General features: G+C 60.9%; 58 protein-coding genes (2 of these 58 only partly in view). 34 read left to right on the forward strand and 24 right to left on the reverse strand.

Annotated elements, in window-relative coordinates; translation table 11 throughout:
• On the reverse strand, positions 1-15 hold the 5' end (the start) of the coding sequence (gene rpmE / locus C1N62_RS16935; protein WP_137764718.1) for a 50S ribosomal protein L31. It extends 201 nt beyond the left edge of the window; the window shows 15 of its 216 coding nt (coding positions 1-15); its start codon is at positions 13-15; the stop codon falls past the left edge of the window.
• A 207-nt stretch (positions 16-222) separates the two neighbouring features.
• On the opposite strand from rpmE, the gene priA reads away from it, so the two are divergent.
• From priA to rraA, 7 genes are all read left to right on the forward strand, one after another.
• Positions 223-2,421 (forward strand): primosomal protein N', encoded by a 2,199-nt coding sequence (gene priA / locus C1N62_RS16940; protein ID WP_137764719.1) that lies wholly within the window; start codon positions 223-225, stop codon positions 2,419-2,421.
• Between the two features lie 260 nt (positions 2,422-2,681).
• Entirely contained in the window at positions 2,682-3,710 is a 1,029-nt protein-coding gene (cytR, locus tag C1N62_RS16945) for a DNA-binding transcriptional regulator CytR (RefSeq protein ID WP_137764720.1), read from the forward strand.
• Between the two features lie 65 nt (positions 3,711-3,775).
• A complete protein-coding gene (gene ftsN / locus C1N62_RS16950) occupies positions 3,776-4,609 on the forward strand; it encodes a cell division protein FtsN (RefSeq protein ID WP_137764721.1) in 834 nt (277 codons plus the stop codon).
• A 99-nt stretch (positions 4,610-4,708) separates the two neighbouring features.
• Complete coding sequence (gene hslV, locus C1N62_RS16955; protein WP_137764722.1) at positions 4,709-5,239, forward strand: ATP-dependent protease subunit HslV; 531 nt, start codon at positions 4,709-4,711, stop codon at positions 5,237-5,239.
• A 12-nt stretch (positions 5,240-5,251) separates the two neighbouring features.
• Complete coding sequence (hslU, locus tag C1N62_RS16960) at positions 5,252-6,583, forward strand: HslU--HslV peptidase ATPase subunit (protein WP_137764723.1); 1,332 nt, start codon at positions 5,252-5,254, stop codon at positions 6,581-6,583.
• Positions 6,584-6,667: 84 nt separating this feature from the next.
• Entirely contained in the window at positions 6,668-7,588 is a 921-nt protein-coding gene (locus C1N62_RS16965; RefSeq protein ID WP_137764724.1) for a 1,4-dihydroxy-2-naphthoate polyprenyltransferase, read from the forward strand.
• A 96-nt stretch (positions 7,589-7,684) separates the two neighbouring features.
• Complete coding sequence (gene rraA, locus C1N62_RS16970) at positions 7,685-8,170, forward strand: ribonuclease E activity regulator RraA (RefSeq protein WP_137764725.1); 486 nt, start codon at positions 7,685-7,687, stop codon at positions 8,168-8,170.
• A gap of 87 nt (positions 8,171-8,257) precedes the next feature.
• Here rraA and zapB read toward each other — a convergent pair whose 3' ends face one another.
• On the reverse strand, positions 8,258-8,497 hold the full coding sequence (gene zapB / locus C1N62_RS16975) for a septal ring assembly protein ZapB (protein WP_137764726.1): 240 nt from the start codon (positions 8,495-8,497) through the stop codon (positions 8,258-8,260).
• Positions 8,498-9,026: 529 nt separating this feature from the next.
• Here zapB and C1N62_RS16980 point away from each other — a divergent pair.
• From C1N62_RS16980 to glpX, 3 genes are all read left to right on the forward strand, one after another.
• Positions 9,027-9,878: an MIP/aquaporin family protein gene (locus C1N62_RS16980; RefSeq protein WP_137764727.1), complete on the forward strand. Its 852-nt coding sequence runs from the start codon at positions 9,027-9,029 to the stop codon at positions 9,876-9,878.
• Positions 9,879-9,916: 38 nt separating this feature from the next.
• Positions 9,917-11,431, forward strand: a complete 1,515-nt coding sequence (gene glpK / locus C1N62_RS16985; protein WP_137764728.1) for a glycerol kinase GlpK — start codon at positions 9,917-9,919, stop codon at positions 11,429-11,431.
• A 101-nt stretch (positions 11,432-11,532) separates the two neighbouring features.
• Complete coding sequence (gene glpX, locus C1N62_RS16990) at positions 11,533-12,543, forward strand: class II fructose-bisphosphatase (RefSeq protein ID WP_137764729.1); 1,011 nt, start codon at positions 11,533-11,535, stop codon at positions 12,541-12,543.
• 39 nt (positions 12,544-12,582) lie between these two features.
• Here the strand turns inward: glpX and emrD are convergent, their stop codons facing one another.
• A complete protein-coding gene (gene emrD, locus C1N62_RS16995) occupies positions 12,583-13,767 on the reverse strand; it encodes a multidrug efflux MFS transporter EmrD (RefSeq protein ID WP_137764730.1) in 1,185 nt (394 codons plus the stop codon).
• 293 nt (positions 13,768-14,060) lie between these two features.
• Here emrD and fpr point away from each other — a divergent pair, with 293 nt between their 5' ends.
• Positions 14,061-14,807, forward strand: a complete 747-nt coding sequence (gene fpr, locus C1N62_RS17000; RefSeq protein ID WP_137764731.1) for a ferredoxin--NADP(+) reductase — start codon at positions 14,061-14,063, stop codon at positions 14,805-14,807.
• On the opposite strand, the gene C1N62_RS17005 is transcribed toward fpr, so the two are convergent.
• Positions 14,808-15,227 (reverse strand): DUF805 domain-containing protein, encoded by a 420-nt coding sequence (locus tag C1N62_RS17005; RefSeq protein ID WP_137764732.1) that lies wholly within the window; start codon positions 15,225-15,227, stop codon positions 14,808-14,810.
• 112 nt (positions 15,228-15,339) lie between these two features.
• Here C1N62_RS17005 and C1N62_RS17010 point away from each other — a divergent pair, with 112 nt between their 5' ends.
• Entirely contained in the window at positions 15,340-15,945 is a 606-nt protein-coding gene (locus tag C1N62_RS17010) for a DUF1454 family protein (protein WP_137764733.1), read from the forward strand.
• A 128-nt stretch (positions 15,946-16,073) separates the two neighbouring features.
• Positions 16,074-16,841, forward strand: coding sequence for a triose-phosphate isomerase (gene tpiA, locus C1N62_RS17015; protein ID WP_137764734.1), 768 nt, complete (start codon positions 16,074-16,076; stop codon positions 16,839-16,841).
• Between the two features lie 59 nt (positions 16,842-16,900).
• Here the strand turns inward: tpiA and C1N62_RS17020 are convergent, their stop codons facing one another.
• The 3 genes from C1N62_RS17020 to cpxP form a co-directional block, all read right to left on the reverse strand.
• Positions 16,901-17,887, reverse strand: a complete 987-nt coding sequence (locus tag C1N62_RS17020; protein WP_137764735.1) for a sulfate ABC transporter substrate-binding protein — start codon at positions 17,885-17,887, stop codon at positions 16,901-16,903.
• 171 nt (positions 17,888-18,058) lie between these two features.
• On the reverse strand, positions 18,059-19,021 hold the full coding sequence (gene pfkA / locus C1N62_RS17025; RefSeq protein WP_137764736.1) for a 6-phosphofructokinase: 963 nt from the start codon (positions 19,019-19,021) through the stop codon (positions 18,059-18,061).
• Positions 19,022-19,577: 556 nt separating this feature from the next.
• A complete protein-coding gene (cpxP, locus tag C1N62_RS17030; RefSeq protein WP_137764737.1) occupies positions 19,578-20,108 on the reverse strand; it encodes a cell-envelope stress modulator CpxP in 531 nt (176 codons plus the stop codon).
• Positions 20,109-20,260: 152 nt separating this feature from the next.
• Between cpxP and cpxR the strand changes: the two genes are divergently transcribed.
• The 3 genes from cpxR to trmL are packed head-to-tail and all read left to right on the forward strand — an operon-like array spanning position 20,261 to position 22,838.
• Complete coding sequence (cpxR, locus tag C1N62_RS17035) at positions 20,261-20,959, forward strand: envelope stress response regulator transcription factor CpxR (protein ID WP_137765049.1); 699 nt, start codon at positions 20,261-20,263, stop codon at positions 20,957-20,959.
• Positions 20,956-22,326, forward strand: coding sequence for an envelope stress sensor histidine kinase CpxA (gene cpxA / locus C1N62_RS17040; RefSeq protein ID WP_137764738.1), 1,371 nt, complete (start codon positions 20,956-20,958; stop codon positions 22,324-22,326). The genes cpxR and cpxA overlap by 4 nt, the downstream gene beginning before the upstream one ends.
• Positions 22,327-22,364: 38 nt before the next feature.
• The gene (gene trmL, locus C1N62_RS17045; protein ID WP_137764739.1) at positions 22,365-22,838 is read left to right on the forward strand and encodes a tRNA (uridine(34)/cytosine(34)/5-carboxymethylaminomethyluridine(34)-2'-O)-methyltransferase TrmL; all 474 of its coding nucleotides are present in this window, start codon (positions 22,365-22,367) and stop codon (positions 22,836-22,838) included.
• Between the two features lie 60 nt (positions 22,839-22,898).
• Here trmL and cysE read toward each other — a convergent pair whose 3' ends face one another.
• From cysE to C1N62_RS17070, 5 genes are all read right to left on the reverse strand, one after another.
• The gene (cysE, locus tag C1N62_RS17050; RefSeq protein ID WP_137764740.1) at positions 22,899-23,714 is read right to left on the reverse strand and encodes a serine O-acetyltransferase; all 816 of its coding nucleotides are present in this window, start codon (positions 23,712-23,714) and stop codon (positions 22,899-22,901) included.
• 79 nt (positions 23,715-23,793) lie between these two features.
• Positions 23,794-24,801 carry an NAD(P)H-dependent glycerol-3-phosphate dehydrogenase gene (gene gpsA, locus C1N62_RS17055; RefSeq protein WP_137764741.1) on the reverse strand — a complete coding sequence of 336 codons (1,008 nt, stop codon included), beginning with the start codon at positions 24,799-24,801 and terminating at the stop codon, positions 23,794-23,796.
• The gene (secB, locus tag C1N62_RS17060; RefSeq protein ID WP_137764742.1) at positions 24,801-25,271 is read right to left on the reverse strand and encodes a protein-export chaperone SecB; all 471 of its coding nucleotides are present in this window, start codon (positions 25,269-25,271) and stop codon (positions 24,801-24,803) included. Before secB ends, gpsA begins: the two co-directional genes overlap by 1 nt.
• A 61-nt stretch (positions 25,272-25,332) precedes the next feature.
• Entirely contained in the window at positions 25,333-25,581 is a 249-nt protein-coding gene (gene grxC, locus C1N62_RS17065; protein ID WP_137764743.1) for a glutaredoxin 3, read from the reverse strand.
• 19 nt (positions 25,582-25,600) lie between these two features.
• On the reverse strand, positions 25,601-26,032 hold the full coding sequence (locus C1N62_RS17070; protein WP_137764744.1) for a rhodanese-like domain-containing protein: 432 nt from the start codon (positions 26,030-26,032) through the stop codon (positions 25,601-25,603).
• Positions 26,033-26,275: 243 nt separating this feature from the next.
• Here C1N62_RS17070 and gpmM point away from each other — a divergent pair, with 243 nt between their 5' ends.
• The 3 genes from gpmM to C1N62_RS17085 all read left to right on the forward strand — a co-directional run bounded on the left by gpmM (position 26,276) and on the right by C1N62_RS17085 (position 30,355).
• A complete protein-coding gene (gene gpmM, locus C1N62_RS17075) occupies positions 26,276-27,820 on the forward strand; it encodes a 2,3-bisphosphoglycerate-independent phosphoglycerate mutase (RefSeq protein WP_137764745.1) in 1,545 nt (514 codons plus the stop codon).
• 228 nt (positions 27,821-28,048) lie between these two features.
• Complete coding sequence (gene envC / locus C1N62_RS17080) at positions 28,049-29,350, forward strand: murein hydrolase activator EnvC (protein ID WP_137764746.1); 1,302 nt, start codon at positions 28,049-28,051, stop codon at positions 29,348-29,350.
• A 51-nt stretch (positions 29,351-29,401) separates the two neighbouring features.
• A complete protein-coding gene (locus C1N62_RS17085; RefSeq protein WP_137765050.1) occupies positions 29,402-30,355 on the forward strand; it encodes a divergent polysaccharide deacetylase family protein in 954 nt (317 codons plus the stop codon).
• A gap of 21 nt (positions 30,356-30,376) precedes the next feature.
• On the opposite strand, the gene C1N62_RS17090 is transcribed toward C1N62_RS17085, so the two are convergent.
• From C1N62_RS17090 to kbl, 3 genes are all read right to left on the reverse strand, one after another.
• Positions 30,377-31,195: a glycosyltransferase family 2 protein gene (locus tag C1N62_RS17090; protein WP_137764747.1), complete on the reverse strand. Its 819-nt coding sequence runs from the start codon at positions 31,193-31,195 to the stop codon at positions 30,377-30,379.
• A 103-nt stretch (positions 31,196-31,298) separates the two neighbouring features.
• On the reverse strand, positions 31,299-32,324 hold the full coding sequence (gene tdh / locus C1N62_RS17095; protein WP_137764748.1) for an L-threonine 3-dehydrogenase: 1,026 nt from the start codon (positions 32,322-32,324) through the stop codon (positions 31,299-31,301).
• Positions 32,325-32,333: 9 nt separating this feature from the next.
• Entirely contained in the window at positions 32,334-33,530 is a 1,197-nt protein-coding gene (kbl, locus tag C1N62_RS17100; RefSeq protein WP_137764749.1) for a glycine C-acetyltransferase, read from the reverse strand.
• A 246-nt stretch (positions 33,531-33,776) separates the two neighbouring features.
• Here kbl and rfaD point away from each other — a divergent pair, with 246 nt between their 5' ends.
• Genes rfaD through C1N62_RS17125 form a run of 5 tightly spaced genes read left to right on the forward strand, consistent with a single transcriptional unit; the run spans position 33,777 to position 38,829 of the window.
• A complete protein-coding gene (rfaD, locus tag C1N62_RS17105) occupies positions 33,777-34,709 on the forward strand; it encodes an ADP-glyceromanno-heptose 6-epimerase (RefSeq protein WP_137764750.1) in 933 nt (310 codons plus the stop codon).
• A gap of 27 nt (positions 34,710-34,736) precedes the next feature.
• Positions 34,737-35,786 carry an ADP-heptose--LPS heptosyltransferase RfaF gene (gene rfaF / locus C1N62_RS17110; protein ID WP_137764751.1) on the forward strand — a complete coding sequence of 350 codons (1,050 nt, stop codon included), beginning with the start codon at positions 34,737-34,739 and terminating at the stop codon, positions 35,784-35,786.
• Positions 35,786-36,772: a lipopolysaccharide heptosyltransferase RfaC gene (gene rfaC / locus C1N62_RS17115; protein WP_137764752.1), complete on the forward strand. Its 987-nt coding sequence runs from the start codon at positions 35,786-35,788 to the stop codon at positions 36,770-36,772. Before rfaF ends, rfaC begins: the two co-directional genes overlap by 1 nt.
• Positions 36,756-37,658 (forward strand): sugar glycosyltransferase, encoded by a 903-nt coding sequence (locus tag C1N62_RS17120; RefSeq protein ID WP_137764753.1) that lies wholly within the window; start codon positions 36,756-36,758, stop codon positions 37,656-37,658. Before rfaC ends, C1N62_RS17120 begins: the two co-directional genes overlap by 17 nt.
• The gene (locus C1N62_RS17125; protein ID WP_137764754.1) at positions 37,642-38,829 is read left to right on the forward strand and encodes an O-antigen ligase; all 1,188 of its coding nucleotides are present in this window, start codon (positions 37,642-37,644) and stop codon (positions 38,827-38,829) included. The genes C1N62_RS17120 and C1N62_RS17125 overlap by 17 nt, the downstream gene beginning before the upstream one ends.
• A gap of 32 nt (positions 38,830-38,861) precedes the next feature.
• Here the strand turns inward: C1N62_RS17125 and C1N62_RS17130 are convergent, their stop codons facing one another.
• Positions 38,862-39,956, reverse strand: coding sequence for a glycosyltransferase family 9 protein (locus tag C1N62_RS17130; protein WP_137764755.1), 1,095 nt, complete (start codon positions 39,954-39,956; stop codon positions 38,862-38,864).
• Positions 39,957-39,958: 2 nt separating this feature from the next.
• Entirely contained in the window at positions 39,959-40,927 is a 969-nt protein-coding gene (locus tag C1N62_RS17135; RefSeq protein ID WP_137764756.1) for a polysaccharide deacetylase family protein, read from the reverse strand.
• Between the two features lie 167 nt (positions 40,928-41,094).
• Here C1N62_RS17135 and rfaQ point away from each other — a divergent pair, with 167 nt between their 5' ends.
• From rfaQ to C1N62_RS17150, 3 genes are read left to right on the forward strand one after another with little or no spacing between them, the layout of a single operon-like run.
• A complete protein-coding gene (gene rfaQ, locus C1N62_RS17140; RefSeq protein WP_137764757.1) occupies positions 41,095-42,171 on the forward strand; it encodes a putative lipopolysaccharide heptosyltransferase III in 1,077 nt (358 codons plus the stop codon).
• The gene (locus C1N62_RS17145) at positions 42,168-43,295 is read left to right on the forward strand and encodes a glycosyltransferase family 4 protein (protein WP_137764758.1); all 1,128 of its coding nucleotides are present in this window, start codon (positions 42,168-42,170) and stop codon (positions 43,293-43,295) included. The genes rfaQ and C1N62_RS17145 overlap by 4 nt, the downstream gene beginning before the upstream one ends.
• A 1-nt stretch (position 43,296) precedes the next feature.
• A complete protein-coding gene (locus C1N62_RS17150) occupies positions 43,297-44,397 on the forward strand; it encodes a glycosyltransferase (RefSeq protein WP_137764759.1) in 1,101 nt (366 codons plus the stop codon).
• A 30-nt stretch (positions 44,398-44,427) separates the two neighbouring features.
• On the opposite strand, the gene C1N62_RS17155 is transcribed toward C1N62_RS17150, so the two are convergent.
• Positions 44,428-45,444 carry a glycosyltransferase family 9 protein gene (locus tag C1N62_RS17155; RefSeq protein WP_137764760.1) on the reverse strand — a complete coding sequence of 339 codons (1,017 nt, stop codon included), beginning with the start codon at positions 45,442-45,444 and terminating at the stop codon, positions 44,428-44,430.
• A 122-nt stretch (positions 45,445-45,566) separates the two neighbouring features.
• On the opposite strand from C1N62_RS17155, the gene waaA reads away from it, so the two are divergent.
• Genes waaA through coaD form a run of 3 tightly spaced genes read left to right on the forward strand, consistent with a single transcriptional unit; the run spans position 45,567 to position 48,102 of the window.
• Positions 45,567-46,844, forward strand: coding sequence for a lipid IV(A) 3-deoxy-D-manno-octulosonic acid transferase (gene waaA, locus C1N62_RS17160; protein WP_137764761.1), 1,278 nt, complete (start codon positions 45,567-45,569; stop codon positions 46,842-46,844).
• Positions 46,844-47,620 carry a glycosyltransferase family 2 protein gene (locus C1N62_RS17165; protein ID WP_137764762.1) on the forward strand — a complete coding sequence of 259 codons (777 nt, stop codon included), beginning with the start codon at positions 46,844-46,846 and terminating at the stop codon, positions 47,618-47,620. The genes waaA and C1N62_RS17165 overlap by 1 nt, the downstream gene beginning before the upstream one ends.
• A gap of 2 nt (positions 47,621-47,622) precedes the next feature.
• Positions 47,623-48,102, forward strand: a complete 480-nt coding sequence (coaD, locus tag C1N62_RS17170; protein ID WP_137764763.1) for a pantetheine-phosphate adenylyltransferase — start codon at positions 47,623-47,625, stop codon at positions 48,100-48,102.
• Here the strand turns inward: coaD and mutM are convergent, their stop codons facing one another.
• The 4 genes from mutM to radC all read right to left on the reverse strand — a co-directional run bounded on the left by mutM (position 48,103) and on the right by radC (position 50,370).
• Positions 48,103-48,912: a bifunctional DNA-formamidopyrimidine glycosylase/DNA-(apurinic or apyrimidinic site) lyase gene (gene mutM, locus C1N62_RS17175; protein WP_137764764.1), complete on the reverse strand. Its 810-nt coding sequence runs from the start codon at positions 48,910-48,912 to the stop codon at positions 48,103-48,105.
• Between the two features lie 114 nt (positions 48,913-49,026).
• Entirely contained in the window at positions 49,027-49,194 is a 168-nt protein-coding gene (gene rpmG / locus C1N62_RS17180) for a 50S ribosomal protein L33 (RefSeq protein ID WP_004392084.1), read from the reverse strand.
• Positions 49,195-49,205: 11 nt separating this feature from the next.
• Positions 49,206-49,442 (reverse strand): 50S ribosomal protein L28, encoded by a 237-nt coding sequence (gene rpmB, locus C1N62_RS17185; protein ID WP_137764765.1) that lies wholly within the window; start codon positions 49,440-49,442, stop codon positions 49,206-49,208.
• Positions 49,443-49,704: 262 nt separating this feature from the next.
• Complete coding sequence (gene radC, locus C1N62_RS17190) at positions 49,705-50,370, reverse strand: DNA repair protein RadC (RefSeq protein ID WP_137764766.1); 666 nt, start codon at positions 50,368-50,370, stop codon at positions 49,705-49,707.
• A 188-nt stretch (positions 50,371-50,558) separates the two neighbouring features.
• Here radC and coaBC point away from each other — a divergent pair, with 188 nt between their 5' ends.
• The 3 genes from coaBC to slmA all read left to right on the forward strand — a co-directional run bounded on the left by coaBC (position 50,559) and on the right by slmA (position 52,974).
• Positions 50,559-51,788 carry a bifunctional phosphopantothenoylcysteine decarboxylase/phosphopantothenate--cysteine ligase CoaBC gene (gene coaBC / locus C1N62_RS17195; protein ID WP_206057758.1) on the forward strand — a complete coding sequence of 410 codons (1,230 nt, stop codon included), beginning with the start codon at positions 50,559-50,561 and terminating at the stop codon, positions 51,786-51,788.
• Positions 51,757-52,215: a dUTP diphosphatase gene (gene dut / locus C1N62_RS17200; RefSeq protein ID WP_168195876.1), complete on the forward strand. Its 459-nt coding sequence runs from the start codon at positions 51,757-51,759 to the stop codon at positions 52,213-52,215. Before coaBC ends, dut begins: the two co-directional genes overlap by 32 nt.
• A gap of 165 nt (positions 52,216-52,380) precedes the next feature.
• Entirely contained in the window at positions 52,381-52,974 is a 594-nt protein-coding gene (slmA, locus tag C1N62_RS17205; protein WP_137764767.1) for a nucleoid occlusion factor SlmA, read from the forward strand.
• A gap of 34 nt (positions 52,975-53,008) precedes the next feature.
• Here the strand turns inward: slmA and pyrE are convergent, their stop codons facing one another.
• The gene (gene pyrE, locus C1N62_RS17210) at positions 53,009-53,650 is read right to left on the reverse strand and encodes an orotate phosphoribosyltransferase (protein ID WP_137764768.1); all 642 of its coding nucleotides are present in this window, start codon (positions 53,648-53,650) and stop codon (positions 53,009-53,011) included.
• An 81-nt stretch (positions 53,651-53,731) separates the two neighbouring features.
• Positions 53,732-54,448, reverse strand: coding sequence for a ribonuclease PH (gene rph / locus C1N62_RS17215; protein WP_137764769.1), 717 nt, complete (start codon positions 54,446-54,448; stop codon positions 53,732-53,734).
• A gap of 126 nt (positions 54,449-54,574) precedes the next feature.
• Here rph and C1N62_RS17220 point away from each other — a divergent pair, with 126 nt between their 5' ends.
• On the forward strand, positions 54,575-55,419 hold the 5' portion of the coding sequence (locus C1N62_RS17220) for a YicC/YloC family endoribonuclease (protein WP_137764770.1). The gene runs 19 nt beyond the window's last position; only the first 845 of its 864 coding nucleotides appear in the window; it begins with the start codon at positions 54,575-54,577; its stop codon lies off the right edge, out of view.

Consider the following 55,419-nt stretch of genomic DNA (forward strand, 5'->3'; position numbering starts at 1 on the left):
AATACCTTGTTTCATGGGAAAACCTCAGTTAAGGCCGCGTCGCTATCCAGCCTTGTTCCGCCAGACACCACGCGTAGTGGATAAAATTAGGTTTTGATAACATCAAAATGTATCAAAGGCGGCGAATCATACAGAAAGTGACCGGCCGATGCAATCGCACCCACACATTTTGAGGGACACAGTGTACACTATCTCGACATTTTTTAACAGTCCGGACACCTGATGCCTGTCGTTCATACTGCCCTGCCCGTTCCCCTCAACCGCACCTTTGACTATCTGTTGCCTGACGATATGCCGCCCGTCGTCGCCGGGGCGCGCGTGCTGGTGCCCTTTGGCAAGCGGCAGGCGGTAGGGATTGCGGTCGGCGTCAGCGAAGAGAGCGAACTGCCGCGCGAGCAGCTCAAGCCGGTGCAGGCGGTGCTGGATCACGGCAGCCTGTTCAGCCCGCAGATGTGGCGGATGCTGCACTGGGCCGCTGGCTACTACCACTTCCCGATTGGCGAGGTGCTGTCCCATGCCCTGCCGGTGCTGTTGCGTCAGGGCAAGGAGGCGGAACTGCCGCCGCGCTGGCAGTGGTTCGCCACCGAGAGCGGCCAGCAGACGCCGCCGGAGAGCATCAAGCGCGCGCCCAAGCAGCAGCAGGCGCTGGCGGCACTGGTGCAGGGGCCGGTGTGGCGCGATCAGGTGGCGGAGGCGGGCGTGACCGAGCCAGCGTTGCAGGCACTGCGCGCCAAAGGGCTGGCCGACCTGCGCGCCGTGGCGGCAGGGGTGGCAGACTGGCGGCCCGGCTTCCAGGTGCTGGGCGAACGGCTGCGGCTGAACACCGAGCAGGCCACCGCGGTCGGCGCGATCCGCAGCGAGGATGAGCACTTCACCGGCTGGCTGCTGGCTGGCGTAACCGGCTCCGGCAAGACCGAGGTCTATTTGAGCGTGCTGGAGAATATCCTCGCCGCTGGCAAACAGGCGCTGGTGCTGGTGCCGGAGATCGGCCTGACGCCGCAGACCATCGCCCGCTTCCGCGAGCGTTTCAGCGCGCCGGTGGAGGTGCTGCACTCCGGGCTGAATGACAATGAGCGGCTGGCGGCCTGGGTGCGCGCACGCAGCGGTGAGGCGGCCATTGTCATCGGTACCCGCTCCGCCCTCTTCACCCCCTTCGCCCGGCTGGGCATCATCATTATTGATGAGGAGCATGACAGCTCCTACAAGCAGCAGGAGGGGTGGCGCTACCATGCGCGTGATCTGGCGGTGTGGCGCGCGCACGCCGAAAACGTGCCGATTGTGCTTGGCTCCGCCACGCCCGCGCTGGAGACGCTGCACAACGTGCAGAGCGGCAAGTACCGCCAGCTCACCCTTGCCCGCCGCGCCGGTAACGCCCGACCGGCGGCGCAGCACCTACTCGACCTGAAAGGGCTGCCGCTGAAGTCCGGCCTCTCCCAGCCGCTGCTCAAGCGGATGGGCGAGCATCTGGCGGCTGGCAATCAGGTGATGCTGTTCCTCAACCGGCGCGGCTACGCCCCGGCGCTGCTCTGCCACGAGTGCGGCTGGATCGCCGAGTGCCAGCGCTGCGACCACTACTACACCCTGCACCAGCACCTGCGCCAGTTGCGCTGCCACCACTGCGACAGCCAGCGCCGCGTGCCCTACCAGTGCCCGCAGTGCGGCTCCACCCAGTTGGTGCCGGTGGGCGTCGGCACCGAACAGCTGGAGCATGAGTTGACGGAGATGTTCCCGCTGACGCCCATCACGCGCATCGACCGCGACACCACCAGCCGCAAGGGCGCGCTGGAGCAGCACCTGGCCGATGTCCACCGTGGCGGCGCGCGCATTTTGATCGGCACCCAGATGCTGGCGAAGGGCCACCACTTCCCGGACGTGACGCTGGTGTCGCTGCTGGATGTGGATGGCGCGCTCTTCTCCGGCGACTTCCACTCCGCCGAGCGCTTCGCCCAGCTCTACACCCAGGTCTCTGGCCGTGCCGGGCGCGCTGGCAAGCAGGGCGAGGTGATCCTGCAAACCCACCATCCGGAGCACCCGCTGTTGCAGATTCTGCTCCAGCAGGGGTATGACGCCTTTGCGCGCCAGACGCTGGCCGAGCGCAAGAGCGTCTTTTTGCCGCCTTTTACCAGCCATATCCTGATCCGCGCCGAAGATCACGATAACCAGCAGGCGGCAGAGTTCCTACAGGCGTTGCGCGCCCTGTTCGAAGCCAGCCCGCTGCGCGATGAGTCGCTGTGGGTGCTTGGCCCGGTGCCCGCGCTGCAACCCAAGCGCGGCGGGCGCTTCCGCTGGCAACTGCTGTTGCAGCACCCGACACGCCGTGCCTTGCAACAGCTGATGGCGCACACCGCGCCGCAGATCGCCGCCCTACCGGCGTCGCGCAAGGTGAAATGGTCTGTGGATGTCGATCCCATCGATGGTTGACAGCGCAGGGACTAACGCCATAAAAGATGCGGGGTGCGTCGTAAAAGTGTTCACCCGTCACACTTTTTATGCAAATTAGGTAATAAATCTCAGCCGCAAACTGTTTAGAATGGGGTAATGTCACCACCCTGCCGTGACGCTTTCAGCCTAAGGGAACCGGGCATGAGCCACAAAATGAGACGTTGCCCGCCCACGATGGCGCGGCAGCATGATTTTTCAGGTAGTCGCGCTGGCCTGCCGCCGGTGCAAGGAGAGACGCGTTGGAAGTGAAGAAAGAAGTCCCGATGGCAACCATGAAGGATGTGGCGGAGCGGGCCGGGGTCTCCACCGCGACCGTCTCCCGCGCCCTCATGAATCCTGAAAAGGTCTCCGCCCCGACCCGGCAGAAGGTTGAGCAGGCGGTGCTGGCCGTTGGGTACTCCCCCCATGCCCTCTCCCGCAATATCAAACGCAGCGAGTCCCGCACCATTCTGGTGATTGTGCCGGACATCAGCGATCCCTTCTTCGCCGACGTCATCCAGGGCATTGAGCGCACCGCCGCCGAGCATGGCTATCTGGTGCTGATTGGCGACTGCGCCCAGCAGCAGCAGGAGGAGAAGACCTTCATCAATTTGATCATCACCAAGCAGATTGATGGGATGTTGCTGCTCGGCTCCAACCTGCCGTTTGACGCCAGCAAGGAGGAGCAGCGCAACCTGCCGCCGATGGTGATGGCCAATGAGTTCGCGCCGGAGCTGGAGCTGCCGACGGTGCACATCGACAACCTCACCGCCGCCTTTGAGGCCGTGCACTACCTGCACCGGCTCGGGCACCAGCGCATCGCCTGCATCGCCGGGCCGGAGACCATGCCGCTCTGCCACTACCGCCTGCAAGGGTATGTGCAGGCGCTGCGCCGCAATAACCTGTCGGTGGAGAGCCACTACGTGGTGCGCGGCGACTTCAGCTATGAGGCTGGCGCGCAGGCGCTCGCCACCCTGATGGCGCTGCCGCAGCCGCCGACCGCCATCTTCTGCCACAACGATATGATGGCGATTGGCGCGCTCTCGCAGGCGAAAAAAATGGGGCTGCGCGTGCCCTATGATGTGTCGCTGGTGGGCTTCGATGACATCCGCCTCTGCCAGTACAGCGACCCGCCACTCACCACCGTCGCCCAGCCACGTTTCCAGCTCGGCCGTCAGGCGATGCTGCTGCTGTTGGAGCAGTTGCAGGGCCACGCGGTGCAGAGCGGCTCCCGGCTGCTCGACAGCGAATTGGTGGTGCGTGGCAGCACCGCAGTGCCTAAGCGCTAGTCAAACATTTTAGGGTTCAGTAACATGACCGACTTCATTCACCATCACGACACAGCGAAACGAGAGTGGCACAGAGAGACTATGTAGGTCGCGGGCGCGCAGGAGCGCGGCGGAAAGCCCCCGGCCGAAAGAAAAAGAGTTCCAGTGGAATCTCCAAAACCATGGTGGCGCTGGCCGTTGCGGTCGTGGTGACCTTTGTCGGCGGCCTCTACTTCATCACCCACAATAAATCCGATGACGCGGCCCCGCTGCTGCCAGCGCACACCACCCATCCGGGCAACGGCTTGCCGCCGAAGCCGGAGGAGCGCTGGCGCTATATCAAGGAGCTGGAGAACCGGCAGATTGGCGTGCTGTCGCCCACCGAGCCTTCCGCTGGCGGCGAGGTGAAGTCGCAGACCGAACTGACGCCGGAGCAGCGCCAGTTGCTGGAGCAGATGCAGGCCGACATGCGCCAGCAGCCGACCCAGCTGTCAGAGGTGCCGTACAACGATCCGGTGCAGCCGCAGGCCAGCCACATGAAATCCCAGGCGGTGCCGCCGGTTGCCAACAGCCTGCCGCGCCAGCAAACGGTGCAGCCGCAGCCGACGCAGCCGAAGAGTCAGCCGAAGCCGCAGGCGCCAGCCAGCGCGCCGGTGACGGCCCAGACCAAGCCAGAGAAGCCGAAAGAGAAGGCCCAGCGCTGGATGGTACAGTGCGGCTCCTTCCGCACCGGTGGGCAGGCGGAGTCGGTACAGGCCCAGCTCGCCTTTGAGGGCATCGAGAGCCGCATCACCGCCAGCGGCGGCTGGAACCGCGTAGTGCTGGGGCCATACAGCACCCGCGCGGCGGCGGACAAATCCCTGCAACGGCTGCGCGCCGCCGGTATGTCCGGCTGCATTCCCCTCGCTGCCGGGGGTTGAAAAGCCCCAATCCCCCCCCATCTATATTTTCAATATGCCCCAGGAGATCGGTGAATCCCTCTCCTGGGGGCCTTTTTCGACTGCAACGAGGGTTTGCTCGTGACAACAATTGTAAGTGTGCGCCGTAATGGCCAAGTGGTAATTGGTGGCGATGGCCAGGCAACCCTGGGAAACACCGTCATGAAGGGCAACGTGCGCAAAGTCCGCCGTCTCTATAATGACAAAGTGATTGCTGGTTTCGCCGGGGGCACGGCAGATGCCTTCACCCTGTTCGAACTGTTTGAGCGCAAGCTGGAGATGCATCAGGGCCACCTGGTCAAGGCCGCCGTGGAACTGGCGAAAGATTGGCGTACCGACCGTATGTTGCGCCGCCTTGAGGCCCTGCTGGCCGTGGCGGACGAGAACGCCTCGCTGATCATCACCGGCAACGGCGACGTGGTACAGCCAGAGAATGACCTGATCGCCATCGGCTCCGGCGGCCCGTATGCCCAATCCGCCGCCCGCGCCCTGCTGGAGAACACCGAGCTGAGCGCCCGTGAGATCGTCGAAAAGTCACTGGGGATTGCAGGTGATATCTGCATCTACACCAACCAGTTCCATACCATCGAAGAATTGCCTTCCAAAGCGTAAGGACCGAATACCATGTCTGAAATGACCCCGCGCGAGATTGTCAGCGAATTAGACAGCTACATCATCGGCCAGGACAAAGCGAAGCGCGCCGTCGCCATCGCCTTACGTAACCGCTGGCGCCGGATGCAGCTCGATGAGGCGCTGCGCCATGAAGTTACCCCGAAAAACATTCTGATGATCGGCCCGACCGGCGTCGGCAAGACCGAGATTGCCCGCCGTCTGGCAAAACTCGCCAACGCGCCGTTCATCAAGGTAGAAGCAACCAAGTTCACCGAAGTGGGCTACGTCGGCAAGGAAGTGGACTCCATCATCCGTGACCTGACGGACGCCGCCGTGAAGATGGTGCGCCTGCAATCCATCGACAAAAACCGCTACCGTGCGGAAGAGCTGGCAGAAGAGCGCATTCTGGACGTGCTGGTGCCGCGCGCCAAAAACAACTGGGGCGTGCCGGATGAGAAAGAGGAGCCGTCCGCGGCCCGTCAATCCTTCCGCAAAAAGCTGCGTGAAGGCCAGCTGGATGACAAAGAGATCGAAATCGATCTGGCCGCTGCCCCGCAGGGCATGGAGATCATGGCCCCTCCGGGCATGGAGGAGATGACCAACCAGCTCCAGTCCATGTTCCAGAACCTGGCCGGGCAGAAGCAGAAACCGCGCAAAATCAAGATCAAGGAAGCGATGAAGCTGTTGATCGAAGAGGAAGCGGCGAAGCTGGTGAACCCAGAAGAGCTGAAAGAGCAGGCGATTGAAGCGGTGGAGCAGCACGGTATCGTGTTCATCGATGAGATCGACAAAATCTGTAAGCGCGGCCAGACCTCCGGCCCGGACGTCTCCCGCGAGGGTGTCCAGCGCGACCTGCTGCCGCTGGTTGAGGGCTGCACCGTCTCCACCAAGCACGGCATGGTGAAGACTGACCACATCCTGTTCATCGCCTCCGGCGCGTTCCAGACCGCCAACCCGTCTGACCTGATTCCGGAATTGCAGGGCCGTCTACCGATTCGCGTGGAGTTGCAGGCGCTGTCGACCGGCGATTTCGAGCGCATCCTGACTGAGCCGAGTGCCTCGCTGACCGAGCAGTACAAGGCGCTGATGGCGACCGAGGGCGTGAAGGTGGAGTTCACCCAGGACGGCATCCGCCGTATCGCGGAAGCGGCCTGGCAGGTGAACGAGACTACCGAGAACATCGGTGCGCGCCGCCTGCACACCGTGCTGGAGCGTCTGATGGAAGATATCTCCTACGATGCGAGCGAGAAAAGCGGCGAAAGCTTCGCAATTGATGCGGAATATGTCGGGAAACACCTGGATCAGCTGGTAGCAGATGAAGATCTGAGCCGCTTTATCCTATAATTCGCGCCAACTGTCCCATCCTGAATCAGGGAGGCTTCGGCCTCCCTGAGTTGTATGGGGTTCCCCTTTTGGCAGAAGCGAATAATGAGCGAATACCTCCACACCACCCCGGCGAAAGCCTGGCTGGAAAGCTTGCGTCCCCGCACCCTTCCGCTGGCCTTCTCCTCCATCGTTGCCGGTTCGGCCCTCGCCGCCTGGCACCACCACTTTGACTTCCCGACCGCGCTGCTGGCGTTGCTGACCGCCGGCCTGCTGCAAATTCTCTCCAATCTGGCGAATGACTATGGCGACGCGGCCAAAGGCAGCGACACGCCCGATCGCCTTGGGCCGTTGCGCGGGATGCAGAAGGGGCTGATCTCGGCGGCGCAGATGCGGCGTGCGTTGCTGCTGGCGGTGCTGCTGTCACTCGCCTCCGGCATTGCGCTGATTGCCGTGGCCTGCCGCTCGCCGCAGGACGTGCTGGGCTTCGTGCTGCTCGGCCTGCTCTCCATCGGCGCGGCCATCACCTACACCGTTGGTTCCAAGCCCTACGGCTATCGCGGGCTGGGCGACCTGTCGGTGCTGATCTTCTTTGGCTGGATCAGCGTCGCTGGCACCTACTACCTGCAAGCCCACCAGCTGGATGGCGTGGTCTTCCTGCCCGCCACCGCCTGCGGCCTGCTGGCGGCGGCGGTATTAAACATCAATAATTTGCGTGACATTGAGAGCGATGCGGCCAACGGCAAGCACACGCTGGCAGTGCGGCTCGGCGCGCGCAAGGGGCGGCTCTACCACGCGCTGCTGCTGGCGGGGTCGGCGCTCTGCTTCGCGCTGTTCGCCCTCTTCTACCTGCACAGCCCGTGGGGCTGGCTGTTTGTGCTGGCGCTGCCGCGCCTGTGGAGACATGGCCGCGATGTGTTGCAGCAACCGCAGGCAGAGGCGATGCGGCCGATGCTGGAGCAGATGGTGAAAACCGCCCTGCTGGCCAATGTGCTGTTTGCCCTCGGCGTGGTGCTGAGCATTTAATTCTGGCTTAAGACATGGTTAACAATTGATGATTTTGCCAACATTCGCCAGAAAGGGATATACTGAAAATTCCTGCATCAACCAGACGTTAATCCTATGAAATACGATACTTCCGAACTGTGCGATATTTATCATGAAGAGGTGAATGTCGTTGAACCACTGTTCTCCAATTTTGGTGGACGTACTTCATTTGGCGGGCAGATCACCACCGTGAAATGCTTCGAAGATAACGGGCTGCTCTATGACCTGTTGGAAGAGAATGGCCGTGGCCGTGTGCTGCTGGTGGATGGCGGGGGCTCGGTACGCCGGGCGCTGATCAATGCGGAGCTGGCGCGGTTGGCGACCCAGAACGAATGGGAAGGCATTGTGGTCTACGGCGCGGTGCGCCAGGTGGATGACCTTGAGGAGCTGGACATCGGCATTCAGGCGATGGCGGCCATCCCGGCTGGCGCGGCCAGCGAGGGCATCGGCGAGAGCGACATCCGCGTTAACTTCGGCGGCGTCACCTTCTTCTCTGGCGATCATCTCTATGCCGACAACACCGGCATCATCCTGTCCGAAGACCCGCTCGACCTCGAGTGAGGTATAGCAGGCAACAAAAAGGCGCTCCCGGAGCGCCTTTTTTGTTCTGACTTTACACCTCAACGGCAGTCGTCGGGTGCGAGGAGATCAGACCTCCTCCATTTTTCCCAGCAGCGCCCGCAGGCGTTCCTGCCAGACGTGCTGCTCTTCTTTCAGCTGCTCGTTCTCACGCACCAGCGATTCGCGGTGGTGGCCTGCATGTTGAACTTCTTGAGAAAGCGAGTTGTTCTTCTCTTTCAGTTCTTCAATTTCCATTTGCAGCAGGGTGATGGTGTCAATCGCCTGCTGGACTTTCGCTTCTAATTTCTCAAAAACTTCAAATGACATTCTTAAATCCTCTTATGTTCGTAAGGCGTACATCTTGTCGTGTCGTCCACTCCGTCGGATGCAGAGGCAGCAAACGGGTTTGCTTTCAAAAACAAGCGCCCTTTTCGAAACGCTGCGGCTGAATCAGCTCGGCGCGCCGCTTGAATAAAAACGATTGTATGTAGCTACCCTGCCCCTGTCTAGCCGCATCCCGGCGTAAAGCGGGGTGAGCCGAACATTTTGTCAGCAGCCAGAAACCCGTGCGGGTCAAAAGCAGGGCACGGGGCGCCCCACAGAAAAGCGAAGCGGCGCCAGGTGACCGGTTTACCGATGCGCGAATGGGGTGAATTGGCGATAAAATCACTCGAATTCGCTCATTTTTATGACACACCACACACATTTTAAGTTCGCTATTTCTCGTTTCTGCTCGTTAACGATAAATTCACAATATGCACTCATTTATAGAATGAGCACCTATTTCGATTAACCTTTGTTACACCGCAGCGAACCAACAATAACCAATGACCCTTACCCTCCGTAGGACTTCACTATGAGCCAGTTAACCAGCACTACCCTGAAAGGCCAATGCATCGCTGAGTTCCTCGGCACCGGCCTGATCATCTTCTTCGGCGCCGGCTGTGTGGCGGCGATGAAGCTGGCCGGCGCCAGTTTCGGCCAGTGGGAGATCAGCGTCATCTGGGGCCTGGGCGTCGCCATGGCGGTCTACATGACTGCCGCCATCTCTGGCGCGCACCTCAATCCGGCCATCACCATCGCGCTCTGGCTGTTCGCCTGCTTCGATGGCCGCAAGGTGGCTCCCTACATTGTCGCCCAGCTGCTGGGGGCCTTCTGCGCCGCCGCGCTGGTCTACGGCCTCTACTACAACCTGTTCTTTGTCTATGAGCAGGGCCACAATATGGTACGCGGCAGCGTCGAGAGCCTCGACCTGGCTGGCATCTTCTCCACCTACCCGAACCCGCACATCTCCATCATGCAGGCGTTCCTGGTGGAGACAGTGATCACCGCCATTCTGGTCTGCCTGATCATGGCGCTGACCGATGATGGCAACGGTGTGCCGCGCGGCCCGCTGGCCCCGCTGCTGATTGGCCTGCTGATTGCGGTGATCGGCGGTTCGATGGGCCCGCTGACCGGTTTTGCCCTCAACCCGGCGCGTGACTTCGGCCCGAAACTGTTTGCCTTTTTTGCCGGCTGGGGCAAAGTGGCCCTGACTGGCGGCATGAGCATTCCCTACTGTCTGGTGCCGATCTTTGGCCCGCTGGTGGGCGCATCCCTCGGTGCATTCGGTTACCGTGCGCTGATTGGCCGCCACCTGCCGTGTGAGATTTGCGAGCCAGACGCCGAAGCGGCACCGCAGTCCCCGACGACACAGCGCAAAGCGTAACGATAACGCGTTCCCGGTTAACTTTTTGCAGGATAATTATGATGACGCCAGAAAAGAAATACATTGTCGCTCTGGATCAGGGCACAACCAGCTCCCGCGCAGTGGTTCTCGATCATGACGCCAATATCGTAGCGGTCTCACAACGTGAGTTTACCCAAATCTATCCTAAAGCCGGCTGGGTTGAGCACGACCCGATGGACATCTGGGCATCGCAGAGTTCCACGCTGGTAGAGGTGCTGGCGCATGCTGACATCCGCTCCGACCAGATTGCTGCGCTCGGTATCACCAACCAGCGTGAAACCGCCATCGTCTGGGACAAAGAGAGCGGCAAGCCGATCTACAACGCCATCGTCTGGCAAGATCCGCGCACCGCGGACTACTGCGCCCGGCTGAAAAAAGAGGGGCTGGAGGAGTACATCCAGCACACTACCGGGCTGGTGATTAACCCCTACTTCTCCGGCACCAAGGTGAAGTGGATCCTCGACCACGTCGAGGGCGCGCGCGAACGCGCCAAGCGCGGCGAACTGCTGTTCGGCACCGTCGACACCTGGCTGGTGTGGAAAATGACCCAAGGCCGGGTGCACATCACCGACTACACCAACGCCTCGCGCACCATGATGTTCAACATCCACAAACTGGAGTGGGACCAGCGTATGCTGGACATTCTGGACATCCCGCGTGAGATGCTGCCGGAGGTGAAATCCTCCTCCGAGATCTACGGCCAGACCAACATTGGCGGCAAGGGCGGTACCCGTATCCCGATTGCTGGCATCGCCGGTGACCAGCAGGCGGCGCTGTATGGCCAGCTCTGCGTCCAGCCGGGCATGGCGAAAAACACCTACGGCACCGGCTGCTTCATGCTGATGAACACCGGCACCGAGGCGGTAACCTCCACCCACGGCCTGCTGACCACCATCGCCTGCGGCCCGCGCGGCGAGGTGAACTACGCCCTGGAGGGCGCGGTGTTTATCGGCGGCGCGGCCATCCAGTGGCTGCGTGATGAGATGAAGTTGATCAGCGACTCGGCGGACTCCGAATACTTCGCCCTGAAGGTGAAAGACAGTAATGGCGTCTACATGGTGCCAGCCTTCACCGGCCTCGGCGCGCCCTACTGGGACCCCTATGCACGCGGTGCGCTGTTCGGCCTGACGCGTGGTGCCAATGCCAACCACATCATCCGCGCCACGCTGGAGTCGATCGCCTACCAGACCCGCGACGTGCTGGAAGCGATGCAGGCAGACGCTGGCACCCGCCTGCAAACCCTGCGCGTGGATGGCGGCGCGGTGGCGAACAACTTCCTGATGCAGTTCCAGTCCGACATCCTCGGCACGCGGGTGGAGCGCCCGGAAGTGCGTGAGGTGACGGCCCTCGGCGCGGCCTATCTGGCGGGCCTGGCGGTTGGCTTCTGGAAAGATCTGGAGGAGGTACGCGCCAAATCGGTGGTGGAGCGCGAGTTCCGCCCAAGCATCGAAACCACCGAGCGCAACTACCGCTACGCTGGCTGGAAAAAGGCGGTCGCCCGCGCCCAGTCGTGGGAAGAGCACGACGAGTAACCCGCCCACCAGACTCCCCGCCACGGGGAGTCTGCTTTTTTGCCCCCCTCCCCCCTGTGCTACACTGCTGCGCATCTTTTCCCCAGCACAACAGGTTTGCCATGAAACGTGAATTAGCCATCGAGTTTTCCCGCGTCACCGAAGCCGCCGCCCTTGCCGGCTATAAATGGCTGGGCCGCGGCGACAAAAATGCCGCCGACGGCGCGGCCGTCCATGCCATGCGCATCATGCTGAATAACGTGGAGATTGATGGCCGGATTGTCATCGGCGAGGGAGAGATCGACGAGGCACCGATGCTCTATATCGGTGAGCAGGTCGGCACCGGCCGTGGTGACGCGGTGGACATCGCCGTCGACCCGATTGAGGGCACGCGCATGACCGCGATGGGTCAGGCCAATGCGCTGGCAGTGCTGGCGGTGGGCGATCGCGGCACCTTCTTGCACGCGCCGGACATGTACATGGAGAAGCTGGTGGTTGGCCCCGGCGCGCGCGGCTGCATCGATCTCGCCTTGCCGCTGGAGCAGAACCTGCGCAACGTAGCCACGGCGCTCAACAAGCCGTTGGCTGACCTGACGGTGGTGATTCTGGCGAAGCCGCGCCATGACCAGACGATCGCCCAATTGCAGCAACTGGGGGTGAAGGTGTTTGCCATCCCGGACGGCGACGTGGCGGCCTCCATTCTCACCTGTATGCCGGAGAGCGAAGTCGATGTGATGTATGGCATCGGCGGCGCGCCGGAGGGCGTGATTTCGGCGGCGGTGATCCGTGCGCTGGATGGCGACATGCAGGGCCGGCTGCTGCCGCGCCATCAGGTGAAAGGGGAGAATGAAGAGAACCGCCGCATCGGCGAGCAGGAGCTGGCGCGCTGTCAGGAGATGGGCATTGAGGCCAACCGGGTACTGCCGCTGGATGAGATGGCGCGCAATGACAACGTAATCTTTGCCGCTACCGGCATCACCGAGGGCGATCTGCTGGCGGGTATCCGCCGCAAGGGCACGATGGCGACCACCGAAACCCTGCTGATCCGTGGCAAGTCGCGCACCATCCGCCGCATCACCTCGACCCACTATCTGGAGCGCAAAGATCCGGCGCTGCACCCCTACATCCTGTAACTTTCCCGGCCGACGGGGGTTGCTCCTGTCGGCCCGGCATCAGGCGGCGTCGCCCGCCTCCTGCGCCCGGTCAGCCATCGGCCACCAGCAGAGCAGCATCAGCACACCCATTGCAAACATCAGCAGCCCAAGGCTGAACTGGCCGCCCTGTGGCAACAGCGCCGACAGCCACGCCACCAGCCCCGATCCCATATTCTGCACGCCGCCCAGCAGCGCCCCCGCCGCGCCAGCCAGATAGGGGAACGGCTCCATCGCGCCGGTGGTTGCCAGCGGGAACAGCATCCCCGCGCCGAAGAAGAACAGCGCCGCTGGCACGATCAGCGTCCAGACATTCATCACGCCAAACCAGCCGGGCAGCCACATCAACGCGCCAGCCGCCAGACAGCTCAGCACCGCGTACCACATCAACTGGTGGAAGGGCGCGTCGGACTTGCCAGCAAACCATGCGCCGAAAAAGGCCGCCGGTAGCGGCAGGATGAACAGCAGGCTGACGGCCAGACTGCTCAACCCCAGTACGCCACCCATCAGCACGCCACAACTCGCTTCAAACACCGCGATGCCCGCCAGCGCGCCCACCAGCATCACCAGATAGCGGCTGAAGCTGCCATCCGCCAGCAGCGGCCGGAACGCGCTGAACAGCGCGCGCGGGGCCTGCCCCGCCGGACGGGTCTCCGGCATACCGCGCCAGATGCAGATCGCCACGCCGCTGCACAGCAGCAGCAGGAAGGCGAAACAGGCGCGCCAGCCAAAGGCACCCGCCAGCGCCCCGCCAATCAGCGGCGCGAGCAGCGGGCTGACCAGAATTCCCATGTTCAGCAGGCTGTTGGCCTGCCGCAGGGCGCTGCCCGCATAGAGATCGCGCGGCATGGTGCGCGCCATCACGCCGGCCACGCCGGTGCCCATCCCCTGCACCGCCGCGGCGGCAATCAGCAGGTTCAGGCTGGGGGCCAGCATCGCGCCCGCCGCGCCGAGCAGGAAAATCAGCATCCCGGCGAAGATCACCGGCCGACGGCCAAGGCGATCCGAGAGCGGCCCGTAAATCAGTTGGGAGAAACCGTAGGTCACCAGATAGGCCGCCATCACGCGCTGCACCGCGCCAGCAGGCACGTTCAGGCTCTGCGCCATGTCGGCGATAGTAGGTACATAGATGGTCTGCGCCATCTGGCCGACGGCCACCAGCAAAATCAGCATCGCCATCAATGGCAGGTTTTCGAGTTTTTTCATTGTCAGTCAGCAGGTGAGCATCAGCAAAAGCCGGAAATTGGGCGCACACGCTACCAAAAGGCAGTGAAATGTTAAAACCTCTGGCGCATTTGCCTTTTCCGGTGCTGTCAGGCCGCCTCTCCAGCCCTGTAAAGCAGGTTGTACGCGCCTGCTGGCAAGGCAGGCCCATCCCATTTAATCGATAATTGTTCGCGGCAAGATCACCTAACATCGATCCACCAGAGGCAGGAATTGAATCAAACGCTTAACAGTGCGCCGGGCACGGCCGCCAGATAATGAGGAGCAATGACACCATGGCTGAGTGGGTAACAGGAAAGGTCACACGGGTAGAACGCTGGACGGACGGTCTCTTCAGCCTCATCGTCAATGCGCCGGTCGATCCCTTCACCGCCGGGCAGTTCGCCAAGCTGGCGCTGGAGATTGAGGGCGAGCGCGTGCAGCGTGCCTACTCCTACGTCAATGCGCCCAGCGATGACAATCTGGAGTTCTATCTGGTGACGGTGCCGGAGGGCAAGCTCAGCCCGCGTCTGGCGGCCCTGCAACCCGGCGACGAGCTGATGGTGACCAAAGAGGCGGCCGGGTTCTTTGTGCTGGAGGAGATCCCCGAGTGCCGCACGCTCTGGATGCTGGCGACCGGCACCGCCATCGGCCCCTACCTCTCGATTTTGCAGGAGGGGCGTGATTTGGCGCGCTTCGACCACATCGTGCTGGTGCACGCCGCGCGCTACGCCCGCGATCTGAGCTATCTGCCGCTGATGCAGCAACTACAGCGCCAGTTCGACGGCAAGCTAAAGATTCAGACGGTGGTCAGCCGCGAGACGGTGCCCGGCTCCCTGACGGGCCGGGTGCCAGCGCTGATTGAGAGCGGTGCGCTGGAGGCGGCGGTCGGCCTGACGATGGATGCCGACAGCAGTCATATCATGCTGTGCGGCAATCCACAGATGGTGCGTGACACCCAGCAATTGCTGAAAGAGAGCCGCGAGATGCGCAAGCACCTGCGCCGCAAGCCCGGCCACATCACCAGCGAGCACTACTGGTAACTACCGGTAGCGCACGGGCGCGGCGGGCGGCCCGAAGCGGTTGCCGCCCGCCGTGCCCGCCAGAAAGCCGCACTCCACCAGCATCATCACAAAAATCACCGCTGGCAGCAGTCGGCCCAGCGTCCAGGCCGCCAACGCGGGCATCATCTGCCAGTTACCGGCGGCCAGCATCCACGCCAGAATCAGCAGCAGCGCCCAGCTGCCAGCGCGGTTGCGGTCATGCAGCCGCTTCACCAGCACCGCCGCCGTCGGCCAGAGCAGGAACACAATCAAAAATGCCGCGGACTGGATCGCCAGCCACCCGCGCGACGCCGCCGCAAACGCCCCAGCCATCACCACCAGCCAGAGCACCAGCCACACCCAGAAATCCCGCCGTCCCAGCCGGCCACGAAAAGAAAAGGCCCACGCCTGTATACCCATGCTGCGCTCCCATTATCATCCGGCCGACAGTGTAACCCGGCGCGGCTTTTTTGACATTTGCCCCTGAATCCCGGTTTAATCGGCACAGAGTCCAGCCACCTTTTGCGATGCCATGAAAACAGCCCTGATCCCCCTGCTGGCCACCGTGCTGGCGCTGAGTGCCGCACCACGCGTTCTGGCCGATCCGCCAGACGCTGACCGCAGCGCGCTCAGCAATGAGATGCCGAAAGCCCCCTATCTGCTCAACGGCGCGCCCACCTTTGACATGACGGTGGTGAAGTTCCGCGAAACCTACAACGCACAGAACCCGTCGCTGCCGATCACCGAATTCCGCTCTATCCCGGACACCGAGCCGAACGCGATGCTGACGCGCGCCGCTAGCAAGATCAACGAGAATCTCTACGCCTCGACCGCGCTGGAGAAGGGATCCGGCAAGATCAAAACCCTGCAAATCACCTACCTGCCGATCCAGGGCAATGAGGAGAAAGCGGCGCGCGCCACGGCCATCAACTACATGGCGGCGCTGATGCGGGAGTTTGAGCCGACGCTGAATGTCGAGCAGAGCACCGCCAGGGTGGCGGAGCTGTTGGAGGCTGGCAAGGGGCAGCAGTTCTACCAGCATCAGGTTGGCGCCATCCGCTATGTGGTGTCAGACAATGGTGAGAAGGGGCTGACCTTCGCCGTCGAACCGGTGAAACTCGCGTTGGCGGAAGGGTAAAGAAGCCGCCAGCCATGACGAAAAGCAAAGCCTTTTGCGGCGATCGTCTTTATACTGGTGGGCAGGTAAATTGCCTGTAAGGCAGTCATTTTAGTCGAATCTTGTGTCTCAGCTTGGAGGATTAAACAATGCGTCATCCCTTAGTAATGGGTAACTGGAAACTTAATGGCAGTACCCAGATGGTTAACGAACTGATCGCAGGGCTGCGTAAAGAGCTGAGCGACGTCGATGGTTGCGGCGTTGCGATTGCACCTCCGGCACTCTACCTGGATCTGGCCCGCCACCAGCTGGCTGGCAGCCGCATCGCCCTGGGTGCACAGGATGTCGGCGTGAACCTCTCTGGTGCCTTTACTGGCGAAACCTCTGCCGAGATGCTGAAAGACATCGGCGCGCAGTACATCATCATCGGTCACTCCGAGCGTCGCACTTACCACAAAGAGAGCGATGAGTTTATCGCCAAGAAATTTGGTGTGCTGAAAGAAGCTGGCCTGATCCCGGTACTCTGCATAGGTGAGACCGAAGCGGAAAACGAAGCCGGCGAAACTGAAGCCGTGTGCGCCAAACAGCTGGACGCCGTGCTGAACAGCCTGGGCGCGCAAGCTTTCGAAAACACCGTGATCGCCTATGAGCCAGTCTGGGCCATCGGCACCGGCAAATCTGCCACCCCGGCGCAGGCGCAGGCTGTCCACAAGTTCATCCGTGACCACATCGCCAAGCAAGACGCCGACGTGGCTGCCAAGGTCATCATCCAGTACGGCGGTTCCGTCAACGCGGGCAACGCCGCTGAGCTGTTCACCCAGCCGGACATCGACGGCGCGCTGGTTGGCGGCGCTTCCCTGAAGGCCGACGCCTTCGCAGTGATCGTTAAAGCCGCCGCAGAAGCCAAACGCGCGTAATTATCCCGCGCCCATAAAAAAACCCCGCATAGCGGGGTTTTTTTTGGCTTGCGTCTGGCTTAGCGACGGGTGATCTGGTCAAACACGCCGCCCGTGGCGAAGTGCTCTTTCTGCAACGCCGTCCAGCCGCCCAGTGAATCCACGGTAAACAGTTTCAGTTTCGGGAATTCGTTGGCAAATTTGGCGGCCACGGCCGGGTCACGCGGGCGATAGTAGTTCTGGGCCGCGATGGTCTGGCCCTCTGGGCTGTAGAGATACTTCAGATAGCCCTCTGCTACCTCGCGGGTCTGGCGGCGCTCCACGATGCGATCCACCACCGAAACCGTAGGTTCAGCCAGAATCGACTCGCTCGGCGTCACGATGTCAAACTGGTCAGTGCCCAGCTCCTTCACCGCCAGCAGCGCCTCATTCTCCCAAGCGATCAGCACATCCCCCATGCCGCGCTCCACAAAGGTGTTGGTCGCGCCGCGTGCGCCGGAGTCCAGCACCTGCACATTTTTATACAGCGCCTGCACAAAGTCCTGCGCCTTGGCTTGGTCATTGTTGTTCTGGTGCAGGGCATAGCCCCAGGCGGCCAGATAGTTCCAGCGTGCGCCGCCAGAGGTTTTCGGGTTCGGGGTGATGACGGCAACGCCCGGCTTGATCAAATCAGGCCAGTCATGAATCTGTTTCGGGTTGCCCTTGCGCACCAGGAACACGATGGTCGAGGTGTAAGGGGCGGAGTTGTCCGGCAGGCGCTTGATCCAATCCTTCTCAATGCGGCCGCGCTCAGCGATGGCATCGACATCATAGGCCAGCGCCAGCGTCACCACATCCGCCTCAATGCCGTTGATCACCGAGGTTGCCTGCTTGCCAGAGCCGCCGTGGGACTGGCGCACGGTCACGTGGTCGCCGGTCTTCTGCTGCCAGTACTTACTGAAAGCCTGATTGTACTCCTGATAGAACTCCCGCGTGGGATCGTAAGAGACGTTCAGCAATTGAATATCTTTTGCTAACGCACCTGTTGCTGCCAGCATCAATGCCAGCCCTGCTCCCCATTTACGCATTGTCACGTTCTCCCAGTCTCTCATCGCGAAGTGTGAATTCTGATGACAAGCCTGCCAGAAAGCGCAGACAGGATTAAAGAATAAAAAGATCGCCGCTATGTTTTTTTGGAATAAGCAGTTGAAAGGCGAAAAAAAACCTCCCGGGCGGGAGGTTTCATGACACGAAAGGGATCAGTAGAGCTTTTTCGCCGTTTCCAGCAGATCAGATTTGAACGGACGCTTCATGTTCTCGATGGCATCGATGATGTCATGGTGCACCAGCTTCTCATTCTGGACGCCGACGCAGCGGCCGCCGTAGCCCTGCAACAGCAGTTCGATGGAGAAGGCACCCATGCGCGAGGCCAGAATACGGTCGTAAGCGACCGGCGCCCCGCCGCGCTGGATGTGGCCCAGCACCGTCGCGCGGGTTTCGCGTTTGGTTTCGCTTTCGATATGGCGCGCCAGTTCGTCGATGTCACAGATGTGCTCGGTGATGGCGACGATGGCATGTTTCTTCCCTTTGGCGATGCCAGCTTTGATCTCTGCCACCAGATCGTCACGGGTGAACTCCACTTCCGGCAGTACGATGAACTCGCAACCGCCAGCAATTGCCGCCGCCAGCGTCAAATCGCCACAGTAACGGCCCATCACTTCCACGATGGAGATACGCTGGTGGGAGGAGGAGGTGTCGCGCAGGCGGTCAATCGCCTCGACCACGGTCTCCAGCGCGGTGAAGTAACCGATGGTGTAGTCGGTGCCAGCCACGTCATTATCGATAGTGCCCGGCAGGCCGATGCAGGGGAAGCCCATCTCGGTCAGGCGTTTTGCCCCCATGTAGGAGCCGTCACCGCCGATGACCACCAGCGCGTCAAGACCGCGCTTTTTCATGTTCTCAATGGCTTTGGCGCGCACCGCCTCGTCACGGAACTCCGGGAAGCGCGCGGAACCCAGGAAGGTGCCGCCGCGGTTGATCATGTCAGAGACGCTATAACGGTCCAGTTTTTCCATACGATCTTCGTACAAGCCGAGGTAGCCGTCATAGACACCGAAAACTTCCAGCCCTTCGGTCAATGCGGCACGCACAACACCACGGATCGCAGCATTCATACCTGGGGCGTCGCCGCCACTCGTCAGTACACCAATTTTTTTGATCATGACTACCTCTGAACTTGTAGATGCAATTTCTTAAAAATCTTATCTCGCTGATTATACGCGCGCCGAGCCGTACAGAAAATGAACGGGCCATGGGTCAGGAATAGTATACCAAAAAGCCCAGGCTGAATTGATTCAGGTCACGCTCTGGCAGGGTTGCCCCACTGTCTGCTCTCTCGCTCGCCATAACCAGCGCCCAAAAACTTTTCCTGGTAAAAACTTGCTAATCTCTCTTGGCGTCCTTGCCGTGCCCGCATCGCTGCAGACAGGATTTAAACCATGATATGTGTAGCCTAACCGGACTGAACGCCCGCCGGGAACAGGCGGGGAATAGGGGTATCATACCCTGTTCTGTGGTTTGATGTTGCTATAAGAATAGCACTAATCCTAGCCTGAAAAGCACCCCCCACGCTGACCATATTGCATAGTAATCAGGCGGTTTAATGCGCCCCTGTATAGAGAATGTTTCCTGACCGGGTTCATGGAAAAAGGATAAAAAAAACCCGCCCGAAGGCGGGGAAGACAGGGATGGTGTCTATGGCAAGGAAAAAACAGGGTACTACTCTTTGGTACTCAGCTTCTGGGCAGAAGTCGGTTGCAACTCACTCATTCTTTGGGCGTTGTGTTGCTGTGTTTGTTGCATCTGCTGCAATTGGTCCATCCGTTGCTGGTGACGGTGCGCCAGTACGGCTTTCTGGTCATCGGTCAGCAGGTTGTACATCAGGTTACGCACCCGAGCCATCTCAACCTGGCGGGCGACTTGCTCCCGCGCCATCTTTTCGGCCTGCGCCTGAACTGCATTCTGATCAAAGTCTTTCGCAATGATCAGCCTGTGCATGGTTTCCATTTCAGCTACATTGATACGGGGCAGATCGCGCCGTGCCTGATGCATTAAATCTCGCATTTGCTGGCGCTGCTCTTCCGTCAGGCTGACGCCATCAAACATCATTTCATTATTAACGTAACCGTTCTTAAGCAGGGAGTCGTTATGATGCCAGGCAGGCTCCCCAGCCGCTGTCTCAGCGCCCCATGCCATGCCAGTGGAGAGCGGCAGCAGGGTGGCTAACACTAACGGGGTGACCTTGTGCATCGATGAACTCTCCTGACGCAGTTGACGATTCGTTGTTCGATGTAGAGCAGTGTAGAGGTGCAGCTGCAAACATGCGTCAGGGCATGTAAAACTTCGTAAAGTCATGGAATGCCAACAATTGATGACGTATTTTGCGTCTAGAGGTAAAGATGATGAATAAGATCCTGTTAGTTGATGATGACCGCGAATTGACTTCGCTTTTAAAAGAGCTGCTCGACATGGAAGGGTTCAATGTCGTGGTGGCACACGATGGCGAGCAGGCACTGGAGCAGTTGGATAGCAGCATAGATCTGTTACTGCTCGATATTATGATGCCGAAGAAGAATGGCATCGACACGTTGAAAGAGCTGCGACAGCACCACCAGACACCCGTGATTATGCTGACGGCGCGCGGCAGCGAGCTGGATCGCGTACTGGGGCTGGAGCTGGGCGCGGATGACTATCTGCCCAAACCCTTTAACGATCGTGAACTGGTGGCCCGTATCCGCGCCATTCTGCGCCGTTCTCACTGGAGCGAGCAGCAGCAGGGCGGTGACAGCGGCGCGCCTACCCTTCAGGTGGATTGCCTGCAACTCAACCCCGGCCGCCAGGAGGCCAGCTTTGAGAGCCAGGTGCTCGACCTGACCGGCACCGAGTTCACCCTGCTCTACCTGCTGGCGCAGCATCTCGGCCAGGTGGTATCGCGGGAACACCTGAGTCAGGAGGTGCTCGGCAAGCGGCTGACCCCCTTTGACCGCGCCATCGATATGCACATCTCCAACCTGCGCCGTAAGCTGCCGGAGCGCAAGGATGGGCACCCTTGGTTTAAAACCCTGCGTGGGCGTGGCTACCTGATGGTGTCGGCCTCATGATCAACAGCCTGACAGCACGAATCTTCGCCATCTTTTGGTTTACGTTGGCGCTGGTGCTGATGCTGGTGTTGATGGTGCCGAAACTGGACTCCCGCCAGCTTACGCCGCTGCTCGAGAGTGAGCAGCGTCAGGGGCTGATGCTGGAGCAGCATGTCGAGGCCGAGCTGGCAGGCGATCCGGCCAATGACCTGATGTGGTGGCGGCGGCTGTTCCGCGCCATCGACAAGTGGGCACCACCCGGCCAGCGGCTGTTGCTGGTGACCAGTGAGGGGCGAGTGATTGGCGCCCAGCGCAATGAGATGCAGATCGTACGCAACTTCATTGGCCAGTCTGATAACTCCGACCGGCCCAAGAAGAAGAAGTATGGCCGTGTCGAGATGGTCGGCCCCTTCTCCGTGCGCGATGGTGAAGACAACTACCAGCTCTATCTGATTCGTCCGGCCAACAGCCCGCAGTCCGACTTCATCAACCTGATGTTTGACCGGCCGCTGCTGCTGCTGATCGTCACCATGCTGATCAGTTCGCCGCTGCTGCTGTGGCTGGCGTGGAGTCTGGCGAAACCGGCGCGCAAGCTGAAGAATGCGGCGGATGAGGTGGCGCGCGGCAATTTGAAACAGCACCCGGAGCTGGAGTCCGGCCCGCAGGAGTTTCTGGCGACCGGTGCCAGCTTCAACCAGATGGTGAGCGCGCTGGAGCGGATGGTGACTGCCCAGCAACGGCTGATCTCTGACATCTCCCACGAGCTGCGCACCCCGCTGACGCGCCTGCAATTGGCGACAGCGTTGATGCGTCGTCGCCACGGGGAGGGCAAGGAGCTGGAGCGCATTGAGACCGAGGCGCACCGGCTGGACAGCATGATCAACGACCTGCTGGTGCTGTCGCGTAGCCAGCATAAAAATGAGCTGGCGCGCGAGCCGCTGAAAGCCAACACGCTGTGGGCGGATGTGCTGGAGAACGCCCAGTTCGAGGCAGAGCAGGTGGGGAAAAAGCTGGAGATCACCGCACCGCCCGGCCCGTGGACGCTGATTGGCAACCCAGCCGCGCTGGACAGTGCGTTGGAGAATATCGTACGCAATGCGCTGCGCTACTCCCACCACCACATCGCCGTCGCCTTTGCCTGTGATGAGGAGGGGATCACCATCACCGTGGATGATGATGGCCCCGGCGTCTCGCCAGCCGACCGGGAGCAGATCTTCCGCCCCTTCTACCGCACCGATGAGGCGCGTGACCGCGAATCAGGCGGCACCGGGCTGGGGCTGGCGATTGTGGAAACCGCTGTCTCGCAGCACCGTGGCTGGGTCAGGGCGGATGATAGCCCGCTCGGCGGCCTGCGCCTGATCATCTGGCTGCCGCTGCACCTGCGTTAAGTTTCTGGTATTCTGCGCCCCTCAATTCTGGGGGGCGTATGCTGAATATCGTACTGTTTGAACCTGAAATCCCGCCAAATACCGGCAATATCATCCGCTTATGCGCCAACACCGGCTTTCGCCTGCACCTGATCGAGCCTCTGGGCTTTACTTGGGATGACAAGCGCCTGCGCCGCGCGGGGCTGGACTACCACGAGTTCGCCTCCATCCAAAAACATGCGGATTACGCGCAATTTATTGAGCGTGAGCAACCGGCGCGCCTGTTTGCGCTGACCACCAAAGGCACGCCTGCGCATAGCGCAGTGAATTACCAGCCGGGCGACTATCTGCTGTTTGGGCCGGAGAGCCGAGGCCTGCCTCCCGCAGTGCTGGACGCCCTGCCCCCGGATCAGAAGATCCGCATCCCGATGCAGCCCAACAGCCGCAGCATGAACCTGTCAAATGCAGTCTCGGTGGTGGTATACGAGGCGTGGCGGCAACTGGATTACGCTGGGGCGCTGGTCAAATCCTGATGCCCTGACACAAAAAAAGCAGGCGGATGCCTGCTTTTTTTATGGCCGATGGAGTGTCGGTCAGATACCGTCGCCGTACTCGAAGCCGTCGCCGCTGAAGTGCTGATCCATGTCCAGCGAGGGCTTCTCGCTCTCTGGCCGGCCCACGATGCGCGCTGGCACCCCGGCGGCGGTGGTGTGGGCTGGCACGGAGCGCAGCACCACGGAGCCAGCGCCAATCTTCGCGCCGCGCCCCACTTCGATGTTGCCGAGGATTTTTGCCCCGGCGCCAATCATCACCCCTTCACGGATTTTCGGGTGACGGTCGCCGCTGGTCTTGCCGGTACCGCCCAGGGTGACGGATTGCAGGATGGAGACGTCATTCTCCACCACCGCCGTCTCGCCAATCACGATGCCGGTGGCATGGTCAAGCATGATGCCGCAGCCAATCCGCGCCGCCGGGTGGATGTCCACGCCGAAGGTCACGGAGATTTGGTTCTGGAAGTAGACGGCCAGCGCCTGGCGATTCTGCTTCCACAGCCAGTTACCGATGCGGTACGCCTGCAACGCATGGAAGCCCTTCAGGTAGAGCAGCGGGGTGGAGTATTTGTCCACCGCCGGGTCACGCAGCCGCACGGCCAGAATGTCGCGCGCCGCGGAGAGAATCATCTGGGTGTCGGAGCGGTAGGCCTCCTCCACCACTTCACGGATGGCGATGGCAGGCATGATCGGGCTGCCGAGTTTGTTCGCCAGAATGTAGCTGAGCGCGCCGCCCAGGTTTTCATGTTTGAGCAATGTTGCATGGAAGAAACTGGCCAGCATCGGTTCACAATCAGCCAGCGCCCGCGCTTCCGATTTGATGTAATTCCAGACCTGTTCTAACTCTTCAGACGACATTGCCACTCCCCTTTTACCTTGCGTAAAGAAGCCACGCCCGATCCCGGCAGCGTGGCTGGATAACGAAACCGGTCAAGCCTTATTCATCTTTCCTGGTACGGGCCAGGAGTGTTATGGCGGCTTCCCGTGCATCTTTGTTGCAGTACAGTACCTGATATATCTGTTCAGTTATCGGCATTTCAACCTGATAACGTTGCGACAGCGCCAGCACCTCTTTGGTGTTGCGATAGCCTTCAACCACCTGGCCTATCTCATCCTGCGCCTCCTGCACCGTTTTTCCCTGCCCCAGCATGATGCCGAAACGGCGGTTGCGGGATTGGTTATCGGTACAGGTCAGGACCAGATCGCCCAGCCCGGCCATGCCCATGAAGGTGGCCGGATCCGCGCCCAGCGCCGAGCCAAGGCGGCTCATCTCCGCCAGGCCACGGGTGATCAGGGCGGTACGGGCGTTGGCGCCAAAGCCGATGCCGTCTGAAATGCCCGCGCCGATGGCAATCACGTTCTTCACTGCGCCACCCAGCTGCACGCCGATAAAATCCGGGTTGCTATAGACGCGGAAGCTCTTGCCGCAGTGCAGCAGGCGTTGCAGGTCGTCAGAGAATTGCGCATCCGGCGACGCCAGCGCAATGGCGGTCGGCAGGCCGGCGGCCAGCTCCTTGGCGAAGGTCGGGCCAGAGAGCACCGCCAGCGGGATATCCTCCCCCAGCGCCTCATGCGCCACATCCTGCAACAGGCGGCCGGTTTCGGCCTCCAGCCCCTTGGTCGCCCACACGATGCGGGCATCCGGGCGCAGATGCGGCTTCACCTGACGCAGCACATCGCCAAACACATGGCTCGGCACCACCACCAGCACATCGCGGCTGGCAGCCAGCGCGCGCGCCAGATCGGGTTCGAGGTGCAGGGAGTCAGGGAAGGAGACATCGGGCAGGAAAGCCTGATTGCAGCGGGCCTGCTGCATGGCGTGGATGTGTTGCGGGTTATGCCCCCACAACACCACCTGATGGCCATTTCGCGCGAGGGTAATGGCCAAAGCGGTGCCGTACGAGCCGGCACCGATGACTGTCATAGACGCGTTGATTTTATCCATCAGGCATCCTGATGCGGAGCAGCACCTTCGCCGTCGGCCTGCTGTTGCAGGTAGTTCATGAACAGCGCGTCGAAGTTGACTGGTGCCAGGTTCAGTTGCGGGAAGGTGCCACGGGACACCAGGCTGGTGATGCACTCACGCGCATACGGGAACAGAATGTTCGGGCAGTAAGCGCCCAGGCAGTGTGCCAGTTGGGTGCCTTCCAGACCCGCGATGGAGAAGATGCCGCCCTGCTGCACTTCGCACAGGAATGCGGTCTCATCACCCAGGGAGGCGGTCACGGTCACGCGCAGCACCACTTCATACACATCGTCAGCCAGCTGGCTGGAGGCGGTGTCCAGATCCAGTTTCACTTCCGGCTGCCACTCTTTCTGGAAAACCTGCGGCGCGTTCGGCGCTTCGAAAGAGATATCTTTGGTGTAGATGCGTTGGATCTGGAAACCCATTTCGGTGTTGTTTTGTTCAGACATGTTAATAAACCCTTGTGTTAAACATCCTTATTGACGCCTGCCGCAGGCTGCGCCCTAGCCGTTACAGTAGCGGATCCAGGCCGCCGCGCGCATCAAGCGCATGAATATCATCACAGCCGCCAATATGCTGGCCATCAATGAAAATCTGGGGCACGGTCGTGCGGCCGCTGCGGGCGATCATCTCTTCGCGCTTTTCCGGGTGCGCGTCGATGGCGATTTCAGCAAACGCCGCGCCTTTGGCATTCAACAGCGCCTTTGCACGATGGCAGAAAGGGCAAGTTGCTTTGGTGTACATCTCGATCTTAGCCATGGGTACCCTCCGTAATCAATTATTTACCGCGAGCCAGCGGCAGGTTCTCGCCGCTCCAGCCTGCGATGCCCTCTTTCAGGATAGAGACATTCTCAAAGCCCGCTTTGTTCAGGGCTTCTGCGGAGGCGCGGGCATTTACGCCGTTGGCGCAGACCACTACCACCGGGCGTGCTTTGTGCTTGGTCAGCTCACCAACATTGTTGTTTTTAATATCAGCGGCCAGCACGTTCACGGAGTTGGTGATGTGACCCTTGCGGAACTCTTCACGCGGGCGCACGTCCACCACCAGGGCGTCCTCTTTGTTGATCAGGCGCGTCGCTTCGCCACGGGTGATTTCACGCACCTTGGAAAAACTGCTCTTGAAGGTCGTTACGATCACGGCAATCAGCAATGCCACCCAGGCCAGGCTCAGTACGAGGTGATCTCTAACGAATTCCATAATGTCTTGCATGGGGTGTAACAGCTCCCGTCAGTTAGGGGATAAAAATAGGGCTTCAGAGTATACCTGTGCGTTGCATCAAATACAGCCACGAAGCCCGCACGCATGAAGAAAGTGCGGCGCAGCACGAAAAGTAGCACTGTTGCCCGGCAAAAGTTAACCCCTCCCTCGCCGCAACTTTGATCTTCCTGCGCTATGCCATTTCGCCATTCCGCTAAGATCCGCCGCCTTCCCTTTGTCAGATGAGACTATGCCATGTCGAGCATGAAAAAACCCACCGTACTGGTGATCCTGGATGGTTACGGCCACCGCGAACCTACCGCAGACAACGCCATCAGCAATGCCCGCACCCCAGTAATGGACGCCCTGTGGCAGACGTGCCCGCACACGCTGATTGGTGCCTCCGGCCTTGATGTCGGCCTGCCTGACGGGCAGATGGGCAACTCGGAGGTGGGGCACGTCAACCTCGGCGCGGGCCGCATCGTCTATCAGGATTTGACCCGGCTGGACAAGGCGATCCAAGACGGTGACTTTGCGCAGAACCCGGTGCTGACGGCGGCGGTTGACCGGGCAGTGCAGGCCGGCAAGGCGGTGCACGTGATGGGGCTGCTGTCGGCCGGTGGCGTGCACAGCCATGAGGAGCACATTCTGGCGATGCTGGAGCTGGCCGCGCGCCGTGGCGCGACCCGCCTCTACCTGCACGCCTTTTTGGATGGCCGCGACACCCCGCCGCGCAGCGCGCAGGCGTCACTGGCGCGCGCGGCGGCGAAGTGCGCCGAGCTGGGCGTTGGGCGCATCGCCTCGCTGGTCGGGCGCTACTACGCGATGGATCGTGACAACCGCTGGGAGCGGGTACAGCTGGCCTATGACCTGCTGACAGGCGCGCGCGGCGCATTCTGCTGTGACGATGCGCTGGCCGGGCTGGAGGCCGCCTATGCACGCGGCGAGAATGATGAGTTCGTGCAACCCACGGTGATCCGCGCCGCGGGCGAGCCGGAGGCGGTGATGGAGCCGGGCGATGCGCTGATCTTCATGAACTTCCGCGCCGACCGCGCGCGCCAATTGACCCGCGCCTTCACCCAGCCGGATTTCAGCGGCTTCCCGCGCCAGCGGGTGCTGCCTTCCGACTCCTTCGTGATGCTGACCGAGTATGCCGCCGACATCCAGGCCGCCTGCGCCTACCCGCCCGCCTCGCTGGACAATACCCTCGGCGAGTGGCTGATGAAGCAGGGCAAAACCCAGTTGCGTATCTCTGAAACCGAGAAGTACGCCCACGTCACCTTCTTCTTCAACGGCGGCGTGGAGACGCCTTTCGCTGGCGAAGAGCGCATTCTGGTCAACTCGCCCAAGGTCGCGACCTATGACCTGCAACCGGAGATGAGCGCGCCAGAGTTGACGGAGAAACTGCTGGCGGCCATCGGCAGCGGCCGCCATGACCTGATCGTCTGCAACTACCCGAACGGTGATATGGTCGGCCATACCGGCGTCTACCCAGCGGCGGTGGCGGCGATTGAGGCGCTGGATGGGTGCCTTGGGCAAGTGGTGGCGGCGGTGCAGGCCGCTGGCGGCCAGTTGCTGGTCACTGCTGACCACGGTAATGCCGAGCAGATGCGCGATGAGACCACCGGTCAGGCGCACACCGCCCACACCAGCCTGCCGGTGCCGCTGATCTACGTCGGCCGACCGGCGGAAGCGGCGGCGGGCGGCAAGCTCTCGGACATCGCCCCGACCCTGCTGCACCTGATGGATCTGCCGGTGCCGGCAGAGATGAGCGGCACCCCGCTGTTCACGCTGAAGTGACCTTCCGGGGCCGACGATGTGTCGGCCCCCTTCCCGCCTCTCCTGCCGCTTATCGCGCAAATAAGAAGAAAACTTTAACACTTCAGCGGTGGCATTTCCGGCAGGAATCGAAATACTAGAGAGATTGCCCGTCGCTGGCGCACGGCTTTTGGTTGTGCATCAGGCGCTTGATCGATGCTAGGATAACCCACGGGATTTGCCCTGACAGGACGAATCAGCTTTCACATAATGGACGACAGTTTGCGTAAATCTCCCTCTTTCAGCCCGACGCCCCTTCCCCCCTTCCGACCTGCGCAGGGCACGCTGCGCTGCCTGCTGGCCGCCGGGCTGTGGGCCGGTGCGTTGCTGGCGTCGCCCGCGCTGCACGCCGAGGACAACAAGCAGCAGCTGAAGTCCCTCCAGCAGGACATTGCCGAGAAAGAGAAGCAGGTGCAGCAGCAGAAACAGCAGCGCAGCACCCTACTCGACCAGCTGCGGGCGCAGGAGAAGATCATCGCCCAAGCCAGCCGGCAACTGCGGGAGACGCAGGGCGTCCTGAGCGCGCTGGAGAAGGAGATTGCCGGGCTGAACGCCTCCATCCGCACCCTGCAAAAGCAGCAATCCAGCCAGCAGAGCATTCTGGCGCAGCAGCTCGACGCCGCCTTCCGCCTCGGCCAGCACAACGGCGTGCAGCTGATCCTGAGCGGCGAGGAGAGCCAACGCAGCGAGCGGGTGCTGGCCTATTTTGGCTACCTGAATGAGGCGCGCCAGAAGACCATCAACACGCTGGCGGAGACCCGCTCCGATCTGGCTGATCAGCGCAAGTCCCTGAAAGCCAAGCAGGAGCAACAGAGCCAGTTGCTGGCCCAGCAGCAGACACAACAGCAGACGTTGGAGCAGGCGCGCGTCGGGCGGCAGAAAACCCTGACCTCGCTGGAGGCGTCGCTGGAGAAAGATCAGGCGCGGCTGGCGGAGTTACGGCAGAACGAAACCCGCCTGCGCGACCAGATTGCCCGCGCTGAACGTGAGGCCCGCGCCCGTGCGGAGCGCGAGGCGCGCGAGGCCGAGAAGGTGCGCGCCAAAGAGCAGCAGGCGAAGAAACGCGGCAGCAGCTACAAACCCACCGAGAGCGAACGCTCGCTGATGGCACGTACCGGCGGGCTGGGCCGCCCTTCTGGGCAGGCGCTCTGGCCGGCTCGCGGGCGGGTGATCCACCGCTTTGGCGAGCCGCTCCAGGGCGAACTGCGCTGGAAAGGGATGGTGATCGCTGCCGCCGAAGGCAGCGAGGTCAAGGCCGTCGCCGATGGCCGCGTGCTGCTGGCGGACTGGCTGCAGGGCTATGGCTTGGTGGTGGTGGTCGAACACGGCAAAGGCGACATGAGCCTCTATGGCTACAACCAGAGTGCGCTGGTCAATGTCGGGCAACAGGTCAAGGCCGGGCAGCCGATTGCGCTGGTCGGCACCAGCGGCGGCCAGGGACAGCCGGCGCTCTATTTTGAAATCCGACGCCAGGGACAGGCGGTAAACCCACAGCCGTGGTTGGGAAGATAAGTCGTGGTACAACGAGTATGGAAGAGTAAGAAACGTCACCTCGCCGCAGCTCTGAGCACCCTGCTGCTGGCATGTTCCGCCCACGCCGGGAAGTTGTCGATTGTGATTGATGACGTCGGCTACCGGCTCCACAACGAAAATCAGGTCTTGCAGATGCCGCTGCCGGTCACGGTCGCCATCCTGCCCAACGCCCCGCACTCCCATGAGATGGCGGTGCGGGCGCACAATCAGGGGCGCGAGATCCTCATTCACATGCCGATGGCACCGCTGAGCAAGCAGCCGCTGGAGCGCGACACCCTGCAACCCTCCATGAGCCGCGACGAGGTGCAGCGCATCATCCGTCAGGCGGTGGCCAACGTGCCCTATGCCGTCGGCATGAATAACCACATGGGCAGCGCCATGACCTCCAGCCTGCCAGCGATGCAGAACGTGATGCAGGCGCTGAGCAGCTACCGGCTGTTTTTCCTCGACAGCATGACCATCGGTAGCAGTCAGGCGACGCGCGCCGCGGCGGGCACCTCCGTCCGCGTGATTAAGCGGCGGGTCTTCCTGGATGACGTGCAGAGCGAGGCGGAGGTGCGCCGCCAGTTTGAGCGCGCGGTGCAACTGGCGCGCCGCAACGGGTCGGCAATTGCCATCGGTCACCCGCACCCCACCACCATCCGCGTGCTCCAGCAGATGTTGCCGACGTTGCCCAAAGACATTGTGCTGGTGCGCCCGAGCGATCTGCTGAACGAACCGGCCTCTGCTGGGCAGTCGCCAGCCGCCGCGCCGCCGAAAGTGGCCCCGCCACCGAAAGCGCAGCCGCGCAACCCGTTCCACGGCGTGCGGCAGTGCCGGGTGAAACAGCCACCGCAGCCGGTCTATGCTGACGCGATGCTGAAAGCCATCGGCGAAAGCTTGATCACCTCTGACGCCCTGCGCTTTATCAACCGCGAATGGGCGCAGTGGCAGGCGCTGGATCTGGTGCCGGACGCCACGCCAGAGACCGCTGGCGACCGTTGATGCCTGCCCCGCCCCCACCAATCAGGGGGCGGGGTAGATCCGCCGAATTTTCTCCCACTGCTGTTTGAGTTTGTCAGCCAGGGTCATGGTTTCCGTGCTGGCGTACCACGCTTTCAAATATTTCAGGAACGAGTAGAGCACCGCATAACTGCCGGTCACCACGCCCACTTTTCCCTCCCGCCATGCCCCGCTGAAAAAATACCACTTAAACAGTGCCCCGATGGCGCTGGCGATACCGCGCCACAGAGAGGGCGTGATCGGTTTATATTTCACCAGCCGGGTGGTGTAGCTGTTCGCCTTAGTGAACACCTCATGGAGGGAGTAAAAGGTATCGTGGCGCACGGAACCCGGAATGATCTCCGTGCGGCTAAAGCCCTCGGCGGCGTCATCCACCGGCTGGTCGTTGAAGCGCACCACATTACGGTGGAACAGCCGAACCGGAAAATCGGGGGAGGAGACGGGGTAGATCGTCCTGACTGGCTGGCCCAGCACAAACCAGTGACGGCAAAGCCGCCAGGCAGTGTGGGGGTCTGGGTTAGGCACCAGCTTGAATTGCAGTAGCCAGCACAGGGCCTGCGCGTCCATGATCTCATCGCTGTCCATGCACAGCACCCAAGGGTGGCGCGCGCGCTGGATGGCGAGATTCATCTGTCGGCCATGCGTCTCATAGGGGGCGTGGTGCGGCTCGCACCCCAGCTCGCGGCAGATGGCCAGGGTATTGTCGCTGCTGCCGGAATCCACAATCACAATGTCATCGGAGAGCGTTAACAAGGGCGTTAATACTTCCCTGATTAATCGCTCTGAATTATAAGTCAGTACGCAAATGCTTAATTCCATGATGTTTTATCTCCCTCCTGCTGGAATGAGGCTCCTATATAGGAAGCAGAGGGGGGAAATCAAATGCCCCGCGCCAGATGTTTGACGCGGGACAAGGAAAGGTAAATTAATCCCAATTCAGGATGACTTTGCCAGATTGGCCGGAGCGCATGGTGTCAAAGCCCTGCTGGAAGGCATCAATCGGGAACTGGTGGGTAATGATGGGGCTGAGATCCAGCCCGGACTGAAGCAGCGCCGCCATCTTGTACCAAGTCTCGAACATTTCGCGCCCATAGATCCCCTTGATAAACAGCCCCTTGAAGATCACCTGGTTCCAGTCGATGGACATTTCCGAGGGCGGAATGCCGAGCAGCGCGATGCGCCCGCCGTGGTTCATCGCCTGCAACAGCGAGCGGAAGGCGGGCGGCGCGCCAGACATCTCCAGCCCGACGTCAAAGCCCTCGGTCATGCCCAGCTCGGCCATCACCTCCGACAGGCTCTCGCGGCTGACGTCCACCGCTCGCGTCACGCCCATCTGGCGCGCCAGCGCCAGCCGGTACTCGTTCACATCGGTGATCACCACATGGCGCGCACCAACGTGCCGACAGACCGCCGCCGCCATAATGCCAATCGGCCCCGCGCCGGTGATCAGCACATCCTCACCCACCAGATCAAACGACAGGGCGGTGTGCACCGCATTGCCGAAGGGATCAAAGATCGCCGCCAGCTCATCAGGAATGTTGTCCGGGATTTTGAAGGCGTTGAAGGCCGGGATCACCAGATACTCGGCAAAGCAGCCGGGCCGGTTGACGCCGACGCCCACCGCATTGCGGCACAGGTGGGTGCGCCCGGCGCGGCAGTTGCGGCAGTGGCCGCAGGTGATGTGTCCCTCGCCGGAGACGCGGTCACCGAGGCTGAAACCGCGCACCTCCTGCCCAATCGCCACCACCTCCCCCACATACTCATGCCCGACCACCATCGGCACCGGGATGGTCTTCTGCGACCACTCATCCCAGTTGTAGATATGTACATCCGTGCCGCAGATGGCGGTCTTGCGGATTTTGATCATCAGGTCGTTATGGCCCAATACCGGCTCCGGCGCGTCGGTCATCCAGATGCCGGTCTCTGCTTTCAGTTTGGCGAGTGCTTTCATAACCGCTCCTTAGTGAATCACGCCCAATTGCTGGCCGATGCGGGTGAACGCCGCCACCGCCTGCTCAATCTGCTCGGGGGTATGCGCCGCGGACATCTGGGTGCGAATGCGCGCCTGCCCTTTGGGCACCACCGGGTAGAAGAAGCCGGTAACGTAGATGCCCTCTTGCTGCAATGCCGTGGCGAACGCCTGCGCCAGCGACGCCTCGCCCAGCATCACCGGGATGATGGCGTGATCCGCCCCGGCCAGGGTAAAGCCCGCCGCCTGCATCTGCTGGCGGAACTGCGCCGCGTTCGCCCACAGCCGCTCGCGCAGCGCGCTGCCCTGCTCCAGCATCGTCAGCACTTCCAGCGAGGCGGCGACAATCGCCGGGGCCAGCGAGTTGGAGAAGAGATAGGGGCGCGAGCGCTGGCGCAGCCACTCCACCACCTCCCGGCGCGCCGCGGTGTAGCCGCCAGACGCCCCGCCCAGTGCCTTGCCCAGCGTGCCGGTGATGATGTCGACCCGCCCCATCACCCCGCAGTACTCATGGGTGCCACGCCCCTGCTGGCCGACCACGCCCACGGCGTGCGAGTCATCAACCATCACCAGCGCCTGATACTCCTCGGCCAAATCGCAGATGCCCGCCAGGTTGGCGATCACCCCATCCATCGAGAACACGCCGTCGGTGGCGATCAGGATATGGCGTGCGCCCTCGGCCCGCGCCTGCTCCAGACAGTCGCGCAGCGCCGCCATGTCATTGTTGGCGTAACGGTAGCGCCGCGCCTTGCAGAGCCGCACCCCGTCGATGATGGAGGCGTGGTTGAGCGCATCGGAGATCACCGCGTCCTCCGGCCCGAGCAGTGTCTCGAACAGCCCGCCGTTGGCGTCAAAACAGGAGGAGTAGAGAATCGCGTCCTCCATGCCAAGGAAGGCCGCCAGCCGCTGCTCCAGTGCCTTGTGCTGATCCTGGGTGCCGCAGATAAAGCGCACCGAGGCCATGCCGAAGCCGTGGCTCGCCATGCCAGCTTGCGCGGCGGCAATCAGGTCAGGGTGGTTCGCCAGCCCAAGGTAGTTATTGGCGCAGAAATTGAGGAGCGGCGCGCCCTCCGCCAGCGTGATCTCCGCCTGCTGGGCGCTGGTAATGATGCGTTCGCTCTTGAACAACCCTTCGTTCCGGGCGGCGGCGAGCTGCCCTTCCAACTGCTGGTAGAAAGATATCGACATGCGGTTATCTCCGGGAATGGCCATTTTTAAAGTGATATTACGGGCGGATTGGCGGAATAACGATGCAGCCGGGGCAGGAAATGTCACTTTTGCAGCATAGTTCACGGCAATCACGCCGTTGGCCACGGCCAATCCGGCAGATTCGGCCGCTCACCCGCTGCTTGCCGGGGAGTGAAGTGCTATGATATTGCCCATTAAAGCGCGGGGCATGGTGCCCCGCCGGAAAGACGCATAAAGGTAAACCCCATGATTATTGTCACTGGCGGCGCCGGCTTTATCGGCAGCAACATCGTTAAATCCCTGAATGATATGGGGTACCGGGACATTCTGGTGGTGGACAACCTGAAAGATGGCACCAAGTTCGTTAACCTGGTGGATCTGGACATTGCCGACTACATGGACAAAGAGGATTTCATCGCCAGCGTGCTGGCCGGTGATGACATGGGCGATATCGACGCCGTTTTCCATGAGGGTGCCTGCTCCTCCACCACCGAGTGGGACGGCAAGTACATGATGGACAACAACTATCAGTACTCCAAAGACCTGCTGCACTTCTGCCTGGAGCGTGATATTCCGTTCCTCTACGCCTCCTCCGCTGCCACCTACGGCGGCCGCGATGGCAACTTCATTGAAGAGCGCCAGTACGAGCAGCCGCTGAACGTCTACGGCTACTCCAAGTTCCTGTTTGACCAGTACGTGCGTGAGATCCTGCCGCACGCCAACTCCCAGATCTGCGGTTTCCGCTACTTCAACGTCTACGGGCCGCGCGAAGGGCATAAAGGCAGCATGGCGAGCGTGGCCTTCCACCTCAACAACCAGATCAAGGCTGGCGACGCGCCAAAACTGTTCGAAGGCAGCGAAGGCTTCCAGCGTGACTTCATCTACGTCGGTGACGTGGCGGCGGTCAACCTCTGGTTCTGGCAGAACGGTGTCTCTGGCATCTTCAACTGCGGCACCGGCCGTGCCGAGTCCTTCCAGGCCGTGGCAGATGCGGTGGTCGGCTACCACAACGCCGGCGGCGTCGAGTACATCCCGTTCCCGGAGAAGCTGAAGGGGCGCTACCAGTCGTTCACTCAGGCAGACCTGACCAAGCTGCGCGCGGCTGGCTATGACAAGCCGTTCAAAACCGTGGCGGAAGGGGTAACCGAGTACATGGCCTGGCTGAACCGCAGCGCCTAAGCCCCCGCCATAAGGAACTGACGCGGTATGAAAATCCTGGTTATCGGCCCCTCCTGGGTAGGCGACATGATGATGTCGCAGAGCCTTTACCGTACCCTCAAGGCCGATCATCCCTCCGCCCAGATTGACGTGATGGCGCCCGCGTGGTGCCGTCCGCTACTCGAGCGGATGCCGGAGGTCAACGAGGCGCTGGCGATGCCGCTCGGGCATGGGGCACTGGCCCTTGGCGAGCGCCGCCGGCTGGGCGTGTCGCTGCGCGATCGCGGCTATGACCGTGCCTATGTGCTGCCCAACTCCTTCAAATCGGCGCTGGTGCCGTTCTTCGCCCGCATTCCGCAGCGCATCGGCTGGCGCGGCGAGATGCGTTACGGCCTGCTGAACGACATCCGCACGCTGGACAAGGCCGCCTTCCCACTGATGGTGCAGCGCTACGTGGCGCTGGCCTATGAGGCGAAGCGCGTGCAGAGCTGGAAAGATCTGGCCCAGCCGCTGCTGTGGCCGCGGTTGCAGGTGGCGGACCATGAGATCGCCACCGCCTGCGCCGCCTTCAACATTCCGGCTGACCGCCCGCTGATTGGCTTCTGCCCCGGTGCGGAGTTTGGCCCGGCAAAACGCTGGCCGCACACTCACTATGCGGCGCTGGCGGAGAAGCTGGTGGCCGAGGGCTATCAGGTGGTGCTGTTTGGCTCCGCCAAAGATCACGCCGTGGGCGAGGAGATCCGCGCCGCGCTGGGCGAGCAGGCCCAGTCGCACTGCCTCAACCTGGCCGGCAAGACGCAGCTGGATCAGGCGGTGGTGCTGATTGCCGCCTGCCGGGCCGTGGTGAGCAACGACTCCGGCCTGATGCATGTGGCGGCGGCACTTGATCGCCCGCTGGTGGCGCTCTACGGCCCCAGCAGCCCGGACTTCACGCCGCCACTCTCCAAGCAGGCCAGGGTTATCCGCCTGATCACCGGTTACCACAAGGTGCGCAAGGGGGATGCCGAACAGGGCTACCACCAGAGTTTGATCGACATTACGCCTGAGCGGGCCTTTGCCGAGCTGGATGCCCTGCTCACCGCAGGCGAGGAGAGTTAATGCACGTTTTGATTGTTAAAACCTCATCCATGGGGGACGTGCTGCATACGCTTCCGGCCCTGACCGACGCCATGACGGCGCTGCCCGGCATCCAGTTTGACTGGGTGGTGGAGGAGGCGTTCAGCCAGATCCCCTCCTGGCATCCGGCGGTGGACCGGGTGATTCCGGTCGCCATCCGCCGCTGGCGTAAAAACTGGTTCGGCGCCGAGACCCGCCAGCAGCGCTGCGACTTCAAGCGTGAGCTGCAACTGCGCCACTATGACGCGGTGATTGATGCCCAAGGGCTGATGAAGAGTGCCGCGCTGATCACCCGTCTGGCACGTGGCGAGAAGCATGGGCAGGACGTCGCCAGCGCCCGCGAGCCGTTCGCCAGCTGGTTCTTCAACCAGCGCCACGACATCAACAAACGCCAGCACGCGGTGGAGCGCACGCGCGAGCTGTTCGCCAAAAGCCTCGGCTATCCGCAACCACAGGGCCAGGGCGACTACGCAATTGCCGCCCGCTTCCTGCGCGAGCAACCCGCCGATGCCGGGCACTATCTGGCCTTCCTGCACGCCACCACCCGTGACGACAAGCACTGGCCCGAAGAGCACTGGCGCGCGCTGATCGCCCTGATGGAGCCGACTGGGCTGCGCATCAAACTGCCGTGGGGCGCGGAGCATGAGCACCAGCGCGCCCAGCGGCTGGCCGCCGGTTACCCCCACGTGGAGGTGCTGCCAAAGCTGACGCTGGAGAACGTGGCGAAAGTGCTGGCCGGCGCGCGCGCGGTGGTCTCGGTCGATACTGGCCTCAGCCACCTGACCGCCGCCCTCGACCGCCCCAACATCACGCTCTACGGCCCCACCGACCCCGGCCTGATTGGCGGCTACGGCCAGAACCAGATCGCCTGCCGCCCCACCAGTGGCAACAGTATGGCGGATATCAGTGCCGCCCAGGTGTATGAACAACTGAAAACGGAGCAGCTGATCAGTGGGCACCCTCTTTAAACAGATCTACCGCTACACCCGCCCCCGTCCCTATCGCCACAATGAAAACCTTTGGCCCTACATGAAGATAGGCCGGGCGGCCTCTGGTGACATTACTTCATTGATCTATAAAGGCCAGCGCGTGCCGCTGGCCGACCTCAGCGCCCTGCGCGCCAGTTGCAGCGGTTCGCTGCTGCTGACGGCCACTGGCCCCTCGGTGCGCGATATCCGCTTCAAAACCCCCGCGCCAGTGCCCGCAATGGGCGTCAACGGCGCGTATTTCTTGCAAGAGAAGGTCGGCTTCCGCTTCTATGTGGTGGTCGACATGGGGTTCTTTGACCAGAAGCGGGAGATTATTGCTGACGTGATCCGTGACCCGGCGTTGACGCTGTTTACCACCGCCCACGGCATTGCGCGGATTCTGGATAGGCATGGCCTAAGTGCGGTGCGCTGCACGTTGGCGCTGATTGAGGATGCAGCCTTCAAAATCTACCAGCCCAAAATTGAGGCTGGTGCGTTGCAGGCGGCCTACGGTGCGCATCCCGCGGCCCACTTTGCGCCGGGCCGCCCGGATATTGGCTTCAGCACTGATATCCGCATCGGTATTTTTGACGCCGGCACCGTGGCGTACTGGGCCTTGCAGATCGCCGCCTATCTGGGATTCCAGGAGATCTTGATCGCCGGGCTGGATATGAACAATTTCCACCAGCCCCGGTTCTATGAAACGGAGGAGAACAAGCAGCCCTCTTATCTGGCCAGCAGCCTGACCACCCTGATCCTGCCGGCGTTGGCCCATGCCAGTCAGGTTCTGCAACAGCGGCAAACCCGGGTGATAAATCTCTCACTGAACAGCGCCATTGATGGCACCATCTTTGAAAAGGCTGATTACCATGCCCTCTTTGCCTAGCCGTCTCTCCTTGGAGCGACTATGTTTTGCCTTTTTCGGCTCGTTTCTCTTTTTTAGCGCCATTTTTTGCAGCTACACCCGCGTCACCAACCTGTTTCACCTGGCTGCCGCCTGCTTCTTAGTGATGCTTTGGCGTCGGCCACTGTTTCGCCAGGATTTGTGGGCTAACCCGCGGTTGAAAACCGGGCTGGTGATGGCGGCCCTCTATCTGGGCTATTACAGCCTGAGCAACCTGTGGACCACCAACCCGCTCAATATTGAGTCAACGCTGAAGCATGGCCTCTACATGCTGTGCTTTTTAAGCATGGCCGTAGCCATGCTGAATGGCCGCTACCGGACGCAGATCTACCTGGCTATCGGTGTCGGGTTTACCATGCTGGCGCTGTTTTTGATGGGGATTGATTACCAGAACATCATGAGCAACCGGCTGATGTCGCTGCAAAGTCCGGGGCCACAGAATGTGATTGATGTGGGCGGCTATTTTGCCGTGGGTGTCCTGCTCTCGCTGATGGTGTTCCGCGATACCGGTCGCCATGCGGTGCTGGTGCTGACGCTGGTGCTGTTGGTCGCGCTGATGCTGACCCAGAGCCGTGGGCCATTGATTGCGTTGGGGCTGTCCCTGCTGATGACTTCCCACCTGGGCATTTTCACCCGCCGCAACATGCTGGTTGGTGGGCTGCTGCTGGCCATTCTGGTGGCTGGCTTTGCCCTGACCGGGATGGGCGCGGTGATGGTGGAGCGCTTCGAGGAGCTGGCGGTACAGGTCTATCTGCGGCTCAGCATCTGGCACCACTCCCTGCACCTGATTAGCCAGGCACCCTTCTTTGGGCATGGTTTTGATGCGCAACTGCACTTCACCAACTACAGCGGTGAATTTATCACCACCACCCACAGTCTCTATCTGGGGGCGCTGTTGAAAGGGGGCATTGCCGGGTTCATCACGATGCTGTTACTGGTGGGTTATGGTTTGCGTTGTGCATTGCGCTGCGTCCGCGAGGAGAGACGGCCAGAAGCCGCCATGTTTTTGTTCATGCTGATCTTCTATCTCTCCCAAGGGATGTTCAATATCGGCAATCCAGGGGAGTTCTGGTATCTGTTCTGGTTCCCGTACGCGGTGATGATGACCAATCCGCGTAGCACGCCAGCGCTGCTTAATCCCGCCCAAGGCTGACCAAACGGGGCGCACCCAGCGCCCCGCCATGCTTACCTCTGCGGCAGCAATGCCGCAACCTTCTCAAATACCTCATCGGCACTGATGATGCAGAGCGGCTGGCGCTGCTGCGCTGGCGTCAGGTTTTTGGTGGACAACGGCACCTGGATTACGCGATGCAACGCCGGATCCTGATAGGGGCCGGTATGGGCGGGGTTGGCGGTCACAAACAGGCTGACGGTCGGGGTTTTCAGCGCTATCGCCAGATGCAACGGCCCGGTGTCGCCAGTCACCATTACATCCATATTCTGCATGATGCCCAGCAGCGCCTTCAGGCCAGTTTTATTGATATGGCTGACCACCTGCTCCCGCTCCGGCGCGGTCAAGCCAGCCAGGAACTGCCGCTCCAGCTCCGACTCTTTTTGGGTACCAATCAGCACCACCTGATAGTCCGGGCCAAGGGCAATCAGCCGTTTCGCCAGCGCGATAAAGCGCTCCACTGGCCAGCAACGCAGCACGCCAGAGGCACCCATCTGGAAACCAATGATGGTTTTGCCGGGCGTTTTCACCAATGCCGGAAATGGCACAGGAATCACCATCTCGTGGTTATCGGCATCGCAGCCAAGGCGTCGCACCAGCTCAAGCTTGCGCTGGATCAGGTGGCCGTCATAACGCACAAACGGGTTTGCCAGCCACTGCTCCAGCCCACAGGGCTTGCCGCCGTAAATATCCTTCAGGATATATTCGCAGCCCGCCAGCACCGCGCTCAACACATCATAAGGCGGTTTGGCATGCAGGATGATCGCCAGTTCTGGCCGGTGGCGACGCAGTTGCTTCACCACGCGGAAGATATCCCGTACCTTCTCATCCCAATACACCACGTCATCGAAATAGTCGCTCTCTGCCACCAGCCCACGGTTTTTTTCACTGGAAACCAGCGTGATGAAGGCATCAGGATAGCGCGCCTTGACGGCCCTGATCGCCGGGGTGTTGAACATCAGGTCGCCCAGCGCCGTGGTGGAGTAGATGACGATGCTACGGAATGATTGGTCAGCGCTCAGGGTGCGGGGGTCTTTCAGCCGACGGCTCACCGCCACGTAGCCTTGCAGGAACAGGTTCGTCAGGGTGGTTTTCCACTTCTTTGCCATGATCAGTTCCGCACCTTACCCAAGGTGGCGTCGTAATACTCCGCCAGCGTCATGCCCTGAGTGCGTTCACTCAGCCAGCTAAACAACGCCTCCAGATCGCGGTACAGCCCCTCAATCTCTTCGTCGTTTTTGAAGGTCGGGCTGCCGCCCGGCATAAATTCAGAGGAGTGCAGCATAAACTCCACGTAATCATTCCCTTCAGCCAGCGAGCGTTCCGCTACGGCTTTCATCGTGGCCAAATTGCCGCCAGAGGGGCGCAGCCAATGCACTGACGGCGAACGCTGCTTGCCGCGCAGGGCGTCATACCCCTGTTTAAGGCGGTTCATCACCCCGGAGTGCTTGTACTGGATGCTCATCGGCACCTCGAGCAGCGTGGAGCGGCCGGGGCGGGAGATATCCTGCGGATCAATAAAATAGGCAGAGGTCGGGAAGTGGCGATAGTCGCTGCCACCCTGCCCGGCCGGGTCGCCGGGGGAGAAGCGCCAGTTGACGCGCGGCGTGACCGAGCAGTCCACCTGATAGCCATACTCCAGCAGCAGCGAGGCATACAACTCATTGAATGCCCAGCGGCCAGCGCGGTGGCTGCGCATCTTGGTCTGGAAACTATCCTCAAGCAATTTGGTCATATGATCGACCTTGGCGCGGATCTGGTCGGCCGGGTACTCAATCAGGTAGGGCTTGTGCCGCCAGTCATCCTCGGTCAGTGCCACGATGGGCGGGTTGTTCCAGGCGTGCAGGTGCATCCCCACCTCGCCCTGACCACGCGCAATCACATCACGGGCAAACTCAACGTACCCTGCATCCATCGCCATCTCATAGTTGGTCAGGTACACCGGCTTGAAGCCGTACTTCTCACACAGCGCCTGAAAACGGGGAAGGTAGTGGGTGTTCTCCGTGGTAATCCGATCGTGGTTCTGCCACAGGTTGTCGCCTTCGGTGTCGATGGTGATGAGAAATGCAGGTTTGGTCATAATCAATCAGCTAGGTGAATACAGATGTGTCCATGTTACGCAGGCCAGCAATCTAGAGCAAATGGCAATGAAAATCCGGCTGACAGCCGGGCTAACACCTTGAAGTGTAGCCACATGGCGGGGGCTGATTTAGAATCACCCACTGGCTTCCTCACTAGCGACGCAAGATGAACAACGCGGCACTCCTCCTCTCCCAGACCCCGGTCAGGCGCATCCTGATCATTAAGCTCCGTCACCACGGTGATATGTTGCTGACCACCCCGGTCATCAATACCCTGCATGACCACTACCCGCAGGCGGAGATTGATGTCCTGCTCTATCAGGAGACGCGCGACATGCTGGCCGCGCACCCGTTCATCCACGCGATAGTGAGCATTGACCGGCAGTGGAAAAAGCTGGGCGCGCGCCGACACATGCTGAAAGAGGCCGGCCTGATCCGCCAGATCCGCGCGCGGCGCTATGATCTGGTGATCAACCTGGCGGATCAGTGGCGCAGCGCGGTGATCGCCCGCCTGAGTGGGGCACCGTTGCGGGTGGGCTTCGACTTCCCGAAGCGCCGCCATCCACTCTGGCGCGCTTGCCACAACGTGCTGGCGTCCACTGAGGGCCACCGGACGATGCACACGGTGGAGCAGAACCTCTCCATCCTCGCGCCGCTGGCCATCGCGCCGCTCAACACGCAGGTGACGATGGGCTACACGCCGGAGGATGCGGCGACAGTGGGCCGCCTGCTGGCCGAGCAACAGGTGGGAGAGAGGTACATCGTGGTGCAGCCCACCTCACGCTGGTTCTTCAAGTGCTGGAGTGAGGAGAAGATGGCCGAGACGCTGCGCGCGCTTCAGGCCGATGGTCACCGCATCGTGCTGACCTCGGGGCCAGATGCCAAAGAGCAGAAGATGGTGGCGCAGATCCTGGCGCTCTGCCCGGCGCCCGGCATTGTCTCGCTTTCCGGCCGCCTGACACTGCCGCAGCTGGCGGCGCTGATTGACCGGGCAATGCTGTTTATCGGCGTCGACTCGGTGCCGATGCATATGGCCGCGGCGCTTGGCACCCCCTGCATCGCCCTGTTCGGCCCCTCCAAACTGACCTTCTGGCGGCCGTGGCAAGCCAAGGGCAAGGTGATTTGGGCCGGCGATTACGGTACGCTGCCCGACCCGGACGCGATCGATACCCGTACCGATGAGCGCTACCTGAACCTTATTCCGACAGACGTGGTGATCCACACCGCGCGGGAACTGCTATGACCTCTTTTCGTTTGGCGATCGTACGCCAAAAATACCGCCCGGATGGCGGTGCAGAACGTTTTGTCGCCCGCGCCCTGGAGGCGCTGGAGAACCAGAACCTCGATTTGAACGTGATCACCCGCGAGTGGCAAGGTGAGACGCGCCCGGAGTGGCATATCCACCTCTGTAACCCGCGCAAGTGGGGGCGCATCAGCCGCGAGCGTGGCTTCGCCGAGGCCGCCCGCGCCCTGTGGCAACAGGAAAAGTTTGATCTGGTGCAGAGCCATGAGCGCATTGCTGGTTGTGACATCTACCGCGCCGGTGACGGCGTGCACCACCGTTGGTTGCAGCAACGCGCCCGCCTGCTGCCCGCCTGGCGTGGCAAGCTGCTGTTCGCGGATCGCTACCACCGTTACGTGATGGCGGCAGAGCGCGCCATGTACGCCGCGCCAGAGCTAAAGGCGGTGATCTGCAACGCCGAGATGATTAAGCAAGAGATCGTGGCGGACTTCGGCGTGCCGCCGGAGAAGATTACCGTGATCTACAACGCCATCGACAGCCAGCGGTTCGTACCAGCAGAAGAGGCAGCCCGGCTGGCGTTGCGGCAGAAACTCGCGATCCCAGCGACCGCGCACTGTTTGATCTTCGTCGGCTCCGGCTTTGAGCGCAAAGGGCTGGCGGCCGCCATTGAGGCGCTGGCTGGCACTGACAGCTACCTGCTGGTGGTCGGCAAGGATAAGGATGAGAAACGCTATCAGGCGCTGGCGCAATCCCTCGGCTGCCTGCACCGCCTGCGCTTCCTTGGCGTGCAACAGCAGACGTTGCCCTTCTATCAGGCGGCGGATGCGTTGCTGCTGCCAACGCTCTACGATCCCTTCCCGAACGTCATTCTTGAGGCGATGGCCTGCGGCCTGCCGGTGATCACCAGCACCACCTGCGGCGGCGCGGAGTTTATCCGCCAAGGGGAGAATGGCTTTGTCTGCGACGCGCTGGATGTGCCAGCACTGCGCACGGCGATCCGCGCCCTGCCCGCCAGCGCGCTGGGGTCTGAGATGGGCGCGGCGGCACGGCAACAGATACTGCCCGCCACCCCGGCCGCCCTGTCATCCCAACTGATTTCACTCTACACGAGGCTCCTGGACTGAGATGCGCGTACTGATGATGATTGATGGCCTCGCCGGCGGCGGGGCTGAAAAAGTGGTACTGACGCTGGCCGAAGGGATGCAGCAGATGGGCCACGAAGTGACGGTCTTCTCCCTGCGCGATGTCTGTGACTATGCCCTGCCGGCGAATGTTCACTATCAGGTGCTGGCTGACCACAGCCGCGCACCGTGGCGTAAGCTGACCGAGCTGTCACGCCGCGCCGCGATGCTCGATCGCGCCATCCGGGCGGCGGAGAAGCAGCGTGGCCGCTTCGACCTCGCCATCTCCAACCTGCATAAAACCGACCGCATCGCACGCCGCAGCCGCGAGCTGCGCCCCGATCGCCTCTGGTTCTGCGTCCACGGCGTGCTCTCCAACACCTATCTCGGCCACCGCACCGGGCTGGATCGCTGGCTAAAGCAGCGGAAAATTGCACAGGTTTACCATCGCCAAAATATGATCTCTGTTTCACAGGCTGTCGCCGATGATCTGGTGACAAAGCTGGGGCTAACGCTCAAGGCGAGCAAGGTGATCAATAACCCGTTTGATATTGATGCCATCCGCCAGCTGGCCGCTGCGCCGTGCGAGTGGGCGGGCAAGCCCTATCTGGTGCACGTCGGGCGCTTCCACGAGCAGAAGCGCCATGATCGGCTGATGAAGGCGTATGCCCTCTCGGGCCTTCAGGCTCCGCTGATGCTGGTAGGCACCGGCAGCGAGGCGCGCACGGCAGCGCTCAAAGCGCTGGCCGACGCCCTTGGCATCGCCGATCGCGTGGTGTTTATGGGCTTTCAGGCCAACCCTTTCCCGCTGATCAAGCACGCCGCTTTGCTGGTGCTCAGCTCTGACAATGAGGGCTTCGGCAATGTGTTGGTGGAGTCGCTGATCTGCGGCACACCCGTGGTCAGCACCGACTGCCCAGGCGGCCCGCATGAGATTTTGGAGAGCACCGGCATGGCGCGCGGGCTGGCAGAGGTGAATGAGCATTCACTGGCGGAGAAGATGCGCGAGGGCTTTTTACAGCCGCTCCCTATCCGCGAGGAGGCGCTGCAAAAATATGGTATCCGGGCTATCTGCCAGCGCTATTTATCACTGGCCAATGAGTAAATAGAGAGGGCGGGTTTCCCCGCCCTGCTTTCAACCGTTAACCGACTTAATCGCCTGCCAAACCTCTTCCACGCCAATATCCTTGCACTCTCCTGACTCCCCCTGAAGAATATGGTATTGCCCAGACCAAGGGTGCCAGCGCTCTTTATTGGTATCGCCGAAGAAGACCACGGTTTTTTTCCCCAGCGCGGAGGCCAGATGCATTTGCCCACCATCGCTACAAAGAATTAAATCACACAGCTCAAAGCCGCCAATTAATTCCCGTACTGACGCCGTAGGGTAGAGCGCTACGCGGTCAGAGTCACAGCGCTGAATGAGCTGATCGGCACGCGACTGATCGCCAATATCATCAGGCGACAGGGTGCCCTGCGGCGACCAGAATATCAGGACGCCTGCATTCGGCTGTTGCAGCAGGCGGTTAATGATCTCCGCATAGTGCTCCACCGGCCAGCGCCGTTTTGGGCTACGGCTACTGATATGCACGCCATAAATCGTTTCAGCCGCAGGCAACAGGGCCGTTTTGCGCTGCGCCGCCAGGCTGCGCTCTTCGGCGGTGGGGTAGACCTTGACCGCCGGAATCGGCGGCGGCGTGTCACTGAGCGCTTTCAGGTAGCTGAACGTATGCTCAACCTGATGTTTGCCGCTGAAATCCGTATTGCGAAACGGTCGGCGTATTTCCTTGCGCCCCAAATCCGCACCGATGATATTTTTCGCGCCGACCATCCGTGCCAGTTGCAGGCTATATTTACAGGGGGTGGGGTTGGCCAGGATCACCGCATCAAACTTAACCCGGCGCAATTTCATGATAATCGCAAAGCGCTCAAGATATACGCCCAGCGCCGTCTGGTTTTTATCGCGGTGTTTGGCCTTTTTATAGATAAACAGATGATCGACATGAGGATTGTTTTTTACCACATCCTTGCTGACGGAATTGATCAGCAAATAGGTATTGGCGTGTGGATAGGTAGTTTTCACTCCCTCAATTAATGGTGTGGTGCACACCAGGTCGCCGATATTATCACGCCTGATAATCAATATATTTTTCATTGTAACCCCGTGGGCGAAAAGTTTTCGCCTGCCCCAGAACAGTGCCGTTTCGCGCGAGATAGCGCCTTTCGTCGGCAGGTATGATACTATTCGCGCTACCCCATATAAATGAATTTGAAAGAATGTTGCTGCGTTTATATCAGGTATTACTCTACCTCATCCAACCGCTCATCTGGATCCGCCTGCTGTTGCGCAGCCGCAAAGCGCCGGCCTACCGTAAACGCTGGGCAGAACGCTATGGCTTCTGCGAGGGGAAAGTGGTACCCGGCGGCATCATGCTGCACTCCGTCTCCGTCGGTGAGACACTGGCGGCCATTCCGCTGGTACGCGCCCTGCGCCATCGTTATCCCTCGCTGCCGATAACTGTGACCACCATGACCCCGACAGGTTCCGAACGTGTGCAATCTGCCTTTGGCAAGGATGTGCACCACGTCTACCTGCCCTACGATCTGCCCGGCGCGGTCAACCGCTTCCTGAACAGCGTCAGCCCCAAGCTGGTGATTGTGATGGAGACCGAGTTGTGGCCCAACTTGATTAACGCCCTGCACCAGCGCGAGATCCCGCTGGTGATCGCCAATGCCCGCCTCTCCGCGCGTTCGGCCGCTGGCTACCAGAAGATTGGCGGCTTTATGAAGACGTTGCTGCGCCGCATCACCCTGATTGCCGCGCAGAACCAAGAGGATGGCGAGCGCTTTATCGAACTGGGGCTAAAACGCTCCCAACTGGCCGTTACCGGCAGTTTGAAGTTTGATATCTCCGTGACGCCGGAGCTGGCCGCACGCGCCGTCTCCCTGCGCCGCCAGTGGGCGCCGCACCGCCCGGTGTGGATCGCCACCAGCACCCATGAGGGCGAGGAGAGCGTGCTGTTGCAGGCTCACCGTCAACTGCTCACCCAGTTCCCCAACCTGTTGCTGATTCTGGTGCCGCGCCACCCAGAGCGTTTTGACACCGCGAAAGAGTTGACCCAGAAAGCCGGTATGCCCTTTACCTCGCGTAGTAGCGGCGAAATCCCGAACGTCGATACCCAAGTGGTGATCGGCGACACCATGGGCGAGCTGATGCTGCTCTACGGCATTGCCGATCTGGCGTTCGTGGGCGGCAGTCTGGTGGAGCGCGGTGGCCATAACCCACTGGAAGCAGCGGCGCACGCCATTCCGGTGTTGATGGGGCCGCACACCTTCAACTTCACAGACATCTGCAACAAACTGAGTTCGGCCGATGGCCTGATCACCGTCTCCGATGCCAACTCACTGGTCAAAGAGATCACCACCCTGCTGACCGATGAGGATTACCGCCTCTACTACGGCCGCCATGCGGTGGAAGTGCTGCACCAGAACCAAGGCGCGCTGCACCGGGTGCTGCAACTGCTTGAGCCTTACCTGCCGCCACGGAGCCATTGATGAGCGCCAGAAAACGCCTCTCCGTCGTGCTGATTGCCAAAAATGAGGCCGAACTGCTGCCGGAGTGCCTGCGCTCCGTGGCGTGGGCCGATGAGATTGTCCTGCTTGACGCTGGCAGCCACGATGCCACCGCTGACATCGCGCGGCAGGCGGGAGCCAAAGTCTACCAGCACGAGACGTGGGAAGGCTTTGGCAAGCAGCGCCAGCGCGCGCAGTCCTACGCCACCGGCGACTACATCCTGATGATCGATGCGGATGAGCGCGTTAGTGCGCCACTGCGGCAGGCCATTGAACAGGTGCTGCACGCGCCGCAGGAGAACACGGTCTACAGCCTTGGCCGCCGTAATCTGTTCCTCGGCCGCTTTATGCGCCACAGCGGCTGGTATCCCGATCGCGTCAACCGCCTCTACGAGGCGCGCCGCTACCAGTACAACGATCATCTGGTGCATGAGTCGCTGGAGACGCAGGGCGCACGCATCGTGGCGCTGCCGGGCGATCTACTGCACCTGACCTGCCGTGACCTCTATACCTTCCAGCAGAAGCAGCTCGGCTACGCCCGCGACTGGGCGCAACAACGTTACAGCCAAGGGAAGCGCTGCGGTTTCTTCTCCATCCTGAGCCATACGGCCGGCGCCTTCTGCAAGACCTGGCTGCTGCGCGCTGGCTTTTTGGATGGGAAACAGGGTTTCCTGCTGGCGGTGGTCAACGCACAATATACCTTCAATAAGTATGCGACCCTCTGGGCGCTGCACCATACCCAACCAACAGGCGAGTGACCATGAGCACCAAAGCGATTTATCCCGGTACTTTTGATCCGCTGACCAACGGCCACCTCGATCTGCTGGCCCGTGCGTCGTTGATGTTTGATCAGGTGGTGCTGGCGATTGCCGCCAACCCCAGCAAAAAGCCGCTCTTCTCGCTGGAGGAGCGCGTGGCGCTGGCGAAGCAGGCCACGGCCCACCTGCCAAAGGTTGAGGTGATCGGTTTCAGTAATCTGATGGCGCACTTCGCCAATGAGCAGCAGGCCACCATTCTGATCCGGGGCCTGCGGGCGGTAACCGATTTCGAGTATGAGAAGCAACTGGCGGCCATGAACCGCCATTTGATGCCGACGCTGGAGAGCGTTTTCCTGATGCCCTCTGAGCAGTGGTCATTCCTCTCTTCCTCGCTGGTCAAAGAGGTGGCGCGCCACGGCGGCGACATTACGCCATTCGTGACCGCGCCGATCGCCGATGCCTTGGCGCAGAAGCTCGCCTGACTAACGCTGGCAGCGCGGGCAGAAGAAGGTGCTGCGCTGGCCGTGGCGGGCAGACTCAATCAGCCCGCCGCACACCCGGCACGGCTCCCCGGCGCGGCCATAGACCTGCAACTCCTGAGCAAAATAGCCCGGCTTGCCGTCGCTTTGCAGGAAGTCACGCAGCGTGGTGCCACCTTGCTCAATCGACCGCTGCAACACCGCCTTAATGGTGGTCACCAGCAACGCCGCTTCGCTATGCGTCAGGGAACCTGCCGCGCGGTCTGGCGCAATGCCTGCCATAAACAACGACTCGCTGGCATAGATATTCCCCACGCCCACCACCAGTTTATTGTCCATCAGCCAGGGTTTGACCAACGTACGCTTATTGCGTGATTTTTCAAACAGGTAATCGGTAGAGAAGGCATCGTCCAGCGGCTCTGGCCCGAGGTGGGCAAGCACATTGCTGGTCGCCAGATCTTCGCACCATAGCCAGGCGCCAAAACGGCGTGGGTCGGTGTAACGCAGCACGTGGCCGCTATCCATCACCAGATCGACATGGTCATGCTTGCCCGGCTCGCTCTCTTCCGGCAACACGCGCAGGCTGCCAGACATGCCGAGGTGGACGATAATCCAGCCGCGCGTCAGCTCAATCAGCAGGTATTTGGCACGGCGCTGCACGCTGAGCACCGGTTGGTCGCTGAGGGCCTGGATCTCGTCGGAGACCGGCCAGCGCAGGCGGCCGTTGCGTACCACGGCATGGAGAATGGTGTGGCCGGCCAGGTAGGGTTCAATACCACGGCGGCTGGTTTCAACTTCAGGTAATTCAGGCATGGACTCTCCCTTTTTACTGAACTGATAAGCGCCGCCCTCACAGGCGCTGCCCGTGGCGGCCTCATAAAAACAAAAAACCCGGCCAAAGCCGGGTTTTTCATTAATCCACTAAAATTATTTAATTTTAGCTTCTTTGTAGATCACGTGTTGACGGACAACTGGATCGAATTTCTTCAGTTCCAGTTTTTCCGGCTTAGTACGCTTGTTCTTCGTGGTGGTATAGAAGTGACCAGTACCAGCAGAAGAAACCAGCTTGATCTTCTCGCGAACACCTTTAGCCATGATTCAGTTCCTTAATACTTCTCACCGCGGGCACGCAGATCGGCCAAAACCGCTTCGATACCCTTCTTATCAATTACACGCATACCTTTAGCAGATACACGCAGAGTTACAAAGCGCTTCTCGCCCTCAACCCAAAAACGGTGAGAGTGCAGGTTCGGCAGAAAACGGCGTTTGGTCGCGTTCATTGCGTGGGAACGGTTGTTACCGCTCACCGGGCGCTTGCCAGTAACTTGGCAGACTCGGGACATGTCTATTCTCCAAAAATCAAATCAGCTCGAGCTTCGTATAGGATTTGGCCGCCTCGTCAGGCTTTAGAGCCCATCTCAGCAAATTTCACCGGGAAGACTCGTCATCATCAGGTGTAAAAACCCTCATCAGGTTCGAAACCTGCTGAGATAGGCTCTTAACGCCAAACCCAAGATTCTCAAAGGTGGCGTAGTATACGCTCTGAAGCGTATGTGCTCAAGTCCCGAACAGCTAAAGATCCCGAAGGATCGCGAAAAAATGCCCTCAAATCCACCCGCGCTCGGCAAAAGAGACCGATTCGCCGTTGCCGATTACCAGATGGTCCAGCACGCGGATTTCCAGCAATTGGCAGGCTTTTATCACCTGTTCGGTTATTATTCTGTCGGCCTGGCTGGGTTCAGCCTTACCCGACGGATGATTATGAGCAAGGATTAATGCGGCTGCATTCGCCTTCATCGCCTCGCGCACAATTTCCCGTGGATGGACTTCGACATTGTCAATAGTACCAGCAAACATCTCCTCATGGCGAATCAGCCGGTGTTGATTGTCGAGAAACAGAACAAGAAAAATTTCCCGCTCGCGGCCATTCAGCAAATTTTGCAGGTACTCCCTGACCACCTTGGGCGACCGCAGCGCATCCTCACGCACCAGATGGTGAATGGAACCACGGCGCGCCAGTTCTAAAATGGCGCTGAGCTGGGTATATTTGGCCTCGCCAATGCCCGCACAGGCAGCCAGCGAACGGTAATCTGCCCCCAGCAGTGCCGCCAGTGAGCCAAACTTATCCAGCAGCTGCTGCGCCAGCGCCGCGACAGGCATCCCACGGCAACCCGTCCGCAGAAAAATCATCAACAACTCGTTGTCTGTCAGCATCTCAGCGCCATATTTCAGCAGCTTCTCCCGCGGCCGCAGCCCCTCGCCCCATACCATTGCCCTCTCCCTCTGGCGTGTTCCGGCGGCCATCATAGCGATGGCGCAAGGAAAAGCGACGGCATCGCGCCGGTTTTGGGAAGGGCTTCCCAGACTTTTACTTTGCCGCCCGCGGCATCGCTGGCATAGCGGTTCTGCGCGGCGGTTATGCTAAAATGCGCGCTCGAATGGCTAGAAATCGGACAATCATGATGGCTGGACTCTCCGGTAAACATATTGTGCTTGGCGTCAGCGGCGGCATCGCGGCCTATAAATCCCCTGAACTGGTGCGCCGCTTGCGTGACCGTGGGGCAGAGGTGCGGGTAGTACTGACCGAGGGGGCCAAGGCGTTCATCACCCCGCTGAGCCTGCAGGCAGTCTCAGGCTACCCGGTCTCTGACGATCTGCTCGATCCCGCTGCCGAGGCGGCGATGGGGCATATTGAGCTGGGCAAGTGGGCCGATTTGGTGATCATGGCACCGGCCACGGCCGATTTGCTGGCCCGCGTGGCCGCCGGCATGGCCAATGACCTGCTGACCACCGTCTGTCTGGCGACGCCGGCCCCGCTGGCCGCCGCGCCCGCGATGAACCAGCAGATGTACCGTGCCGCAGCCACGCAGGCCAACCTGGCGACGCTGGCCGGACGCGGCGTAATGCTGTGGGGGCCAGACAGCGGCAGTCAGGCGTGCGGCGACGTGGGGCCGGGCCGGATGCTGGATCCGCTGGAGATCGTCGAGCGCGCCGTGCAGCACTTTAGCGCTGTCAAGGATCTGCAACACCTGAAGGTAATGATCACTGCCGGGCCAACCCACGAGGCGCTGGATCCCGTCCGTTTCATCACTAACCACAGCTCGGGCAAAATGGGCTTCGCCATTGCGGCAGCGGCGGCGGCGCGCGGCGCACAGGTGACACTGGTCTCTGGCCCGGTCACGCTGCCGACACCCGCCGGTGTGACACGCATTGATGTCACCAGCGCGCTGGAGATGGAGCAGGCCGTGATGGCGCGCGCCGCCACCCAGCAGATTTTCATTGGCTGCGCCGCCGTGGCGGATTACCGGGCCGCGCACATTGAGCCGGAGAAGATCAAGAAACAGTCTGGCGACGAACTGACCCTCAAGATGGTGAAGAACCCGGATATCGTGGCTGGCGTGGCCGCGATGGCGGAGCAGCGGCCCTTTGTCGTCGGATTTGCTGCCGAAACCCAGAATGTGGAAGAATACGCGCGGCAAAAATTGATCCGCAAAAATCTCGACCTCATTTGCGCTAATGATGTTTCACTTGCCGGGCATGGTTTCAACAGCGATACCAATGCCTTGCACCTCTTCTGGCCGCACGGGGAGACGCGTCTTCCGCACAGCGACAAGGCACTCCTTGGCCAACGTTTACTAGACGAGATTGTCAGCCGTTATGATGAAAAAAATCGACGTAAAGATTCTTGATCCGCGCATTGGCGACGTGTTCCCCCTGCCCGCCTACGCGACCTCCGGCTCTGCCGGCCTGGATCTGCGCGCCTGTCTGGATGCCCCGATTGAGCTGGCACCGGGCCAGACCACCCTGTTGCCGACCGGGCTGGCGATCCATATCGCTGATGCCTCGCTGGCAGCGGTTATCCTGCCGCGCTCCGGCCTTGGCCATAAGCATGGCGTGGTGCTGGGCAATCTGGTGGGCCTGATTGATTCTGACTATCAGGGCCAGTTGATGGTATCGGTATGGAACCGCAGCCAGACCGCCTTCACCATTGAGCCGGGCGAGCGCGTGGCGCAGATGGTGTTTGTGCCGGTGGTTCAGGCGGAGTTCAATCTGGTTGAGTCGTTTGACAGCAGTGTGCGGGGCGAAGGCGGTTTCGGACATTCAGGACGCCAATAAGAACCTGTTCAACATCGCGGGCGACCGCGATATTGCACAGATCCTTACCTAAACACTTCTCCACTCGCACCCGTCGTTTTTACGAAGCCGCTGGTTTTTCCCACCAGCCGGCGCGGGTGTGGGTTTTCGTTTATTACGCCGTTGTTAGCAAGGGTCTATCAGGATATGGCAGCAAGAGAGAGTAAAAGGAACCGGCGCGAAGAGATATTGCAGGCACTGGCCCACATGCTGGAGTCGAGCGATGGCAGCCAGCGCATCACCACCGCCAAGCTGGCCGCGACTGTCGGCGTGTCAGAAGCCGCGCTTTACCGGCACTTTCCCAGCAAAACCAAAATGTTCGATAGCTTGATCGAGTTCATCGAAGATACCCTGATGAGCCGCATCAACCTCATTTTGCAGGATGAGAAAGAGACATTTAATCGGCTTCGTCTGATTTTGCTCTTAATTTTGGGTTTTGCTGAACGTAACCCAGGATTGACCCGCATCATGACTGGCCACGCGCTGATGTTTGAGCAGGATCGGTTGCAGGGACGAATCAACCAGCTGTTTGAGCGCATTGAGACCCAGCTGCGTCAGGTGCTGCGCGAGCGCAAATTGCGCGAGGGCACGGCCTTCAGTAGTGATGAGGCGCTGTTGGTGAGCCAGATTCTGGCGCTTTGCGAGGGGATGCTCTCCCGCTATGTCCGTTCGGAGTTCCGTTACCGTCCGACGCAGGATTTCGAGACCCGCTGGCCGCTGATTGCCAGCCAGCTGCAATAAAAAAGGGCCTGATGGCCCTTTTTATTTGCCGCCGTTATACGCCGTACTGTTGGCGATAGGCACGCACCGCGGCCAGGTGGTCAGCCATTTCCGGCTTCTCTTCCAGATAGGTGACCAGATCTTGCAGGGTAATGATGGAGATGACGTGGCACTGGTAGTCGCGCTCCACTTCCTGAATGGCGGAGAGTTCGGCGCGGCCACGCTCCTGACGGTCGAGGGAGATGAGTACACCTGCCAGTGAGGCACCCTGGGCGCTGATGATCTCCATCGACTCACGGATGGCGGTGCCAGCGGTGATCACATCGTCCACCAGCATCACCCGGCCCTGCAACGGGCTGCCCACCAGCGAACCGCCTTCGCCATGATCCTTGGCCTCTTTGCGGTTGAAGCAGTAAGGCACGTCGCGCTCATGGTGCTCTGACAGCGCGATCGCCGTGGTGGTGGCAATCGGGATGCCTTTATAGGCCGGGCCGAACAGCAGATCGAACTCGATGCCGGAGTCCACCAGCGCCTCCGCATAGAAACGCCCCAACAGCGCCAAATCGCGCCCGGTATTGAACAGGCCGGCGTTAAAGAAGTAGGGGCTGGTGCGGCCCGATTTCAGGGTAAATTCGCCGAACTTCAATACCTGCTTGTTAAGCGCGAACTCAATAAACTTGCGCTGGTAGGCTTTCATCGATCTCTCCTCGTTAATTCCTGATCACATGTACCGGCCATCGGCCCATAAAAAAGGCGACTTATCGTCGCCTTAAAAAATTTATTGTCCCAACGCCGCTTTCTGCGCCTCGAAAATGGTTTCGATCCCTCCGCGCGCCAGCGCCAGCAGGGAGAGCAGCTCCTCATGGCTGAACGGCTCGCCCTCGGCGGTGCCCTGCACCTCGATCATGCGGCCATCTTCCGTCATCACGACGTTCATGTCGGTTTCTGCGGCGGAGTCTTCCACGTACTCCAGGTCACAGAGCGCCTCACCCTTCACGATACCCACAGACACCGCGGCAACCATGCCCTTCATCGGGTTGGCTTTCAGCTTGCCTGCGGCCACCAGCGCATTCAGCGCGTCGGCCAGCGCCACGCAGGCACCGGTAATGGACGCGGTGCGGGTGCCGCCATCGGCCTGCAACACGTCGCAGTCCAGGGTGATGGTGAACTCACCCAGTTTTTTCAAATCGACCGCCGCGCGCAGGGAGCGGGCGATCAGGCGCTGGATCTCCAGCGTACGGCCGCCCTGCTTGCCCTTGGCCGCTTCACGCGGGTTACGGGTATGGGTAGAGCGCGGCAACATGCCATATTCGGCGGTGATCCAACCCTGGCCCTGACCCTTCAGGAAGCGCGGCACGCCCTCTTCGACAGTGGCAGTGCACAGCACTTTGGTCTCACCAAACTCCACCAGTACCGAACCTTCGGCATGTTTTGTGTAGTGGCGGGTAAGGGTGACGGGGCGCACCTGTTGTGCATTACGGCCTGCTGGACGCATGGATTGATCTCCGGCTAGCAAATCTTAGTTGGCTGCGCATTATACGGGCTTCGCGAGGTAATGCCTATCATGAGCGATGGGCCACGGCTATAATCCCCCCATCTTTACATTTATGGGGACGCACATATGATCCGCAGCATGACCGCCTACGCCCGGCGTGAGACCAAGGGTAACTGGGGCAGCGCCGCCTGGGAACTTCGTTCCGTGAATCAGCGCTATCTGGAGACCTACATCCGCCTGCCGGAGCAGTTCCGCGGGCTGGAGCCTGTCATCCGGGAACGTATCCGCGCACGCCTGACCCGCGGCAAAATCGAATGCAACCTGCGCTTTGAGCTGGACCCCAGCGCCCAGAGCAGCATGGTGCTGAACGAGAAACTGGCCAAACAGCTGGTGGAAGCCGCCAACTGGGTCAAGATGCAGAGTGACGAGGGCGAGATCAACCCGATGGATATCCTGCGCTGGCCGGGCGTGATGTCTGCTGAGGAGCAGGATCTCGATGCCATCAGCGCTGAACTGCTGAAAGCACTGGACGGCGCACTGGATGATTTCATCGCCGCCCGCGAGAGCGAAGGTGCCGCGCTGAAGACCCTGATTGAGCAGCGCCTGAACGGCGTCAGCGCCGAAGTAACCAAAGTGCGCGCCCAGATGCCCAACATCCTGCAATGGCAGCGCGAGCGTCTGGTCAGCAAACTGGAAGAGGCGGAAGTCCAACTGGAAAACAACCGTCTGGAGCAGGAGCTGGTGCTGATGGCACAGCGCGTGGACGTGGCGGAAGAGCTGGACCGCCTGGAAGCGCACGTGAAAGAGACGCATAAAATCCTGAAGAAAGAGGAAGCGGTAGGCCGCCGCCTCGACTTCATGATGCAGGAGTTCAACCGCGAGTCGAACACCCTGGCATCAAAATCGATCAATGCCGACGTCACCACCTCCGCCATCGAGCTGAAAGTGCTGATCGAGCAGATGCGTGAGCA

The sequence above is a fragment of the Nissabacter sp. SGAir0207 genome (assembly GCF_005491205.1).
GTDB lineage: Bacteria > Pseudomonadota > Gammaproteobacteria > Enterobacterales > Enterobacteriaceae > Chimaeribacter.

Bases quoted from the DNA above. Each gene is read 5' to 3' on its own strand.
- rfaD (WP_137764750.1), top strand. From the start codon at position 33,777: ATGATTATTGTCACTGGCGGCGCCGGCTTTATCGGCAGCAACATCGTT.
- C1N62_RS17005 (WP_137764732.1), bottom strand. From the start codon at position 15,227: ATGGGTATACAGGCGTGGGCCTTTTCTTTTCGTGGCCGGCTGGGACGG.
- C1N62_RS17165 (WP_137764762.1), top strand. From the start codon at position 46,844: ATGAGCGCCAGAAAACGCCTCTCCGTCGTGCTGATTGCCAAAAATGAG.
- C1N62_RS17020 (WP_137764735.1), bottom strand. From the start codon at position 17,887: ATGCGTAAATGGGGAGCAGGGCTGGCATTGATGCTGGCAGCAACAGGT.
- cpxA (WP_137764738.1), top strand. From the start codon at position 20,956: ATGATCAACAGCCTGACAGCACGAATCTTCGCCATCTTTTGGTTTACG.
- rraA (WP_137764725.1), top strand. From the start codon at position 7,685: ATGAAATACGATACTTCCGAACTGTGCGATATTTATCATGAAGAGGTG.
- waaA (WP_137764761.1), top strand. From the start codon at position 45,567: ATGTTGCTGCGTTTATATCAGGTATTACTCTACCTCATCCAACCGCTC.
- C1N62_RS17150 (WP_137764759.1), top strand. From the start codon at position 43,297: ATGCGCGTACTGATGATGATTGATGGCCTCGCCGGCGGCGGGGCTGAA.
- fpr (WP_137764731.1), top strand. From the start codon at position 14,061: ATGGCTGAGTGGGTAACAGGAAAGGTCACACGGGTAGAACGCTGGACG.
- mutM (WP_137764764.1), bottom strand. From the start codon at position 48,912: ATGCCTGAATTACCTGAAGTTGAAACCAGCCGCCGTGGTATTGAACCC.
- glpK (WP_137764728.1), top strand. From the start codon at position 9,917: ATGATGACGCCAGAAAAGAAATACATTGTCGCTCTGGATCAGGGCACA.
- rph (WP_137764769.1), bottom strand. From the start codon at position 54,448: ATGCGTCCAGCAGGCCGTAATGCACAACAGGTGCGCCCCGTCACCCTT.
- C1N62_RS17010 (WP_137764733.1), top strand. From the start codon at position 15,340: ATGAAAACAGCCCTGATCCCCCTGCTGGCCACCGTGCTGGCGCTGAGT.
- radC (WP_137764766.1), bottom strand. From the start codon at position 50,370: ATGGTATGGGGCGAGGGGCTGCGGCCGCGGGAGAAGCTGCTGAAATAT.
- C1N62_RS16980 (WP_137764727.1), top strand. From the start codon at position 9,027: ATGAGCCAGTTAACCAGCACTACCCTGAAAGGCCAATGCATCGCTGAG.
- glpX (WP_137764729.1), top strand. From the start codon at position 11,533: ATGAAACGTGAATTAGCCATCGAGTTTTCCCGCGTCACCGAAGCCGCC.
- gpmM (WP_137764745.1), top strand. From the start codon at position 26,276: ATGTCGAGCATGAAAAAACCCACCGTACTGGTGATCCTGGATGGTTAC.
- C1N62_RS17125 (WP_137764754.1), top strand. From the start codon at position 37,642: ATGCCCTCTTTGCCTAGCCGTCTCTCCTTGGAGCGACTATGTTTTGCC.
- cpxR (WP_137765049.1), top strand. From the start codon at position 20,261: ATGAATAAGATCCTGTTAGTTGATGATGACCGCGAATTGACTTCGCTT.
- envC (WP_137764746.1), top strand. From the start codon at position 28,049: ATGGACGACAGTTTGCGTAAATCTCCCTCTTTCAGCCCGACGCCCCTT.
- tdh (WP_137764748.1), bottom strand. From the start codon at position 32,324: ATGAAAGCACTCGCCAAACTGAAAGCAGAGACCGGCATCTGGATGACC.
- slmA (WP_137764767.1), top strand. From the start codon at position 52,381: ATGGCAGCAAGAGAGAGTAAAAGGAACCGGCGCGAAGAGATATTGCAG.
- C1N62_RS17155 (WP_137764760.1), bottom strand. From the start codon at position 45,444: ATGAAAAATATATTGATTATCAGGCGTGATAATATCGGCGACCTGGTG.
- rpmB (WP_137764765.1), bottom strand. From the start codon at position 49,442: ATGTCCCGAGTCTGCCAAGTTACTGGCAAGCGCCCGGTGAGCGGTAAC.
- cpxP (WP_137764737.1), bottom strand. From the start codon at position 20,108: ATGCACAAGGTCACCCCGTTAGTGTTAGCCACCCTGCTGCCGCTCTCC.
- dut (WP_168195876.1), top strand. From the start codon at position 51,757: ATGATGAAAAAAATCGACGTAAAGATTCTTGATCCGCGCATTGGCGAC.
- priA (WP_137764719.1), top strand. From the start codon at position 223: ATGCCTGTCGTTCATACTGCCCTGCCCGTTCCCCTCAACCGCACCTTT.
- emrD (WP_137764730.1), bottom strand. From the start codon at position 13,767: ATGAAAAAACTCGAAAACCTGCCATTGATGGCGATGCTGATTTTGCTG.
- rfaC (WP_137764752.1), top strand. From the start codon at position 35,786: ATGCACGTTTTGATTGTTAAAACCTCATCCATGGGGGACGTGCTGCAT.
- C1N62_RS17135 (WP_137764756.1), bottom strand. From the start codon at position 40,927: ATGACCAAACCTGCATTTCTCATCACCATCGACACCGAAGGCGACAAC.
- cysE (WP_137764740.1), bottom strand. From the start codon at position 23,714: ATGTCGTCTGAAGAGTTAGAACAGGTCTGGAATTACATCAAATCGGAA.
- C1N62_RS17145 (WP_137764758.1), top strand. From the start codon at position 42,168: ATGACCTCTTTTCGTTTGGCGATCGTACGCCAAAAATACCGCCCGGAT.
- rfaF (WP_137764751.1), top strand. From the start codon at position 34,737: ATGAAAATCCTGGTTATCGGCCCCTCCTGGGTAGGCGACATGATGATG.
- trmL (WP_137764739.1), top strand. From the start codon at position 22,365: ATGCTGAATATCGTACTGTTTGAACCTGAAATCCCGCCAAATACCGGC.
- grxC (WP_137764743.1), bottom strand. From the start codon at position 25,581: ATGGCTAAGATCGAGATGTACACCAAAGCAACTTGCCCTTTCTGCCAT.
- hslU (WP_137764723.1), top strand. From the start codon at position 5,252: ATGTCTGAAATGACCCCGCGCGAGATTGTCAGCGAATTAGACAGCTAC.
- rfaQ (WP_137764757.1), top strand. From the start codon at position 41,095: ATGAACAACGCGGCACTCCTCCTCTCCCAGACCCCGGTCAGGCGCATC.
- coaD (WP_137764763.1), top strand. From the start codon at position 47,623: ATGAGCACCAAAGCGATTTATCCCGGTACTTTTGATCCGCTGACCAAC.
- C1N62_RS17070 (WP_137764744.1), bottom strand. From the start codon at position 26,032: ATGCAAGACATTATGGAATTCGTTAGAGATCACCTCGTACTGAGCCTG.
- pyrE (WP_137764768.1), bottom strand. From the start codon at position 53,650: ATGAAAGCCTACCAGCGCAAGTTTATTGAGTTCGCGCTTAACAAGCAG.
- secB (WP_137764742.1), bottom strand. From the start codon at position 25,271: ATGTCTGAACAAAACAACACCGAAATGGGTTTCCAGATCCAACGCATC.
- zapB (WP_137764726.1), bottom strand. From the start codon at position 8,497: ATGTCATTTGAAGTTTTTGAGAAATTAGAAGCGAAAGTCCAGCAGGCG.
- C1N62_RS17130 (WP_137764755.1), bottom strand. From the start codon at position 39,956: ATGGCAAAGAAGTGGAAAACCACCCTGACGAACCTGTTCCTGCAAGGC.
- kbl (WP_137764749.1), bottom strand. From the start codon at position 33,530: ATGTCGATATCTTTCTACCAGCAGTTGGAAGGGCAGCTCGCCGCCGCC.
- rpmG (WP_004392084.1), bottom strand. From the start codon at position 49,194: ATGGCTAAAGGTGTTCGCGAGAAGATCAAGCTGGTTTCTTCTGCTGGT.
- gpsA (WP_137764741.1), bottom strand. From the start codon at position 24,801: ATGGATAAAATCAACGCGTCTATGACAGTCATCGGTGCCGGCTCGTAC.
- tpiA (WP_137764734.1), top strand. From the start codon at position 16,074: ATGCGTCATCCCTTAGTAATGGGTAACTGGAAACTTAATGGCAGTACC.
- C1N62_RS16965 (WP_137764724.1), top strand. From the start codon at position 6,668: ATGAGCGAATACCTCCACACCACCCCGGCGAAAGCCTGGCTGGAAAGC.
- pfkA (WP_137764736.1), bottom strand. From the start codon at position 19,021: ATGATCAAAAAAATTGGTGTACTGACGAGTGGCGGCGACGCCCCAGGT.
- coaBC (WP_206057758.1), top strand. From the start codon at position 50,559: ATGATGGCTGGACTCTCCGGTAAACATATTGTGCTTGGCGTCAGCGGC.